Source organism: Pseudomonas sp. Root71 (assembly GCF_001429045.1).
Taxonomy (GTDB): domain Bacteria; phylum Pseudomonadota; class Gammaproteobacteria; order Pseudomonadales; family Pseudomonadaceae; genus Aquipseudomonas; species Aquipseudomonas monachiensis.
This window is the reverse complement of the sequence record NZ_LMHY01000022.1, coordinates 341704-399374: the sequence shown is the minus strand read 5'-3', so window position 1 is coordinate 399374 and position 57671 is coordinate 341704. Positions and strand designations below refer to the sequence as shown.

The 57671-nt window shown below is 58.0% G+C and carries 46 protein-coding genes, 1 tRNA gene and 3 pseudogenes (1 of these 50 running past the window's edge); 16 read left to right on the top strand and 34 right to left on the bottom strand.

Annotated features, from left to right (window positions below; translation table 11 throughout):
* Positions 1-464 precede the first annotated feature (464 nt).
* The 3 genes from ASD95_RS30110 to ASD95_RS15630 form a co-directional block, all read right to left on the bottom strand.
* A complete protein-coding gene (locus tag ASD95_RS30110) occupies positions 465-593 on the bottom strand; it encodes a hypothetical protein (RefSeq protein ID WP_263291639.1) in 129 nt (42 codons plus the stop codon).
* 333 nt (positions 594-926) lie between these two features.
* Positions 927-1853 (bottom strand): 2-hydroxyacid dehydrogenase, encoded by a 927-nt coding sequence (locus ASD95_RS15635; protein ID WP_056724862.1) that lies wholly within the window; start codon positions 1851-1853, stop codon positions 927-929.
* Positions 1854-1863: 10 nt separating this feature from the next.
* Positions 1864-2844, bottom strand: a complete 981-nt coding sequence (locus ASD95_RS15630; RefSeq protein WP_056724860.1) for an isopenicillin N synthase family dioxygenase — start codon at positions 2842-2844, stop codon at positions 1864-1866.
* A 192-nt stretch (positions 2845-3036) separates the two neighbouring features.
* Between ASD95_RS15630 and ASD95_RS15625 the strand changes: the two genes are divergently transcribed.
* Positions 3037-5073, top strand: coding sequence for an NADH:flavin oxidoreductase (locus ASD95_RS15625; protein ID WP_056724858.1), 2037 nt, complete (start codon positions 3037-3039; stop codon positions 5071-5073).
* A gap of 102 nt (positions 5074-5175) precedes the next feature.
* Here ASD95_RS15625 and ASD95_RS15620 read toward each other — a convergent pair whose 3' ends face one another.
* Both ASD95_RS15620 and ASD95_RS15615 read right to left on the bottom strand, forming a co-directional pair.
* Positions 5176-5952, bottom strand: a complete 777-nt coding sequence (locus ASD95_RS15620; RefSeq protein ID WP_056724857.1) for a pyrroline-5-carboxylate reductase family protein — start codon at positions 5950-5952, stop codon at positions 5176-5178.
* Positions 5942-6649, bottom strand: coding sequence for a TetR/AcrR family transcriptional regulator (locus ASD95_RS15615; protein ID WP_056724856.1), 708 nt, complete (start codon positions 6647-6649; stop codon positions 5942-5944). The genes ASD95_RS15620 and ASD95_RS15615 overlap by 11 nt, the downstream gene beginning before the upstream one ends.
* A gap of 321 nt (positions 6650-6970) precedes the next feature.
* On the opposite strand from ASD95_RS15615, the gene ASD95_RS15610 reads away from it, so the two are divergent.
* Together ASD95_RS15610 and ASD95_RS15605 are read left to right on the top strand one after the other, a co-directional pair.
* Entirely contained in the window at positions 6971-7738 is a 768-nt protein-coding gene (locus ASD95_RS15610; protein ID WP_056724853.1) for an SDR family NAD(P)-dependent oxidoreductase, read from the top strand.
* 12 nt (positions 7739-7750) lie between these two features.
* A complete protein-coding gene (locus ASD95_RS15605; protein ID WP_056724851.1) occupies positions 7751-8506 on the top strand; it encodes an SDR family NAD(P)-dependent oxidoreductase in 756 nt (251 codons plus the stop codon).
* A gap of 91 nt (positions 8507-8597) precedes the next feature.
* Here ASD95_RS15605 and ASD95_RS29885 read toward each other — a convergent pair.
* The 11 genes and pseudogenes from ASD95_RS29885 to ASD95_RS30150 all read right to left on the bottom strand — a co-directional run.
* Positions 8598-8774 (bottom strand): annotated as a pseudogene (locus tag ASD95_RS29885) (SDR family oxidoreductase); the annotation flags it as partial.
* On the bottom strand, positions 8768-9685 hold the full coding sequence (locus ASD95_RS15600) for a DMT family transporter (RefSeq protein WP_082562963.1): 918 nt from the start codon (positions 9683-9685) through the stop codon (positions 8768-8770). The pseudogene ASD95_RS29885 and the gene ASD95_RS15600, both read right to left, overlap by 7 nt.
* Before the next feature lie 36 nt (positions 9686-9721).
* Positions 9722-10735 carry a GlxA family transcriptional regulator gene (locus ASD95_RS15595; RefSeq protein WP_177336472.1) on the bottom strand — a complete coding sequence of 338 codons (1014 nt, stop codon included), beginning with the start codon at positions 10733-10735 and terminating at the stop codon, positions 9722-9724.
* 54 nt (positions 10736-10789) lie between these two features.
* Positions 10790-11638: an ABC transporter permease gene (locus ASD95_RS15590; RefSeq protein WP_056724848.1), complete on the bottom strand. Its 849-nt coding sequence runs from the start codon at positions 11636-11638 to the stop codon at positions 10790-10792.
* Positions 11635-12483 (bottom strand): ABC transporter permease, encoded by an 849-nt coding sequence (locus tag ASD95_RS15585; RefSeq protein WP_056724846.1) that lies wholly within the window; start codon positions 12481-12483, stop codon positions 11635-11637. Before ASD95_RS15585 ends, ASD95_RS15590 begins: the two co-directional genes overlap by 4 nt.
* Positions 12480-13598 carry a quaternary amine ABC transporter ATP-binding protein gene (locus ASD95_RS15580; protein ID WP_056724843.1) on the bottom strand — a complete coding sequence of 373 codons (1119 nt, stop codon included), beginning with the start codon at positions 13596-13598 and terminating at the stop codon, positions 12480-12482. The genes ASD95_RS15585 and ASD95_RS15580 overlap by 4 nt, the downstream gene beginning before the upstream one ends.
* 75 nt (positions 13599-13673) lie before the next feature.
* The gene (locus ASD95_RS15575; RefSeq protein ID WP_056724841.1) at positions 13674-14525 is read right to left on the bottom strand and encodes a glycine betaine ABC transporter substrate-binding protein; all 852 of its coding nucleotides are present in this window, start codon (positions 14523-14525) and stop codon (positions 13674-13676) included.
* A 68-nt stretch (positions 14526-14593) separates the two neighbouring features.
* Positions 14594-15940 carry an NAD(P)/FAD-dependent oxidoreductase gene (locus ASD95_RS15570; RefSeq protein WP_056724839.1) on the bottom strand — a complete coding sequence of 449 codons (1347 nt, stop codon included), beginning with the start codon at positions 15938-15940 and terminating at the stop codon, positions 14594-14596.
* Positions 15937-17454 carry an aldehyde dehydrogenase gene (locus ASD95_RS15565; RefSeq protein ID WP_056724837.1) on the bottom strand — a complete coding sequence of 506 codons (1518 nt, stop codon included), beginning with the start codon at positions 17452-17454 and terminating at the stop codon, positions 15937-15939. The genes ASD95_RS15570 and ASD95_RS15565 overlap by 4 nt, the downstream gene beginning before the upstream one ends.
* The gene (locus tag ASD95_RS15560; protein WP_056724835.1) at positions 17447-18358 is read right to left on the bottom strand and encodes a dihydrodipicolinate synthase family protein; all 912 of its coding nucleotides are present in this window, start codon (positions 18356-18358) and stop codon (positions 17447-17449) included. Before ASD95_RS15560 ends, ASD95_RS15565 begins: the two co-directional genes overlap by 8 nt.
* A pseudogene (locus ASD95_RS30150) lies at positions 18355-18480 on the bottom strand (GntR family transcriptional regulator); the annotation flags it as partial. The gene ASD95_RS15560 and the pseudogene ASD95_RS30150, both read right to left, overlap by 4 nt.
* A 362-nt stretch (positions 18481-18842) precedes the next feature.
* On the opposite strand from ASD95_RS30150, the gene ASD95_RS15555 reads away from it, so the two are divergent.
* Positions 18843-20078, top strand: coding sequence for an aromatic ring-hydroxylating oxygenase subunit alpha (locus tag ASD95_RS15555; RefSeq protein WP_056724833.1), 1236 nt, complete (start codon positions 18843-18845; stop codon positions 20076-20078).
* Positions 20079-20192: 114 nt separating this feature from the next.
* On the opposite strand, the gene ASD95_RS15550 is transcribed toward ASD95_RS15555, so the two are convergent.
* On the bottom strand, positions 20193-21146 hold the full coding sequence (locus ASD95_RS15550) for a LysR family transcriptional regulator (RefSeq protein WP_056724831.1): 954 nt from the start codon (positions 21144-21146) through the stop codon (positions 20193-20195).
* 448 nt (positions 21147-21594) lie between these two features.
* On the opposite strand from ASD95_RS15550, the gene ASD95_RS15545 reads away from it, so the two are divergent.
* From ASD95_RS15545 to ASD95_RS15505, 9 genes are all read left to right on the top strand, one after another.
* Complete coding sequence (locus ASD95_RS15545) at positions 21595-22632, top strand: quaternary amine ABC transporter ATP-binding protein (protein ID WP_056724830.1); 1038 nt, start codon at positions 21595-21597, stop codon at positions 22630-22632.
* 48 nt (positions 22633-22680) lie between these two features.
* Positions 22681-23646: a glycine betaine/L-proline ABC transporter permease ProW gene (gene proW / locus ASD95_RS15540; RefSeq protein WP_056724828.1), complete on the top strand. Its 966-nt coding sequence runs from the start codon at positions 22681-22683 to the stop codon at positions 23644-23646.
* Between the two features lie 67 nt (positions 23647-23713).
* Positions 23714-24757, top strand: coding sequence for a glycine betaine/L-proline ABC transporter substrate-binding protein ProX (proX, locus tag ASD95_RS15535; RefSeq protein WP_082562962.1), 1044 nt, complete (start codon positions 23714-23716; stop codon positions 24755-24757).
* A gap of 87 nt (positions 24758-24844) precedes the next feature.
* Positions 24845-26194 (top strand): MmgE/PrpD family protein, encoded by a 1350-nt coding sequence (locus ASD95_RS15530; RefSeq protein WP_056724824.1) that lies wholly within the window; start codon positions 24845-24847, stop codon positions 26192-26194.
* 48 nt (positions 26195-26242) lie between these two features.
* The gene (locus ASD95_RS15525; protein ID WP_056724822.1) at positions 26243-27277 is read left to right on the top strand and encodes a GlxA family transcriptional regulator; all 1035 of its coding nucleotides are present in this window, start codon (positions 26243-26245) and stop codon (positions 27275-27277) included.
* A 96-nt stretch (positions 27278-27373) separates the two neighbouring features.
* Positions 27374-28525, top strand: coding sequence for an MFS transporter (locus ASD95_RS15520; protein WP_056724820.1), 1152 nt, complete (start codon positions 27374-27376; stop codon positions 28523-28525).
* Between the two features lie 138 nt (positions 28526-28663).
* The gene (locus tag ASD95_RS15515; protein WP_056724818.1) at positions 28664-29305 is read left to right on the top strand and encodes a dimethylsulfonioproprionate lyase family protein; all 642 of its coding nucleotides are present in this window, start codon (positions 28664-28666) and stop codon (positions 29303-29305) included.
* Positions 29306-29530: 225 nt separating this feature from the next.
* Positions 29531-30598 carry an alpha/beta fold hydrolase gene (locus ASD95_RS15510; protein ID WP_056724816.1) on the top strand — a complete coding sequence of 356 codons (1068 nt, stop codon included), beginning with the start codon at positions 29531-29533 and terminating at the stop codon, positions 30596-30598.
* A gap of 109 nt (positions 30599-30707) precedes the next feature.
* Positions 30708-32198, top strand: coding sequence for a DUF1254 domain-containing protein (locus tag ASD95_RS15505; protein ID WP_056724815.1), 1491 nt, complete (start codon positions 30708-30710; stop codon positions 32196-32198).
* Between the two features lie 269 nt (positions 32199-32467).
* On the opposite strand, the gene ASD95_RS15500 is transcribed toward ASD95_RS15505, so the two are convergent.
* From ASD95_RS15500 to tssB, 8 genes and pseudogenes are all read right to left on the bottom strand, one after another.
* Positions 32468-33628, bottom strand: a complete 1161-nt coding sequence (locus tag ASD95_RS15500) for an OmpA family protein (RefSeq protein ID WP_056724813.1) — start codon at positions 33626-33628, stop codon at positions 32468-32470.
* 29 nt (positions 33629-33657) lie between these two features.
* Positions 33658-34098: a type VI secretion system baseplate subunit TssE gene (gene tssE / locus ASD95_RS15495; RefSeq protein WP_056724811.1), complete on the bottom strand. Its 441-nt coding sequence runs from the start codon at positions 34096-34098 to the stop codon at positions 33658-33660.
* A gap of 3 nt (positions 34099-34101) precedes the next feature.
* A pseudogene (locus ASD95_RS15490) lies at positions 34102-34347 on the bottom strand (type VI secretion lipoprotein TssJ); the annotation flags it as partial.
* A 16-nt stretch (positions 34348-34363) separates the two neighbouring features.
* Positions 34364-36067 carry an OmpA family protein gene (locus ASD95_RS15485; protein WP_056724809.1) on the bottom strand — a complete coding sequence of 568 codons (1704 nt, stop codon included), beginning with the start codon at positions 36065-36067 and terminating at the stop codon, positions 34364-34366.
* Between the two features lie 7 nt (positions 36068-36074).
* Positions 36075-36755 carry a type VI secretion system protein TssL, short form gene (gene tssL / locus ASD95_RS15480; RefSeq protein WP_056724808.1) on the bottom strand — a complete coding sequence of 227 codons (681 nt, stop codon included), beginning with the start codon at positions 36753-36755 and terminating at the stop codon, positions 36075-36077.
* Positions 36752-38107: a type VI secretion system baseplate subunit TssK gene (gene tssK, locus ASD95_RS15475; RefSeq protein WP_056724805.1), complete on the bottom strand. Its 1356-nt coding sequence runs from the start codon at positions 38105-38107 to the stop codon at positions 36752-36754. The genes tssL and tssK overlap by 4 nt, the downstream gene beginning before the upstream one ends.
* Positions 38108-38147: 40 nt before the next feature.
* Entirely contained in the window at positions 38148-39686 is a 1539-nt protein-coding gene (gene tssC / locus ASD95_RS15470; protein ID WP_056724803.1) for a type VI secretion system contractile sheath large subunit, read from the bottom strand.
* A 34-nt stretch (positions 39687-39720) separates the two neighbouring features.
* Positions 39721-40224: a type VI secretion system contractile sheath small subunit gene (tssB, locus tag ASD95_RS15465; protein ID WP_056724801.1), complete on the bottom strand. Its 504-nt coding sequence runs from the start codon at positions 40222-40224 to the stop codon at positions 39721-39723.
* Positions 40225-40737: 513 nt separating this feature from the next.
* On the opposite strand from tssB, the gene ASD95_RS15460 reads away from it, so the two are divergent.
* The gene (locus ASD95_RS15460; RefSeq protein WP_056724799.1) at positions 40738-42066 is read left to right on the top strand and encodes an OprD family porin; all 1329 of its coding nucleotides are present in this window, start codon (positions 40738-40740) and stop codon (positions 42064-42066) included.
* 8 nt (positions 42067-42074) lie between these two features.
* On the opposite strand, the gene ASD95_RS15455 is transcribed toward ASD95_RS15460, so the two are convergent.
* The 7 genes from ASD95_RS15455 to fdnG all read right to left on the bottom strand — a co-directional run bounded on the left by ASD95_RS15455 (position 42075) and on the right by fdnG (position 51169).
* Positions 42075-42170 (bottom strand) — tRNA-Sec (locus ASD95_RS15455).
* A gap of 19 nt (positions 42171-42189) precedes the next feature.
* Entirely contained in the window at positions 42190-44097 is a 1908-nt protein-coding gene (gene selB / locus ASD95_RS15450; RefSeq protein ID WP_056724797.1) for a selenocysteine-specific translation elongation factor, read from the bottom strand.
* Positions 44094-45524, bottom strand: a complete 1431-nt coding sequence (gene selA / locus ASD95_RS15445; protein WP_056724796.1) for an L-seryl-tRNA(Sec) selenium transferase — start codon at positions 45522-45524, stop codon at positions 44094-44096. The genes selB and selA overlap by 4 nt, the downstream gene beginning before the upstream one ends.
* Before the next feature lie 51 nt (positions 45525-45575).
* Complete coding sequence (gene fdhE / locus ASD95_RS15440) at positions 45576-46502, bottom strand: formate dehydrogenase accessory protein FdhE (RefSeq protein WP_056724795.1); 927 nt, start codon at positions 46500-46502, stop codon at positions 45576-45578.
* 3 nt (positions 46503-46505) lie between these two features.
* Positions 46506-47171 carry a formate dehydrogenase subunit gamma gene (locus ASD95_RS15435; RefSeq protein ID WP_056724793.1) on the bottom strand — a complete coding sequence of 222 codons (666 nt, stop codon included), beginning with the start codon at positions 47169-47171 and terminating at the stop codon, positions 46506-46508.
* Positions 47168-48103: a formate dehydrogenase subunit beta gene (gene fdxH, locus ASD95_RS15430; RefSeq protein ID WP_056724791.1), complete on the bottom strand. Its 936-nt coding sequence runs from the start codon at positions 48101-48103 to the stop codon at positions 47168-47170. The genes ASD95_RS15435 and fdxH overlap by 4 nt, the downstream gene beginning before the upstream one ends.
* Complete coding sequence (fdnG, locus tag ASD95_RS15425) at positions 48104-51169, bottom strand: formate dehydrogenase-N subunit alpha (RefSeq protein ID WP_156385769.1); 3066 nt, start codon at positions 51167-51169, stop codon at positions 48104-48106.
* 243 nt (positions 51170-51412) lie between these two features.
* Between fdnG and ASD95_RS15415 the strand changes: the two genes are divergently transcribed.
* Together ASD95_RS15415 and ASD95_RS15410 are read left to right on the top strand one after the other, a co-directional pair.
* Positions 51413-52567: a MalY/PatB family protein gene (locus tag ASD95_RS15415; protein ID WP_056724786.1), complete on the top strand. Its 1155-nt coding sequence runs from the start codon at positions 51413-51415 to the stop codon at positions 52565-52567.
* 114 nt (positions 52568-52681) lie between these two features.
* Positions 52682-54043 carry a cation:proton antiporter gene (locus ASD95_RS15410; protein ID WP_056724784.1) on the top strand — a complete coding sequence of 454 codons (1362 nt, stop codon included), beginning with the start codon at positions 52682-52684 and terminating at the stop codon, positions 54041-54043.
* On the opposite strand, the gene ASD95_RS15405 is transcribed toward ASD95_RS15410, so the two are convergent.
* Together ASD95_RS15405 and ASD95_RS15400 are read right to left on the bottom strand one after the other, a co-directional pair.
* Positions 54021-55940 carry a hybrid sensor histidine kinase/response regulator gene (locus tag ASD95_RS15405; RefSeq protein WP_056724782.1) on the bottom strand — a complete coding sequence of 640 codons (1920 nt, stop codon included), beginning with the start codon at positions 55938-55940 and terminating at the stop codon, positions 54021-54023. The two genes, ASD95_RS15410 and ASD95_RS15405, sit on opposite strands and share 23 nt — an antisense overlap.
* A 13-nt stretch (positions 55941-55953) precedes the next feature.
* A protein-coding gene (locus ASD95_RS15400; RefSeq protein ID WP_056724779.1) for an ATP-dependent DNA helicase crosses the window boundary here: on the bottom strand, positions 55954-57671 show its 3' portion. It continues 571 nt past the right edge of the window; 1718 of the gene's 2289 nt are visible here — the last part of the coding sequence; its start codon lies beyond the right edge, outside the window; its stop codon occupies positions 55954-55956.

Here is a 57671-nt window from a genome sequence, read left to right as displayed (position 1 = left end):
GTTTCAGGAAACACCAAAAGCCAATTCGCCGTCAAGCCCCGGATGGTTGATTGTCGAACAATGAGCGACAAATGATATTGCATTTAACATAATATACATTATGCGCAACATCATACGCGGAGCTGGGAGCGCATGGTGGTCAGATTTGAAGCCAGGCTCAGGCCTCGATCACTCTGCTGCAGTTCGTGCCTGCACCTCAATCAGGTAATCCAGGACCGAACGGATCGTGAGAACCTTGCACCTTGAATCGCCAACCATATTGGCCAGAGTCCACCGCAGCTCCTCATCAGTACCGGATCGGAAAATTTCCAGCTGCTCGACTCATACGGATACCGGCTGTTGGTGAACACGTCGCGGTATCTCTCGAAGGAATCTTCCTGGCTGTCCAGGGCCAAGCCGCTACGAATCGGTTCGGGCATCGCATGGAACAACGTCAATAGATCGTGCTTATGCCGCGGCCAACGCTAGACGTCGAGTTTGTAGATCTCGCCGGATGTGCCTTGATGCTGGTCAGGCACGGAAATAAAGCTCTTGAGCAGGGTTTCCATGTCAATCGCCGCATCGACCTGGGCAACGTGCGGTAGGTTCTGCACATCCAGAATCTCAGCGGCTTTCAGGTAATTGTGAGCGCATTAAAGCATCCAGCTTGGAAAATGAGCCATTGCATACTCCTTTGAGTGGCCACCGCAGATGGCTGTAGCCCTTTATTTACGGGGCTTGTTACCGAATACACGTATGTTTGAAAGATACAGCACATATTTGGAAGATAGCGAATAAGGGTGAGCTGCCTCTGGATCATCTGGTCAACTCCCCTCCTTCATTAATAACCAGAAATTATAACTAAACTAAATGGTTGTTTAGTTTAGCTAAGTTATAGGTCAGTATCGATGGTATTCGACTGGAGCTTCCACTCTTCCCCTCCCTCACTAATAGCCTTTAGACCGATCAACCACATTCAACAGAGGCATTCCCTCACGCTCTCTTCGGAGATTCTCAACTATCACTGCCACACCCCCCTCAATCTGCACATCGCTTGCAACATGAGGGGTCAGGAGCACTCGAGGGTGTTTCCAAAGTGGGTTGTCTTGAGAAGGAGGTTCTTGTACCAGGACATCCAGTATGGCTCCTCCCATACGGCCTTCATCCAACGCTGAAAGCAAAGCCGTTTCTATAACGTGGGCGCCACGCCCCACGTTAATCAGTCCAGCTCCATGAGGCAGGCAATCGAGCCTCGCAGCATTGAGTATCCCGTCTGTTTCGGGAGTCAGTGGCAACATGTTCACAAGGATGTCGCACTGCCCTAAAAACGCCTCCAGTTCGTCCGGGCCGACGTAACAGTGACCACCTGGCACCTCCTTCAAAGAACGATTCCAGCCACTGAGCTGAAATCCCAATGGCTGAAGGCGATCAAGCGCGGCACGTCCGAGATTGCCAACCCCCATGACACCAACACGCCGCTGTGAAGCATGCACGATTGGTCGAGGTTGCCAGCGACCACTTCGCTGGTCCTCTTGGTAAGCGAGGATTTCTCGATGCAAGGCAAGAACACCAAACAGAACATATTCGGCCATGATGTCAGCCATCGAGCTATCTACCAGCCGTATCAGCGACACGTTAGCAGGCAAACGAGCCAGATCGAACTGATCAACTCCAGCCCCTGCAGCGTAGAGAAGCCGAAGATTACCAAACTGTTCCACCAGGTTGGTTAGAGGCTCCCAAGCCAGGATGTAGTGCACCCCTGCCGGGCTACCGATATCAGGCCATTGGCGGAACTCTAGTTGTGGGGCGAGCGTTGCCAGGCAATCTCGCCATTTCTGCGCATCGGCGGGGTCGGCCATATACAGGATGCACATAGAAAACTCCCTATTCGACTTTCAGGTGCGCATAGCTATCAACGAAACGCTTAAATTTGTGTTTACCACAAGTGTACGCTTCATACTTCGCGGGTAGCGCTTCACTCACACAGGTTGGCACAGGCTCAACAATTGCATCAAAATCCAAATCAATAAAGAAAGGAATTGAATAGCGCTCTAGACCGCTAGTATTTATGACGCGATGCATTGTCGAGGTGTAGCGATCGTTGGTGAGGGTTTGAACCAGATCACCAATGTTGACGATAAAAGTGCCTTCAACGGGTGGGGCAGTAACCCACTCCCCTGCACGGTTCTTGACTTGTAAACCGCCAACTGTGTCTTGAGACAGGACTGTCAGGAAGCCGTAATCCGTGTGAGCACCAATACCGATCTCTTCCAGGGAGACCTTTCCTATCTGAGGCGGATAACGCAAAACGCGCTGAATAGTGATGGGCTTGCGTTGGCGTTGTTCAAAATAATTTTGCGGCAAATCCAGACTCAGCGCGATGCCGCCGATGAGCGTTCTCGCAAGCGCCAATACAGCTGAATGATAAGCCTCGGCAACCGTGTCGAATTGCGGCAGCCCGGCCGGCATTTGATTAGGGCCAAAAAACGGAGAAACTTCATCGTAATGGGCGCCGTAATCAAAGCACTCTTTGAAATCGCGCGTATTGGCTGGATCTACGTTTTCCGCATACATCGGGATGTAACCACGTAGCGTAAGCCCAGAGTTCACGATATTAAGTGAGTTCTTCTCGTCGGCTGGAAGCTTGAAAAAAAGTTTGGTGAGCCTGTACATCTCGTCTATCAGTTGCTGCGAAACACCATGGTTTTTTATATAAAAAAACCCCACCTTTTCGCACGCTTCACCTATCTGGCTTGCCACCCGCAGCGGATTTTCGCCGTTTATGAGTGGCGAAATATCAATGACCGGGATTTCAGTGAAGGCAGTTTGTTTGCTGGCCAAACGAATATCAAATAACTCAGTCACGCTTCTCTCCTTTCTAAATGGATGACAGACGCGGACGAGCGACATTCGTCCTTGTTTGGGCGGATGTTAATCCTGGTTTTTTTGGCACGCAAGCAAAATGTACACCTGTGTCACCAATCGTTGACACAGGTGTACATTTATCCTAATTTTAAGTCGTCGAGCCTGATGAGGCCCACTTTGGAGCGCACCACGATGTCCAGCGATCCCTTGCTGCAACCCTATAAAATCAAAAACCTGACCCTCAGAAACCGGATCATGACCACCTCCCATGAACCGGCCTACCCTGTGGACGGTATGCCCAAGGATCTCTATCGCGCCTACCACGTGGAGCGCGCCAAAGCCGGTGTCGCCCTGACCATGACCGCCGGTTCCGCTGCCGTATCCCGAGACAGCCCGCCGGTGTTCAACAATGTGCTTGCCTACAAGGACGAAGTAGTCGGATGGTTGAAGGACCTGACCGATGAATGCCACGAACATGGCGCGGCAGTGATGATCCAGTTGACTCACCTGGGCCGTCGCACCCGCTGGGACAAGGCCGATTGGTTGCCGGTGGTGTCGCCGTCACACCGCCGCGAGGCGTCGCATCGCTCCTTCCCGAAGAAAATGGAGGAGTGGGACATCGAGCGGATCATCAAGGACTATGTAGACGCCGCGGAGCGCATGAAGGCGGCAGGTCTCGATGGCCTGGAGCTTCAGGCTTACGGGCATTTGATGGATCAGTTCTGGTCGCCGTTGACCAATGACCTCGACGGCCCTTACGGCGGGTCGCTGGAAAACCGCATGCGCTTTACCTTCGACATCCTGCGTGGCATCCGCCAGCGGGTAGGCGAAGATTTTCTGCTGGGAGTTCGCTACACCGGTGATGAAGAACTGCCCGGCGGCTTCACTGCCAGCGAGGGCATGCAGGTTTCTCACATGCTCAAGGACAGCGGACTGGTCGACTTCCTGAACGTCGTACGCGGTCACATCGATACGGATGCAGGGCTGACCGATGTCATCCCGATTCAGGGTATGCGCAACTCGCCCCATCTCGACTTCGCTGGCGAGATCCGCTCGTCTACGGGCTTTCCGACCTTCCACGCGGCGAAGATTCCCGACGTGGCCACCGCGCGCTACGCGATCGCCTCGGGCAAAGTGGACATGGTGGGCATGACCCGCGCGCATATGACCGATCCGCACATCGTGCGCAAAATCATCGAGAAGCGCGAAGAAGACATTCGCCCTTGCGTGGGCGCCAACTATTGCCTGGATCGCATCTATCAGGGCGGCGCGGCCTACTGCATCCACAACGCCGCGACGGGGCGGGAAACCACCATGCCTCATGACATTCCCAAAGCCGCGGTCAAGCGCAAGGTGTTGGTGGTCGGAACCGGCCCTGCCGGGCTGGAAGCGGCGCGGGTCGCCGGTGAGCGCGGCCATGACGTGACGGTGCTTGAAGCGGCTGATCAACCTGGTGGGCAAATTCGTTTGACTGCGCTGAGCGAGCGTCGTCGCGAGATGATCAGCATCATTGATTGGCGGATGGCACAATGCGAACGGCTGGGGGTGAAGTTTCACTTCAATACCTGGGCCGAAGCCGACACTGTGCAAGCCTTCGAGCCAGACGTGGTTATCGTCGCGACCGGCGGCCTGCCGGATACCGAGGTGCTCAGCAAAGGCAACGAACTCGTGGTTTCAACCTGGGACATCATTTCTGGCGACATCAAGCCCGGTCGCAACGTACTGATCTTCGACGATGCGGGGGATCATGCTGCCCTGCAGGCTGCCGAGGTCATCGCGCAAAGCGGTGCGAGAGTCGAAATCGTCACCCCTGACCGCTCGTTTGCACCTGAAGTCATGGCCATGAACCTGGTGCCCTACATGCGCAGCCTGCAGGATCTGGACGTCACCTTCACCGTGACCTACCGGGTCGATACAGTGGAAAAACGTGATGGCGGGCTCGTTGCAACCTTTGGCAGCGATTACGGACAGGTTCACAAGCAGCGCGTGGTCGATCAGGTGGTCGTCAACCACGGCACCCTTCCGCTGGATGACTTGTACTTCGAGCTGCGTCCTCTCTCCACCAATGGCGGCGCGGTAGAGCAGCATGACCTGATCGCTGGCACGGCACAGAACATCGTCACCCATCCCGAAGGACGCTTCCAACTGTTCCGGATCGGCGACGCCGTGTCTGCTCGCAACACTCACGCGGCCATCTACGACGCTTTGCGCCTGGTGAAAGAAATCTGAACCCCTGGCACGTCTGGTGCGGTCAAGGGACGCACGGAGCTTCCCATGACGCCTTCGGCAGTGAAGGCCCTTCACGGCCCTTCACTGTTATCCCCTGCCCTGCTACATTCCCCGCCGCGCAACCTCAGCGCCTGCATTGACTGCCCGCCCCACAATGCAGTCGATGCCCTGATCGGCCATCGACTGCAGCGCTGCTGCCGTCACGCCACGGTAAGCCATCAACGACTCAATCATTTGCCGCGGATCGCGGCTGGCAAGCATCTGGCCGCCCCCCACCACCACGCCTTGTGCAGCGCGCTGTGCGATGGCAAGGGGAATTCCCGCTGCCACCGCCTGATTAGTCAGTGCCATTTGCAACATTGCCGGAAAGGCCGGCCCAGTCCCGGACAAGGCGCTGAGGTAATCAATACAGTCCTCATCAGGCACTTCGTCCGCTGAACCTACGCACTCGAACAGTCGTTGCACCCACTGGCGGTCGCATTCAACAAGGTTTCCGGCACAGTACCAGGGCGTAAACGACTGCCTGATTTCCACGGCCGCATTCGGCATGGCCCGCACCACTGCATCCGCACCGGTGGCCGCGCTGATGGATGCCGCCGGAACTCCGGCCATCAGGGAAATCACCCGCTTGCCGCGGGCGTTGATCTGCAGTTCACGAAACTGCTCCGGTCGGATGGACAGCACGACAATATCGCTGAGGTCCACCAACTGCTGGTTGTCAGCCAGCAGTCTCACGCCTGGCTCGAAGGGACTGACGCCGGAGCGGTTCGAGATCAATAAGCGGTCAGGCCCGATGACCCCGCTATCGAGCAGCGCCTGGGCGATTGCGCGCCCGAGCCAGCCGGTACCTCCGATGATGCCCAGAGTTCTATTCTCCATCGGCAGTCGACTCCTCGAATGTATCGACCAAGGGAACGAAAACGCCGGGCTCTTTTTCCGCGTAGCCGAACTTTCCATAAAAGCGGTCCAGCTCTCGCCGCTTAGGTACTTTGCCGGTGAACACACTCACGTACTGAGGAATCCGTCGAAATCTAACGACGATATCTTCACTGGTTTTCATGGAGATGTAGCCAATCTGCGTGAGGTAGATCGTCCTGGCCCGAACGTCGGCACCCTCGCCGTCGTAGCCAAACCGTCGGAACATCGCGGCCAGGGCATTCATCCGAGCCTCATCGGCCAAAGCGATTTCAGCAGTGACCTCGTCCGATTGCAGCGCCCAACTGCGCACGGCAAATTCGAACTGCGAGTCGAACAGTTCAGGGTTCACCCAGCATTCGAAGACGTTGAGAATCGCTTCGGAAATACTTTCTGCGTAACTCTCGCATTGGCTGACCATACCGCCGGTGTTCTTGTCCCGCCATCGAGCCAGGAGTGCCGCGAGCAGCTGTTCGCGATCTTCATAGAACCAGTAAAAGCTGGTACGGGACAAATTCAAGCGTTTGGCCAGCGGCATCACCCGCACAGCATCAACACCCGACTCCTTCAGGGCATCATAGGCGGCGTCCAGCCAACCATCGACGGAGCCTCGCCAGCCGGCGTCCTGCGCTTTGGTTTTCGCCCTTCCTGTCTGTGACATTCGGGTGCACCTTTATTTGAAAATTCTTCGACACTGTACACCCCAGGATCTTTGGCGTACACGGCATGTACAGGGGCGTACATTTTCGAGACGATCAATCGCCAAATCAATAGAGCACGCCATCAATGACCCGAATCAATTAATTTTTTGAAAAAGTGCGGACACTTTTATCAAGACTTCGCCGACACCAGAAAAACTATCGAGTCAGAAATTTCAGGATAACGCCACGTTATCTTTGGCCCTGTAAAAAAGTTGCTGGACGCTGCGATCCATTGAAATTAAATAATGACTCCGCCAAAAACTTACCAGGTAGGTTGTCCTATGAAATTCAATAATAAAGTGGTGGTCATTACGGGCGCTGCCGGAGGTGTCGGACAGGCGTTAGCATTATTGTTCGCCCGAGAAGGCGCAAAGCTTGTTTTATCTGATCTTGACGAAGCCGGTTGCAAATCAATCTTAGCCAAAGTTCGTGACCTGGGCGCGGAAGTACTCTATGTGGCAGGCGATTTACGCCGAAAAGAATATTGCGAAGCGATTGTCCAAACGGCCGTCGATGTTTTTTCGGGGATCGATATCGTATTGAACAATGCGGGCATCATTCCCCGTGGCACGATAGAGGAAACCACTGACGACATGTGGTTCGACGCCATGGGCGTAAACCTGAATGCGGTGTTCTTCATCTGCCGTGCCGCGATACCGCACATGAAAAATCGCCCGGGCGCCGCAATCGTCAACACATCATCTGTCTGGGGAATTTATCCAGGCCCCGCCCACGTGGCGTATTGCACAAGCAAAGGGGCCGTTGCGGCTTTAACCAAAAATCTGGGCCGCGATTGCGCCCCTTTGGGCATCCGTGTCAACGCCGTGTGCCCGCACGAAATCAATACCCCGATGATACGCAGCGGCTTTGAACGTCGCGGCCTGGATCCGGACAAAGCCGTGCAAGAGCTAAACAAGAGCGTCCCACTAGGCCGTATCGCCGAGCCCGAAGACATTGCGGATGTCATCGCATTTCTGGCGTCCGACGAGGCCAGGTACATCGCCGGTGAAACGGTAGAAGTCACAGGCGCCAAGCCGGTGTCCGGCTAAGGAGAGGTAGCGATGCTCAACGGTAAAAATGTAGTGGTGACCGGGGGCGGCAGAGGGATTGGCCGAGGCATCACCGAACAATTGCTTGAGGCGGGAGCTACTGTGTTGATCGCTCAGCGTCAGGCACTGGACGTCGACTTGCAAAGTCACCCTCAGGTCTATTTCGTCGAGGCAGATCTCGCTTCGGTGGAGTCTCCAGGTTTGATCGCGCAAATAGCCCGGGAGCAGCTCGGCGGAGTCGATGTCCTGGTGAATAATGCGGGGTTCATGTTCGAGAAATCGATTGATGAGATGACCGAGCAGGACTGGGATCGCATGATGGCTGTCAATCTGCGGGCACCAGCGTTCTTGTGCAAGGCGTTGGTGCCTCAGATGCGTCAGCGAGGCGGTGGCAGCATCATCAACATCGGGTCGATCGAAGGGATAGGCGCCAACCCTGAACATGCCGCGTACTGTGCCTCCAAGGCTGGCATCCATGGGCTGACCCGAGCCTTGGCAGTCGATCTCGGACGGGACGGCATTCGCTGCAATGCCATTGCTCCAGGGTGGATAAACTCCGAGTTGAGTGATGCATATCTCGCCGCTCAAGCTGATCCGCATGCGGCGCGCCAGGCACTCCAGCGTCTTCACCCGGTCGGACGTACCGGATTGCCGGCGGATGTTGGCGGGACAGTCGTTTTCCTCGCTTCGCAGTCATCGGCCTTCATTACCGGACAGGTGCTCGTGGTGGATGGGGGGCGCACAGCGAAACTGCCACTGCCGTTTTGATCGAATCAGCCTGACAACCTGACTTGCAACGGAGGGAGTCACTTACTCTCCTCCGCTGCAAAATTTCGTGACGGGCACGTATTGATTGCTTGGGCGCTTTGTTCTCTATCAGGCAATTGCCACCATCGACCACCAGCAATTCACCGGTAATGTAACCGGACTCCGGTGACGCCAGGAGCGTAACGGCAGCAGCCAGTTCCCCTGGGCGACCTGCCCTGCCAACCGGGACATACTTCGCTGCATTCTCTTCCTCTGGAGTGTTCACGCCTTGGCTTTAATCGCATACAGCCCACCGATAATAACCAACGCTGCTCCGACAACTACCCATGTGTCGGGGTGCTCGGCAAAGACGATCACACCAATCAAAGTGGCGAACACCAGAAGCGCATAGTTGAAAGGTTGCAGGGTAGAAGCGGTTGCGTATTTCAGTGCTTGAATGAACAGAATCTGAGCGACTACGCCCGTCAATGACAGGATCCCCATCAAGAGGCCCTGGACCGGAGTCGGAGAAACCCATGCGGGTAGCCCCGCAAATGTGACTGTCAGGGCACCCACACTTGCCATAAAGAGCATGTTCGTAGCAAAGGCGTCGTGCTGGCTAATCCGGCGCGTCAGTACGTTGAACACCGCGAATGCTAAAGCAGCCAGCAGGGGAATCAGCGCCGCGAGTTCAAAAACGCCCGCGCCTGGTCGAAGGATGATCAGTGTCCCGGTGAACCCTATGGCGGCGGCAATCCAGCGCCGCAGACCTATGAACTCCCCAAGCATGGCCCCCGCCAATGCCAGTGCCATCAGCGGAAATACGGCATAGAGCGCATGCATTTCGGCCAGGCCCAAATATCGTAGCCCCACTGCAAACAGTATGGTTTCACCCACGGCTAACAGCGCTCGAATGATTTGGAGCCAAGGGTGCTTACTGCGAAAAGACTCTTTGCCCCTACCTTGGCAGGCGGCATATCCGAGGGCAAAAACGACAAACACCCAATAGCGCACCATGACCAGTTGGGCAACCGGGAAGTCTTTGACAAGCACCTTGGTTAGTCCGTCCTGGCTCGCAAAGATAAGCATTGAAAGCAGGCATAAAAAAATCCCGAGTTGAGGCCTTGCGACGCCAGCACCAGCGGTAACGGTGGGCGCAGCATTTTTTGTTTGGTCGCACTTCAATCGCAACTCGGTCATGCCCTCCTCCCTTAACTTTTTGCGACAGCCCGGTTTTTACTTCACCAACCGCGTTTCTCTCGAAGGCCGGTAACCGAAGTACGAGCTGTAGCATTTACTGAAATGGCTCGGTGAAACAAAGCCGCACGCGACCAGCACGTCAACCTGAGACAGCTCTGTGTGCTGAAGTAATCGCCGTGCTTCGGTAATGCGCAATTCCAGGTAATACCGTTGCGGCGTGGTACCCAGTTGCTCTTTGAACAAGCGCTCTATTTGTCGACGGGAACGACCGGCATAGACCGCAAGTTGGTCCATTTGCAACGGTTCTTCCAGGTTGGCATCCATCAGTTTGACCACCTCTTTGAGGGGGGCACTCAACGAGATGTTCTGTGTCGGTTTGATACGCCGATACCGCGACTCTTCGAAAGACAGAATGTCTTCGATGCCCTCGACAAGTGCCTTGCCGTGCAGCCCTTTGATCCACTCGAGAGCCATATGATAGGCACCCGCCGGACTCGAAGCCGTGAGCCGGTCTCGATCCATGACAAATGCTTCACTGGTGACATGCGTGACTTTTGAAATTTCTGCGAGCGCGGGTCGGTGTTCGGGATGAATCGCACAACGATATCCCTCAAGCAAACCTGACACGCCCAAAAACCACGCCCCATTCCACAGCCCGGCCAGGGTGATACCCAGTTCCGATGCCGTTTTAAGGATGCTGATCAGCTCGTGATTGACTTTGAGTTCGGTGCGATAGCCGCCGCATATGACCAGCAAATCAAGGTCTTTGAGTGCTGCCACGTCCAAACGCGCATCCGGTCGAATGACCAGGCCAAGGTCGCTGGTAACCTCTCCATCCTGCACCCCGAAGGTTCGTGAAGAGAACAACGCCGGACGCAAAAGGTTGGCAGTGACAATCGTATCGAGCGCTTGCGTAAATGCAGGCAACGAGAAGTGCTCGAGCAGTAAAAATCCTGCCCGGGCATGGGCCGTCGACTCACTCCGGGTCTCTTCCACATAGCGCAGGTTTTTACCTTTCATACACCCGCTGAAGTCTCGTCGTTCGATCACTTTAAGCCTCGCTTGTTTACACTGACGAACGTCGCCGACGTTCAGCCGCCCCCTTCAAAGGAGTTTACTGGGCGAGTGACGCTGCAACGCGCCCCGTGACAGTCGATCCAACAGCAGCGCAATAGCGACAATGGCCAGGCCTGCTCGAAGGCCCAATCCCATCTCCATCCTCGAGAGGCCACGAGTCACTTCAGCCCCCAGACCGCCCGCCCCCACCAAACCTGCCAGCACCACCATCGCCAACGACATGAGGATACATTGGTTCAGGCCTACCAACAGCGTGGGAGCGGCAGTCGGCAGTTCAATTTTGAACAGAATGTCTTTAGGTGAAGCACCGGACGCCTGGCCCAACTCAAGGAGATCCTTGGGCAGCTGCTTGAAGGCCAGGGTCGTCAATCTGAGCATCGGCGGGATGCCGTAAACAATCGTTGCGATGATCGCGGGCACCCGTCCCAAGCTGAACAGCATCACGGCGGGGATCAGGTATACCCAGGGCGGCACCGTTTGCATGATGTTCAGAATCGGCAGCAACGCTTCATCTACACGCTTCACCCGGGCGGCCAGAACCCCCAGCGGGAAAGCGATGGCGACAGAGATCAGGACCGACACGCTGACCAGCGCAATCGTCTGGATGGACGCGACCCAAAGGCCCGCGAACAAACAGAAAGCCAACATCAGCACAGCGAAAACAGCAACTCGTTTATTGGCAAAAAAGAACGCCGCAACGACGACAATACCGATGAAGAAGTACGGATGGGGAGCAAGCAGCGCCCCCTCCACTGCGCCGAGTACCGCCTCAATGACCTGACTGATCCCTTTGAACAATCCATGTAAATTAGTGTTCAGCCAGTCAACGGCGGGAGCCAGGTAATCGCCTGGAGAAAATTGAATGTGCGTTGTCATTGGGAAGCCCTCACCCGCGCCTGTGCAGCACTCTGCGCCAGACGATCCAGGATCATGGTCAGGATAACGATAGCGATGGCCGCGTTGATCGACTTGGCGATATCCAACGTACGGATGGAACCGTAAATCGCCTCGCCCAAACCGCCCGAACCCACAATACCGGCGATGACGACCATACCGAACGCCATCATCAAGCTTTGGTTGACACCGGCCATGATGCTGGGCAAGGCGAACGGTAAGCGGATCTTGAAAAACATCTGGATTCCAGTCACACCGCTGGCCTCTCCCAACTCGATGAACTCCTTGGGTGTCATGCGAATACCCAGGGAGGTCAGTCGTAGCGCAGGGGGAAGCGCGACGATAAAAGTCGCCAACAGCGCCGTGGCAGGGCCGTAGCCGAGCAGTGCAATGGCCGGTAGCAGGTAGATGTAGGGCGGCATCGTCTGGATCAAATCCAGACAAGGATCAACCACGCGATCAAAGGCCGGCGCCAGACCGGCAATGACCCCCAGCGGAATGGCGACAACCAGTGCCAGGACAGTTGCTGTGAGCACCAGGGCAAGCGTGCTGACTGTCTCTGGCCACAAGCCGATGACGTCGCAAAACAACAGGGCCAAACCTGCAAGAATTGCAAAGCGAACGCCAGCCAGACGCCAGCCAATCAACGCCATGACAATCGCTACAACGTAGTGCGGTGGATAGGCGACACACCACAGCACACCTTCGTAAATGCCCTTCAGCACCGCATTGACGGCATCGAACACGAACTCGCCATTATCTGAAAGCCATTCCAGTCCTGTATCAATGGATGCATCGAACTGACTGGAAAAATCCGGCATGCTCATGCGGACGCCTCCATCGCGTTGGCCGTAGCTACGGGCGCCAACTCGTTGGGAATACCTTGAACGCCACGCAGCAGATCACGAGGCGTGATGATCCCGACCACTGTTCCGTTATCGACCACGGCAAGCCCGTCCCGCCTGGACTTCATCGTCAAGCTGATAAGCTCATCGATATCGGCGTCAAGCGAGGTTTGGATGAGCCGAGAAATATCGCAAGTCGGCTGTGCAGCCTTGTAGGCCTGGACAGACGTCATGACCGAGTGAGCCTTGACCAGATGCAATCGGGAAATGCCGGCGACGAATTCCGCCACGTAGTCGTCAGCCGGGTTGAGCACGATTTCCTCGGCGGTGCCAACCTGAATGATGGCGCCATCCTTCATGATTGCAATGCGGTCACCGATGCGGATGGCCTCGTCCAGGTCGTGTGTAATAAACACCGCGGACTTGCCCAGCTCCTTGGTCAGCAGGCGGAACTCATCCTGCAACTGTCGGCGAATCAGCGGATCAAGCGCGCTGAACGGCTCATCCATCAAAATTATTTCTGGGTCAGCTGTGAGTGCACGCGCCAGTCCGACCCGTTGTTGCATGCCGCCTGACAGTTCGCTTGGATAGCGTGAAGTCCACTCGCTCAATCCAACCTTTGCCAGCGCCTGCTCGGCCACTTTGTAACGTTCAGCCTTGCCCACACCCTGCACTTCCAGGCCAAACGCGGTGTTCTCAAGAACCGTACGGTTAGGCAGCAAGGCAACGCTTTGAAAGACCATACCGATGTGACGCGCCCTCACCTCTCGCAGTTGTGCCGGCGACAAGGATGAAACGTCCTTGCCTTTGACCAGCACCTTCCCCGAGCTCGGGGTGATCAGCTTGTTCAGCAACCTTATAAGGGTGGATTTGCCACTGCCGGACAAACCCATGATGCAAAATATTTCCCCCCGGCGAACCTGGAGACTGACATCGGAAACCCCGACCACGCAGCCATGGTTTTGCAGGATCTGGGTCTTTGAAAGACCCTGCTGGACAACCGCGTCCATGGCTGCCGGTGCATTTTTACCGAAGATTTTCCAAACCGACTGGCAATCTACCAGCACTTCGTCAGTATTAATTGTGGCCATTGTCATTTCGCAATCCATCGAACCAGTTGTTTGCTGGTTTCTTTAATTAATCAAAGGGCGGCAGTGGCAAACAAACAAAACTTAATAGTTCTTGATATTTCCCCAACGATTTACAAGATCTGTATGACTATCAATCCAACCCTTGATAGCCTCGTCCATGGTCTTGCCATCCTTGACTTCAGCATTCATCGCGGTGATGTCCGTGATAGGCACATAAACACTGGCCATCAGTTCACGCGCACGCGGATTGGCTTCAGCGAAGCCTTTGTGTCCAATCCAGTAATAACCCTGCAACGGCGGGAAGACCCCTTTTGGATCTTTCAAGAATTTGAGATCAAATTTCCTGGTCATCCAGGAAGGATCCCAGACGGTTACCGCCACCCATTCTTTTCGGTCGACTGCCGACTTTAAAGCCGCGGTCATGGCCGAAGTACTGCCCTCGACCAGCTTGAGCTTGATGTCGTACGCTTTGACCACGTTGTTCGCGTCACTCATCAAACCCGAACCTGGTTCGATGCCAATGATTCTGTTCCCCAGTTTGTCCGCGTTTGCATTCAGCTGTTCGATGGAGTCGATGTCTACGTAACTGGGTACTGCCATGCCCTGATAAAGACCAAAGGAGACCGGTGACAGCTTCTCGATTTTGTTCTTGTTCTTTTTCCAATAATCGGCGGCGGCGTAATCAATCTGGGAGGCCAATACCTGAATATCCCCTTTGCTGAGTGCAGCGTAAGCGATACCCCACTCGGAAAACTCCACGACTTTTACGGTATACCCAGCGTTCTCAAGTACCTTCTTGGTAATGCCGGTAATGGGCACCAAATCCTCCCAAGACATGGTCCCCATTACTATGTTTTTTTCTTCAGCGTGTGCCTGCAAACTCATCATGCCCACAAACGCGAGCGCGCAGAATGCCTTCCAAATATTCTTCATGGATTGTTCCGTTCTTATTAGTGACTTATTAAACGGCCTTTATAGGAAAAGCCGACAACTTAAACGTGCTAACCTTCTCGCCCGGCCCAAAACTCATGCCAACGAATGACCGAACTGACGCCCAGCTTCGTTATTATTTGGGGGGGGAGCCTGCTGGGTCCTGGCGCGTGACTGAAACTATCCAGAAAATCAGAACGTATACCCGAAGCCAATTCCGCTGCCATTACACCTGCCAGCGTGCTCTTGACCGTTCCCAACCCATTTTCGCAGCAAGCCGAATACAGGTTTTCTTCGATCTCGCCAAATGCAGCGGCGCTGTTACGACTCAAACACAGACGGCCGGCCCAACTGAACTCCAACGCAGTGGATTTCAATTCGGGAAAGCGTGCATCCAGAGACTGTCGCTGTTCTTTGGCAACCGCAGCCACACGCTCTGGGGTGACCTGGATACTCGGGTCATAGGTGAATTTTGTCCGGATGACGATACGCGAGAGACCGTCCGTAGAGATTTTACGAACAGTCGCTCCCATTGGATCAGCTGGCAACAATGCCCACTTGGCTCTACCCGGCACGTCTTTCTTGAATGCATCATCACTGTACGCAGCCGTCATGGAGGCGTAAGTGAAGACGTGCAACAGGCGTCCTTGATAATGTCCAAAGTCCTCAATGTGCCCGTTAACCCCCAGGATGACCTTGGGTGCGTGCACCGTCCCGTTATGAGATCGAGCGCTCCAACCGCTTCCCTGCTTGGTCAATTCAATAATCGGAGAGCGTTCGAACAGCGTGATTTTCCCTTCGAGCCCTGCTGCCAGGTCCCTAATGTATTGAGCGGGTTGAATCAACACTGCGCCGGGTGTGTAGATCCCACCGTGGTAATAGGTGGACCCGGTGATTTCGCGCATTTGCGCGGCATCAAACATCTCGAACTTTTCGCCGATGCGCTCAAGGGACTGTGCGTAATTGACGTTCAGCTTCAATCCCCGCTCAGTGGCGGCCGCGTTGATCTTCCCTGATGGGTCAAAGGTGTTTGTGGACATGCCGTACTCGCGTGCGGCTTGCGCGGCAAAATCAATCGCAAAACGATTTTGCGTGATTTCCAGCGCCGTTGCAGACTCACTCGCCACGGAGTATTCCCCGGACGACAGACTGTGCGGCACATCGATCATGAAGCCAGAGTTCCTGCCTGCCGGCCCCTTGGCGACTTCATGAGCATCGACCACAACAATGCTGTCACCGGGGTGTAACTGTGAAAGTCTGCGAGCGGCGGACAAGCCGGCAAAACCGGCACCGATAATCAGCCAGTCCGCCGTCACGTTTCCATCAAGCATGCGGACAGGCGCAGTGCGTGCGGAAATCGCCTCCCAACCCGAAACCCCAGTATCTACCGGCAGGCGCTTGATGGTATGGGTGCTCATTTTTCGGTCTCTTCATCCGACCGATCAGACACATCGATCCAGATTGTTTTGATTTCGGTGTACTGGTCATGGGCAAAAATGGATTTGTCCCGACCACCGAAGCCCGACTCCTTGTAGCCGCCGAATGGCGTCGAAGCATCGCCCTCACCAAAGCAGTTCACGGTGACGATGCCGGCGCGAATCTCACGCGACAACTTGATCGCCCGGCGCAGACTGGCGGTGTATACCGAGGCGGCCAGGCCGTAGACCGTGTCATTGGCCAGGGCAATGGCTTCGGAAATCGAATGAAAGGTGGTGACCGAAAGAATCGGGCCGAAGATCTCTTCCTGGAACAGCCGACTGTCTCGATCGACACCGTCAATCACTGTCGGCTCTACGAAGGCACCGTCTTTCGTCGCGCCGCCGTACACAACTTCAAGCTTTGCGGCGGTGGCGTGCTCAAGGTACGACTTCACTTTGGCGAAATGCTCTGGGCTGACCAGCGACCCTACGCGGTTTTCCGGATCGAGTGGGTCACCCATTTTCCATTCGCGGATGTAGGCGCCCATGCGCTCCAGCAGTTCGTCCTTAACAGACGCATGGACGATCAGACGTGAGGTCGCGGAGCAATTTTCACCCATGTTCCAGAACGCGCCATTGACGACATGCTGAGCAACGAGATCCAGGTCTTGCGCATCGTCCATCACCACGGCCGGGTTTTTCCCGCCGCACTCAAGGACGATGCGCTTGAGGTTCGAATCGGCGGCGTAATGCAGGAAGCGGCGGCCGGTCGCAGTGGAGCCGGTGAAGCTCACCATGTCGACATCGTGATGCAAACCGATCGGCTCACCGACGTCTTTGCCCGTGCCGGTCACAATGTTGAGGACACCAGCGGGTATACCGGCTTCAAACGCCAGCTGAGCGACACGCAACGTGGTCAGCGAGGTTTGTTCAGCAGGTTTGACGATGACCGAACAGCCCGCAGCGAGCGCCGGCCCGATTTTCCAGGCCAGCATCAGCAGCGGGAAGTTCCAGGGCAATACGCAGCCCACCACGCCGATCGGCTCCCGGACCACCATGGTCAGCGCGTCGCTGCCCACCGGGGCGGTGTTGTCATAAATCTTGTCGATCAGTTCTGCGTGCCAGCGGATCGTGTGGATGGTGTCCGGGATGTCGACCAACTGACATTCACTGACAGGTTTGCCGCTATCGAGACTTTCGAGGACGGCCAGTTCGTGTTGATGGTTTTCAAGCAGGTTTGCAAACTTCAACAGAACCGCTTTGCGCTCCCGAGGAGAAACAGATCTCCAGCGTCCATCCTCAAAGGCCTCTTTGGCATTGCTCACCGCAAAGTCGACATCCTCGGACGAACAGGCGGCGACGTCAGTCAAAAACTCACCTGTCGCCGGATTGTTCGTGGCGAAGGTTTTGCCAGAGATCGCGGGCTTGAACGCGCCATTGATGAACGCCTTGGATGGCAGCGAAATGTCTTTGGCCAGAGCGGCATATTCGGCCTTGCTCAGAAGATCACCCATGGCTGGCTCCCGAAGAAATGTTGGCTACGTTACGTTTGAGTTCAGTAATGAGCGACGCGAAACTCTGCTTTTCGTCCGCTTCAAGTGGCTGCAATGGCAGGCGCACGTTACCGACTTTCAATCCGGCAACTTCACAGCCGTACTTGATCGACTGCACGAACTTGCCACCGTCCAGGGCATTCATCAGCGGCATCATTGCCGACATGATTTGACGGCCTTTGTCGAAGTTCTTTTCGATCACGCAGGCTTCATAAAGCGCGACGTGTTCCTTGGGCAGGAAGTTGGAACCTGCGCACACCCAACTGCGGGCGCCCCAGGCAAAAAACTCGAGGGCCTGGTCGTCCCATCCGCAGGACAAGGCGATGTTGGGGAACTGCCGGGCCAGCATATGCACCTGGCCCATGTCGCCGGAGCTTTCCTTGATGGCGACGACGTTTTTCGATTGGCTGACACGCGTGAAATACTCTTCATCCATCGAAACGCACATGCGCCCCGGATAGTTGTAAAGCATGATCGGCAAGTCCGCTGCGCGATCGATAGTGAGCGCGTGAATCGCGTTTTCCTGTGAGGTTGGCAGCGCGTAAGGCGGGGACGTGACGAGAATGGCGTCCGCTTTGATCGATTTGGCATCCTTGGCGTACTGAACCGCATCTTCGGTACGAATCGCCCCGGTACTGACGATCAGTTGCACCCGAGTGCCGATCACATCTTTGGCGTAGGCCGCCAACTCGGTGCGTTCTTCCGACGTCTGCGCATAATACTCGCCGGTCGACCCGCCGATAATAATGCCGTGCACCTTCGCCTCAATCAGCGACTCCAAAACTTGGGAGTACACATCCCAGTCAATCTCCCCATCAGAGTTATAAGGAGTTACTGCTGGCGTATAAATACCTTCAAATTTCAAGATGAATGCTCCGAATGCGAGTTAGGTGGAAGGTCAATGAACGCGTCAGCTTTGATACCTTGAGGCGCGATAAAAACCTCCATGTTTTCACGGGACAGTTCCCAAGACTCAAACACGAGATCGCCAGAGGTTGTTTTACTGACTAAGTACCGTTAGCTGTTGAATCCAGACTGGCATGGGGCAATAGAGTGGTCAATAGCGTGTCTTCCTCGCGCAGACATCTTTAAAGCGATATAGCGCACAGCGTCGAAAATTATTTATTCATTAAATTCAATAGGTTACGAATATCATCTTAAAGCTACGCTATCGATCGATAACATTTGTTTATGCATTGATAAGCGTAAAAGTTTCTTGTTGGGGTGTGATTGCAGACGTAGTCTTTACAACAGCGATATTTTACCGGCGAAATGGCGTTACCCAATATCTAGATTGATGCAAACAATGGTCTTTCGTCGTCCCTTTGGTATTTTGGAGTGTGTTGACCGTGAGCACTAAATCGGCAGTTTCAAATCTTGTTGCGCAGCGCAAGCCTGACCATGCGCTGCCAGGTGCCCTTTATAGCGATCCAGACGTTTACAGGCAGGATCTGGAACAGATCTGGCACAAAAGCTGGATCTTCGCCGGGCACACATTTGAGCTGGAGAAGTCGGGTCAGTACCTGTCGCTGCAAATCGGCGATTATCCTGTCGCTATCGTGCGCGGCGCAGACAAACAGATTCGGGCCTTCCACAACGCCTGCCGTCATCGCGGTTCAAAGGTGTGCCCGCAAGCCAGCGGCAAGGTAGCCAAGCTGGTGTGCCCTTACCACAAATGGACCTTCGAGCTGGACGGCAGACTGCTGTTCGCCGGGAATATGGGGGAGGATTTCGACAAGTCTCAACATGGGTTGAAGTCCGTGCATTGTGAGGTCGTCGAAACGTACATTTATGTGTGCGTCGCTGATGTGGCACCTGACTTTTCGTCATTCAGAAAGTCTCTGACGCCATTCGTTGCGCCTCATAACCTGGACGACTGTAAAGTCGCGTTTGAGTCGAACATCATCGAGAAAGGCAACTGGAAACTGGTTTTCGAGAACAACCGCGAGTGTTACCACTGCGATTTTACTCACCCGGAATTGATGCACTCATTCGTTGACAACCCATCAGTGGGTGGCGCCGGCGGCGATGAGGATCTTGAACTCAAAGAGCATTGGGATCGTTGCGAAGCGGCAGGCCTGCCCAGCCGATTGGTCATGGACGAAGACGGTCGCTTCCGCATGACGCGCATCCCCCTTTTTTCCGGTGCCGTCAGCTACACAATGGATGGCAAGCCCGCGGTTGCCGGTCGTTTGGACACAACCGGTGAAGCCAACATCGGTGCGCTGCTGTATTTCAACTACCCATCGACCTGGAACCACTTTCTGGGCGATCACGCACTGAGCTTCCGCGTTCTGCCCATCGGTCCGGGCGAGACGATGGTCACTACAAAATGGATCGTCAAGAAAGACGCCCAGGAAGGTGTCGACTACGACATCGATCGCCTGACCAAGGTTTGGCTTGCAACCAATGACCAGGATCGCACCCTGGTTGAAGGCGCACAGGTCGGCGTCAGCTCTCCTGCTTACGAGCCGGGTCCGTTGTCGGTGGCCAGCGAAATTGGTGTGTGTCAGTTTGATGATTGGTACTGCAAAACGATGCTTGAGCAACTCAATGACACGATCCCGTTAAGATCTGTCGGCTAAGAGTAAAACTGCCGGTGGCGAGAACCACGAATGATCACCACCGGCATACCCAAACTTCTCCCCTCCCCGCATCCCGAGTCACGGCTCAATCAGTACTCCTGCCTTCCTGACAGCTCAGGAAAACTGGGCGAGAATCCAGTCTCGTAGCCGACAACACGCGTCGTCATTGATCCGGTCTTCACGAAATGTCAGATAGTGCTGACTTTCATGGAGAACCACTTCCTCTTCGATCGGCCGAATCAGCGTGCCGTTTTCGATCAGGTTTGCAACCAGGTGATTCCATCCGAGGGCTACACCCTGATGGGTCAACACCATGCTGATGACCAGGTTGTAGTCGTTCGCGTTGAAAACGTGAGGGCTGTCGTGGGGGCGTTTCTCGATATCAACATCGTGATAAGCCAGCCAAACACCCCAGTCAACGTGCTCCGCTACCTGGGATCTGCCATAGGGGCTGAGGTTGAGCAAAACCCCGTCGCGCAGTGCTTCCAGGCTGGACAGCTCAGGGTGCTCCTCTTTGTAACGAGGAGTGCACACCGGGTAGATGACGTCATGAAACAACGGATAACTGCGGTAGCCATCCTGAATCCTGGCCATTTTGGTGATGAAGATGTCCGGAGTTACACCCGGCTCCATCGACAAAAAGTTTTGAGTGGTGACCAGATTGAGGTCGATATCTGCGTTTTTGGTAAAAAAACCCGGCAGCTTCGCTGCGAGCCAGAGGGCTGAAAACGCGGGAGAACAGCAAAGCGTCAACGTGCGCTTGCCTGCATTGTTGGTGCGAATGCGCTCCGCCGCCTGGGAAATGTTGACGAAAGATATCTGTGCCGCATCAAAAAAGATGGTTCCGGCTTCCGTCAACTCGACTGCTCGCCCCACTCTCTTGAAGAGATCCACCCCTAGGTACGCCTCAAGTTCCCGAATCTGACGGCTGATTGCCGCTTGAGTTACGCACAGTGCTTCTGCCGCACGCGTAAAGCTCTGATATTTTGCGGCGGCTACGAATGACTTCACTGCTTTCAGAGACGGCATTTTCAGCAGCGTCATGTCTGGATCGATGTGCTTAACCATAACCTAGAGTATTGAATATCCGGTTCGGGGCCCTTTGGAGGCCGTTAGGGACGAGATCGGCGAGAGGGTTCCACCTAGAGCCTAGGCTGGAGCGTAGCTCAAACACAGAGCCTAAGACAGGGCCAGCCGCACTCGTCTGCGCAACTGGCACTGCCGCAGTCGCAAATTGACATAATTAAATGATTGATAACATGACGTTATTGATTGGCTGGAAGAAATGTTGTTAGACGCTGACTCTATTAGGTAATAACTTGGTTCTCAACGGTACTGCTTAATTCAGCGCTGATAAAACAAGAATAATAAACATCAAATAATAAAGAGGATGGTCACAATGACTATTTCCCAACCTTTCTCCCAGCTTGACTGCCCCCACAAGCACCGTCTGAACTGATCAAGACACGTACACCTGAATTCTTGGTCTTACATCGTAATTGCAGCAGGAGGGGTTATGAGTCTTGGTGACGAGATACTCTCGGTAAAAAACATTTACAAAGTCTTTGGTGCTCAGCCAAAACTCGCGATGGAGATGCTGGCTCGCGGTGCTGATAAAAGTGAAATTTTCAGCAAAACCGGTCAAGTCGTTGGCGTTTTTGATGCCAGTTTCTCCGTAAAACGTGGAGAGATTTTCGTCATCATGGGGCTTTCCGGTTCCGGGAAGTCGACGATGGTCCGCTTGTTCAATCGACTGATCGAGCCAACCTCCGGAACAATCCATCTCAACGGCCAGGAAATCACCGGTCTGTCGGATGCTGATCTCCTCAGCGTTCGTCGCAAAGACATGAGCATGGTGTTTCAGTCGTTTGCCCTGATGCCTCACATGAGTGTGATCGACAACGTAGCTTTCGGCCTGGAAATCTCGGGTGTCGAGGAAAGCGAACGGCATAAACGTGCACTCGAGGCACTTAAACAGGTGGGGCTCGATGGCCACGCCTACAGTTACCCGCACCAACTGTCCGGCGGTATGCAACAGCGGGTAGGTCTGGCCCGAGCGCTGGCTAACGACCCAGCCATCCTGCTGATGGACGAAGCCTTCTCGGCACTCGACCCGTTGATTCGCCACGAAATGCAGGGCGAACTGATCCGCCTGCAGGCAGAACAGCATCGCACCATCATCTTCATCTCCCATGACATTGACGAGGCGATTCGCATCGGCCATCGCATTGCGATCATGGAGGGTGGTCGGGTAGTACAGATCGGTACCCCGCAAGAACTGCTTTGCAACCCGGTGAACGATTACGTCAGGGCTTTCTTCAAAGGTTTCGATGCCTCGAAGATCCTCAAGGCTGGCGATGTTGCCAGGATTTGTGCAGAGCATCCGTACGCCGCGGATCAATCCACGCCTACGCTGCGCGACGATGTACTCCTGCAGGACGTCTTTCACATCGTTGCCGATGCAGTTAATCCAGTTGCCGTCCTGGATCGCCAGGGTGTGTTCAAAGGCACGATCTCCAAGAGCCTACTGCTTCAGACAATGAGCCGACACTAATAGTCTCTATTAGCTGGCTTGCCAGGCTCGGACATTCAGGTGATTAGCATGAACGAATTCAGTTTTCTAGACCCGTTTCAATCCATCAACGTCCCTTTGGGCCAATGGGTAGAAGTTGCCCTGAATTATATGGTCCATAATTTCCGCGAGATATTTCGCTCGATAAGATGGCCTATCGACCAGGTACTTAATGGTATTCAGTACGGACTACTGGCCATTCCTCCGTCAATATTCATTATTATCGCCACACTCTTTGGCTGGCAGGTAGGCGGAAAAAAAATAGGTATTCTTTGCTTTGTTACTCTTACGCTATTAGGCGTGATCGGCGTATGGAATGACGCCATGATTACCCTCGCTCTGGTGCTCACTTCACTGTTTTTCTGTGCAGTAATTGGCATACCGCTGGGTGTCCTGTGTGCCCGGAGTGACCGGCTGGAGATGCTTCTGCGGCCAGTGCTCGATGCAATGCAAACACTGCCTGCTTTTGTTTATCTGGTACCCGTGGTGATGCTGTTTGGTATCGGCAACGTACCGGGGGTACTGGTCACGATCATCTTTTCGGTAGCACCACTGGTCAGGCTCACCAATCTGGGAATTCGCCAGGTACCGGAAGACAAGGTTGAGGCCGCCCGGGCTTTCGGATGTACCCCACGCCAGATGCTGAGGCGGGTTCAACTTCCTTTAGCTGCACCAACGATCATGGCGGGTTTGAATCAGGCATTGATGTTGTCACTGTCGATGGTGGTGATCGCATCAATGATTTCGGTTGGTGGGTTGGGGATGATGGTGCTTCGCGGGATTGGCCGCCTTGATATGGGCTTGGCAACCGTCGGTGGCTTGGGCCTGGTATTGCTGGCGATTTTCCTTGACCGCCTGACCCAGGCGATGGGCGAGCGCAGTAACAGAGCAACCAAAGGTGAGCACTGGTACCAGACCGGCCCGGCGGGTGTCATTTATCGCCTGAAAAGAAAAAACGCGATTACAACAATAGAAGTCAGTCCCAAAGAAAGTTAACCCGCTCAGTGGCGCGTCGTGAACCAAAAGAAATGCCAACTTAGTAATCCAGCCAAGGTAAACAATAATGAACTTCACAACAGTCGGAATAAAACAGAAATTCATTCATTCTGTGGCGCTTTTAGTACTAGCGGTTTCACCTGTTTTCGCATCGGCCGCCACGGCGCAGTTGCCCGGAAAAGGGGTATCGATCACTCCCATTTTCCCGTCAATCGCCGAAGAGCGATTCCGTGGAGAGATTGCAATGGCGGGTCTCAAGGAATTGGGCTACGACGTTGAGACACCCAAGGAAACCGAGTACTCCACCATGATGGTAGCGATTTCCAATGGTGACGCTGATTTCTCGGTACATCTGTGGGAGGAGCTGCACAAATCTTTCTACCAGAAGGCCGGTGGCGATGAGACGATGGTGAAAACCGGCGACATTATGCCGGGCGTGTTGCAGGGCTACATGATTGACAAGAAAACGGCTGATGAACACCACATCACCTCTATCGAAGATTTACAGAAACCGGAAATTGCCAAACTGTTCGATGCTAATGGTGACGGTAAAGCTGACCTCACTGGTTGCAACCCTGGTTGGGGATGTGAGCTCATCATTGCCCACCACATGAAAGCCTATGGCCTGGAAAAAACCGTCACAAATAACCAGGGCTCCTATTTTGCCCTGATGGCCGACACCATTGCTCGTTACAAACAAGGCAAGCCAGTTCTCTATTACACCTGGGTACCTCAGTGGATCTCCGGTGTTCTGGTCGAAGGTAAAGATGTTGTCTGGCTGACCGTGCCGCGTACGGATCTTCCAGGTGGCAAAAACGATGTCAACACTACCTTCAATGGTAAAAACCTTGGTTTCGCGGTAGACAGTGTCAAAGCGGTAATCAACAAAGAGTTCGCCGAGAAAAATCCGGCGGCCGTGAAGTTCCTGTCTGAAATGCAGATCACTACCGACGATGAAAGCGCGCAAAATCTCAAAATGCACGATGGCGAAAAAAGTGCGGCTGACATTACCCGGCACGCCAAAGAATGGATCGCGGCTCATCGCGCGAAATACGACAGCTGGCTGGCAGACGCTCGCGCCGCGGCAAATACCGCCACCGCAAAGAACTAGTCCCTTCTTATAAAGCTGCATAAAAGGTTGCCCTTCACCGGGCAACTTTTTTATCCGTTTCGGCGTTCATCACTCGGGAATATTGAAATGCAGTTGTATTCATTCGTCCAGAATTTCAGTTACAAGGACGCGCCCCTACATACACGCGAGTTGCTCAAAACTTGCCTGCTCGACATCATTGGCGTGGCCGCCGGAGCTCGCAATAATCAAACCAGCGTGATGCTCAAAACCTACGCTGACACCCACTACACTGCCAACAAGCTGTCCAGTCGCCTTTGGTTCGACGGCAGAGCCGTACACCCATTGGGCGCCGCGTATGCCGGCGGTTTCTGCGTTGATAGCCTGGATGCACATGAAGGTCACTTCACCTCCAAGGGACATGCGGGTGCGACCGTAGTCCCGGCCGTTGTTGCATTGGTAGACGCGTATCGTCGTCAGGGCAAAGACATCAGCGGCGAAGAGTTCCTCAGCGCACTGTGCATCGGTTACGAGACTGCCTTGCGGGCGGGCCAGGCATTGATGGCCACTGCCCCGGAATATCATGCTTCAGGTGCCTTTTCCGGGATCGGGGTCGTTTGCGCCGGAGCCCGCTTGCTGAAGCTTGATGAAACGACATTCCGTCATGCGCTGGGTATCGCGGAATACTTCGGCCCGAGGTGCCCGATGATGCGCCTGGTGAGCTTTCCGACGATGTTGCGCGATGCCCACGGCGCCGGGGCGTATGCCGGACTGAACGCATTACTGATGGCACAGCTCGGTGTCACTGGCGCTCCAGCCGCCACTGTTGAACCTTTGGAGATTTCCACTTTCTGGCAGGACATCGGAACCCGTTGGGAGATCGACGAGCAATATTTCAAACCATGGCCGGTATGTCGCTGGGCGCAACCGGCACTCACGGCCATGACCGATTTGATGCGAGCACATCCAGTCATCACTGCAGAGTTGATCGAGACCATCGATGTCGAGACATTCCACGAGTCTGTGTGCCTGCAGGGGCATTTTCCGAAGAGTGCGGACGAGGCCCAGTACGCGCTCGCATTTCCGCTGGCCGCCTTGATCGTTCGTGGAAAGCTGGGCCCTGACGAAGTCACCGGGGACTCCATTCATGCGCCAGACATCCTGAACATCAGCGGGAAGATAACCCTTCACGAGGCGCCCGACCTGTCCGCCAGGTTCCCTGAGGAAATCCTCTCCCGCGTCACGGTTACCCTGAAAGACGGCACGCGTCTTACGAGCCCAACCGCGACGGCCAAGGGCGACCCCGGCAACCCTATGTCGAGTGCCGAACTCACGGCTAAATATCATTTGCTGGCTGATGACAGCTTGGGATCCACGCTCAGCAATGCGATCAAGAACAGTGTTGATGCACTGCCTGAGAGCGATGACTGCCAGTCATTCTTGGATTTGTTGCTGTCTGCGCCAAAAACCGCTGTCTAGATTGCGAAACGGTTTCGTAGCTATTGGTAAAGGTGTCAAAGAGGACTTATGCCATTCGTATTCGAGAGCGTGCTTAAAGACAAGAACATGGGGTACTCCTATACGGCGCAGAAACCAATAAAGCCGCAGGCGGTGACTCGTGTAGCTTTCGTGCTTTTGAACAATTTCTCGATGATGTCGTTCACCGGCGCTATCGATGCGCTGGTGACCGCCAACCTGATTAGCGAGACGCCGGCGTTTGAGGTGTTGACGGTCGGCATCAAGAACCGTCTTGTGATGAGCGATCTGGGAATCGCCATTTCAGCGGACCTGGAGTTATCCCAACTACCGGATCGTATCGACGTTCTCATTGTCGCTGGTGGTTTGCGAGTGAAGCTGATCAGCGACCCACTGTTACGGCGCAAGCTACGTAACCTCGCATCTCTTGGCGCGACCATGGGCGGTTTGTGGAATGGTGCGTTTTTTCTGGCGGAAGCCCAGTTAATGGACGGTGTCGAGTGTGCCTTCCATCCAGATGGGCGAGCGATGATGGAGGATGTTTTCCCCAAAGTCCTGGTCACTTGTCGAACGCACGTAATCGATCGAAACCGTATCACGTGCGCCGGCGCCAGCAGCTCGTTACGCATGATGCTGGAGCTCATCACCGCTAAACAAGGCGTTTCGCTGACCCATGCTGTCGAGGAAATACTCAGTTGCGATCAAACCTCTGAAGTGTCAGGGATATCGACCGTCATAGTTGACTCTGACCCCACCTTGCCACAAACCCTGAAGCTCGCTTTAGAACTGATGCAAAAGAATATCGAAGAGCCGCTATCGATCGACGAGCTGGCTGAATGTGTGAACATTTCCCGACGACAATTGGAGCGGCGCTTCTGCCGTTTCGTGGGCGCCACGCCCACACGCTACTACCTTGAGCTGCGCTTGACTCGAGCGCGACAGCTTATTCTGCAGAGCAATCGGCCGATCACCGATATCGCGATTGCGACCGGCTTCTGTAGTTTCGCCAACTTCCATATGCGCTTTCGTGACTTCTTTGGCGTAGCGCCAAGCAGTTATAGAGCAACGTATGAGCGCAGGCGCTAAGTTTTGAAACCCGTGCACGCGAAAAACATACGAAACCCGCACTGTCCAAGCCGAGTAAACGATGGCTGACATCATCGATAAGGATTACCGAGAATTATGAATGCTCCATCGCCGGTGTTGATAACCACGGCTAACCACAGCGAGCGGATGTCTACACGCATTGCCTTCCTCATCGCAGGCTTACTCATGTCCGCTTGGGCGCCTCTGGTTCCATTGGTTAAAGCACGCGCCGGCCTGGACGATGGTGGCCTGGGTTTGCTGCTGCTTGGCCTTGGCGGAGGATCTATTGTGGCCATGCCCTTCGCTGGCTATCTCACTGCACACTATGGATGCCGACCGGTCGTAATCTGGGCGACGATTGTCTTGTGTGCTGTTCTTCCACTGTTGAGCACCGTGGCCTGGCTGCCTGGCTTGGTCATCGCTGTCACTCTCTTCGGTGCCAGTATGGGCATGCTTGATTGCGCCATGAACATACAGTCCGTCATCGTCGAGAAAAACAGCGGGCAGGCACTTCAGTCCGGCTTCCATGGCCTTTACAGCGTCGGAGGCATAGTGGGCGCCGGGGCCATGACCGCTTTATTGACCTTAGGGCTCGATCCACTGATTGCGGCGCTCTGTATCGTTGCCACCGTTTTGGGATCGCTTTACAAGGCTGCGCCTGCTTTGCTGACTTATGGCACCGAACGGGGTGGGCCATTGTTCGCGGTGCCCAGAGGTATCGTGCTGCTTTTAGGGACGCTCTGTTTCATCGTCTTCCTCACTGAAGGTGCAATGCTTGACTGGAGCGCAGTCTTCCTTGTCTCAAACCGAGGGTTAGAGCCGAGCATCTCCGGTTTGGGCTACGCATCCTTCGCCGCTGCGATGACTGTGGGCCGCCTGACGGGGGACGCCATCGTCAGCAAACTGGGCGGCGTGCGCGTCGTTGCGCTTGGCGGGCTTTGCGCAGCCGCGGGCATGATTGTGTCCCTTGGAATCGATGGCTGGCCCGCGTCCTTGATCGGCTATGCCTTGGTCGGGGCTGGCTGCTCGAACATTGTCCCTGTGCTCTTTACCTCCGTGGGCCGCCAGCAACGTATGCCACAGGCAGTAGCGATCCCCGCTGTCATCTCGATGGGTTACGCGGGCATTCTGATCGGTCCCGTGTTTATTGGGGCGGTCGCCCATCTAAGCACCTTGTCGTTCGCTCTGGGCGGTCTGATTGTCCTCCTCGTTTTTGTCAGTGCAACAGCACGATTTCTTCGCAATTAACCCAATCGTTTCCGGCGCGATTTCAGCATTGGCCATTGCGAATCGAACTCTTCGCCCAGAAAACCAGGAGGCATCTCGACGGATGGATCACTGAGTTTTCAAAGTCACCTGCCAGTTACGTTCAAGAGGTAAACGGTCATGCAGTCGTATTTACAGATGTCGGAACAAGAACTCCTGATACAGGGAGTGGTGATGCGCGAGGCACTCCTGCGAATCCTGGCCCGTCATTCTCAAGGGAGTAGTGATGATGGCGTGGATACAGAAATCTGTGTTTGTGCCTTGAGCAATGCGCGCCTGGACATCGGCTTGCCTCCGTTCTCGGGCACTTCCCTGCCCGCTTGCCTGGAGCCCACGGTAGCACGGGCATTGGCGGATGCTCCCCGAACGGATCGGGACTTCAAGATTCTGCTATCGGCTCTTGAGACCCTGCTGTCCAGTAGTCGCTGGATAAAACGATCGGCTTCAGAAGGGGACGATGATGCGTTTGAAGAAAGGCACCGACATGCGCTGATTCTCGGCAAGGGCGCACTGCTTGAATGTTCAACTTTGACAGTGGGGTTGGCGGTAATGGAGCCCAAACTTTGCTATCCGTACCACAAGCATCCTCCGGCAGAGTTTTATGTCGTTCTATCGGAAGGTTACTGGTATCGGGAAGATGTTGGCTGGTGGAATCCCGGGCCGGGCGGCGTAGTGTTCAACCCACCATCGGCTGTCCATTCCATGAGGTCAACCGACAAGCCGTTGCTGGCACTCTGGGGACTTTCCCATGCAGTGGATTGATGCGCCGACAATCAGCAGACTGCTCGACTATCCAAGCTTATGACGGCTGCCGACTCGGCCCTGGGACTTGGTATCACAGTGTATCGGCGCGACACCTCGATACACAGACTTTCATCCGGCCGACGATTGGACACAGGCCAGATACGTTGCCGCGCTCCAATGCTCGCAAGGTTTGAAGGGGCTCGGACGGATCCCCTGACCCATGGCTGGTAAAGGAGAGATCCCATGAAGATGGCACTGCGCAACAGCAACCCCGGCAAGACTCGTCGCCACCTGGTCGGCCCTTCGATCCTCGCGCTGACACTGTTCGGCGTACTTGGCGCGGCCCACGCACAAACGGCCGCCACCGCGCAGCCGGCGTTGGCCCCTGCCGGCACCACCCAGGCAGCGCCCTCGCCGTTCGGCCCGCTCAAGCATGTCAACGCCGGACTGCTGGATGTGGCGTACGCTGAAACCGGTCCGGCCAACGGGCCGGTGGTGATCCTGCTGCACGGCTGGCCGTATGACATCCACAGCTATGACGAAGTCGCGCCGTTGCTGGCCGCCAAGGGTTATCGGGTGCTGATGCCCTATGCCCGCGGTTATGGCGATACGCATTTTCTCTCCGACAAAACCCTGCGCAATGGCCAACCGGCTGCACTGGCCAGTGATGTCATCGACTTCATGGATGCCCTGAAGATCAAGCAAGCGGTGCTCGGTGGCTATGACTGGGGTGCGCGTTCGGCCGACATTGTCTCGGCGCTGTGGCCGGAGCGGGTCAAGGCGCTGGTCTCGGTCAGCGGTTATCTGATCGGCAACCAGGCCGCCGGCAAGAACCCGTTGCCACCCAAGGCGGAATTGCAGTGGTGGTATCAGTTCTACTTCGCCACTGACCGTGGTCGCGCCGGTTACGAGAAGAACACTCACGACTTCGCCAAATTGATCTGGCAACTGGCTTCGCCGAAATGGGCGTTCGATGACGCCACCTTCGACCGCAGTGCCAAGGCGCTGGACAACCCCGATCATGTCGATATCACCGTGTTCAACTACCGCTGGCGCCTGGGCCTGGTCCAAGGTGAGAGCCGATACGAAGCGCTGGAGCAGAAACTGGCCACGGCACCGTCCATCAGCGTACCGACCATTACCCTTGAAGGCGATGCCAACGGCGCACCGCACCCGGCACCTGAAGACTATGCCAAGCGCTTCACCGGCAAATATCAGTTCCGCCTGATCAACGGCGGCATCGGCCACAACTTGCCGCAGGAAGATCCCCAGGCGTTCGCCAAGGCAGTGATTGATGCCGATCATCTTTGAGGTCGATCTGACGTTCTCGCGCCTGCGTTGAACAGCACCGGGGTAAAGATGAGCTATCTTGAGAGCGAATCACCTGCATCCATTGACTGCCAGCCAGTAAGGACGCTTCATGAATCGTTTGCCCCGGCGCCATGCCCTCTTCGCCTTGTCTCTGGCCAGTACGCTCACAGCCACAGCGCTATTGAGTACGCAGGGTTACGCAGCGCAAGCCACAGTCGCCGCTCCGGCCGCCAGCCCTGTCTCAGGCCCTGTTGCCGGTACCAAAGTAACTGAACCGTACGTACGCATGATGGCGCGCGAGGCGTATTTCTGGGCCTGGCCGATGGCCAACATCTTCAATCGTCGCCAGGCCTTCAAGGACTTGCCCGAGCCCGGCTTGATGGGCGGCATCGTACCGGTGGCCCCGATCAATCGGTTGTCGATGCTCAGCGACTACATCGACCCGGCCGAGCGGCTGGTGGCCTGCCCGAACCAGGACGTGGTGTACGGCGCCGGCAGCATCGCCCTGGACCTTGAGCCGGTGGTGCTGCAAGTGCCGGACTTCGACGGCCGCTTCTGGGTATATCAGGTGGTCGACCTGCGCTCCGACAGCTTCGCCGAGATGGGTAAAATGTATAACACCCAACCGGGTTTCTACCTGCTGGTCGGGCCGGACTGGAACGGCAAGGTGCCGCCGGGCATCAAGCGGGTGTACCGGGCGCGTACAAACACCGGGTTCGTGATTCCTCGGGTATTTCAGGACGACACCGCCGCTGACCGCCTGGCCGTGCAGCCGGCATTGTCGGGCATCGACATGTACCCGCTGTCGCAGTACGACGGCAAGATGAAGAAGCGCAACTGGGCCCGGTTGCCGAAATTCCCGGCCCAGGCTTCTGAAGGCAGCGCCGAAACCAAATGGGTTGTGCCGGAAAAGTTCTTCGACGAACTGCCGGCCTTGCTCAAGGACGCCAAGCCATTACCGGGCGAAGACGCCCGCTACGCACAAATGACCGCCCTCGCGGCCATCGCCAAGGCCGACCCGCAACTGCGCGCCGCGATGATCGACGAGGCGAAAAAGGCCGACAAAGAAGTGATCGACCCGCTGTTGCAGTTCCGCAACTACGGCCTGCAATTGCCCAATCACTGGAGCACGGTAAGCAACGGCGCAGCGTTCGGCACCGATTATTTCACCCGTACCGCCGTCGCGCGCTCGAACATTTTCGTGAACCAGCAGAAAGAGACCAAATACTTCTACCAGGACCTGGATGAGAACGGCCTGCGTCTCAACGGCCAGTACGGCTACAGCGTCACGTTCGCCAAGGGCAAGCTGCCGCCGGTCAAGGGGTTCTGGTCGCTGACGCTGTACAACGAACAGCACTTCTTCTCGCCGAACGAGCTCAAGCGCTACTCCATCGGCACCAAGAACAAGTCCCTGCAAACCAACCCAGACGGCTCGCTGACTCTCTACGTGCAAAGCGAATCACCGGGCCAGGACAAGGAAAGCAACTGGCTGCCCTCGCCCAACGGCGCCGGGTTCTCGCTGTACATCCGCGCCTACTGGCCGCAAGCCGATGCCCTCGATGGCGACTGGACCCCGCCGGCGGTGGTGAAAACCAAGTGAAAAGGACTTCGACGATGAACGCAGCCAGCAAAACGCTGACCGCACTGGCGTTGGCCGCTTCGTAATCCGTGATGCCGTGAACAAATGAGCGCCCAAGTGGCGCTCATTTCGTTTGGGTCACACAAAACCCTCTGTAGGATCGAGCTTGCTCGCGATGGCGGAGTGTCAGCCTCTATCAGTGCTGGCTGTGTCGGCCTCATCGCGAGCAAGCTCGCTCCCACAGGGAATATCGGCTCCCCCCTCCCCGGCATCCGCTCCCGAAGCAAACCTCAGGTCGACGACTGACAGGCGCCCTTTTCCGGTACCAGACGAATATCGACACGACGGTTGGCTTCCCGCCCCGCCTCGGTGTCATTGCTGGCAATCGGTTGACTGGCGGCAGCCCCCCGCACGGCAAAGCAACTGGCCGGGATATCACCCATGCGTTGCATCCAGTCGTGCACGCTGGCGGCGCGGGCCTGGGACAGTCTGATGTTCTCTTCAGGATTGCCCGTGGCATCACTGTGCCCGGTAATGACAATCAACAGGTCTGGCTGAGCCTTGATGTCGACCAAGGCATTGATCAGTACTTTGGTCGAGCCGGGCTTGAGCGTGGCACTGCCTGCCTCGAACAGTGACAGGCTGCGCAGATGCACGGGTTCGCCGATGTCCTGCTTGTGCTGGATAAAGGCCAGATGGCGGGCCCTGCCCTCAGTAGACGAAATGGTCACCCAGCCCTGCCACCACAATCCACCAACCAGAATCAAGGTGGTGGCCACAGCAGACACCCACAGACTGATTCTCCGTATTTTTTTTCGCTGTTTTGAACCCGATAAATCGGGCAGCGGTGGACTGGGAATGATCATCACCGGCATGACATATTCCGGCACGTAGCCCCCGATCGAAGGCAGCCCCGGTGCGCTCGACAAGCGCCTTGCCTGCGTCCGCTGCAGCAGACTGCCGACTTGTTGACCCATCGCCAGCAGCGTTTGCGGAGCAATCAGCCCCGTGCATTCCAGGCGCGCGCGCAATCGGTCAAGCTCGGTGCCCAACTGGACAAGCGCCGGCAAGTTCCGCGAACTGATGTCCACACTCCGCATCAAGGCCTGCAGTTGACCGCATAGCCAGGCCAGAATGTCCAGGCGCGCAGACTCCAGGGGGGGCCACACACCCTCCCGATCGCCGAGTAATGCCTCGATCAGTGACACCCCTTGCACGATGCCATCCAGGCCGTAGCGTTGTCCGTTCGCCAGTGCAAAAGCCGCAGCGCTTTGCAGATCCGCGCCATTTTTCTGGAACAACGCCAGGCACAACTGCTGTATACGGCCCCAATCCACGTCCGGACACGCCGGATGGCTCAGATGGGCCAGTTCATCGCGAAGTGCGACAAACTCGTCAAAGTCCCGTGGATCACCACCTGCCCGCACATGAAGCCCAAACAACCCGGTCATTTCCTTTCCTTCCTTTTGCCTGTCCGATATCACGGCGTCGACAGGTAGCGCTGCCGTTTGAGGTGACGCATGAGTACCTTGCCTTCAGGCGCCAGAGTGGTGCCGAAAGTCACCCGTTTGCCGCCCTTGAGTTGCATGTCGAGGGCATACTCCAGATGGCCCGGCAGCACCTGTGCCAACAACTCGATGCTGACCGCGGCCAAACGCGGTTCGTACTTGAGCAGAGTCCTCCTCATCGTTTTCATCAGGTCATGGGCCGTGGCGGGCAATCCCTGCAGGATCACGCCCATGTCCGGCAAGCCGTAGTCCGGCAGGTGGCTGAGCGTGCCGGCGCGGCTATTGAGGATGCGTTGCAGATTGTCCAGCACCGACAGGATTTGCTGGTTCTCTTCGCCGACTCGATACAGCTCCAGTTCGCCATCGAAGTTCTGCAAGAGCATTTCGTACAGCGAGGGGTTGAGATCGCCCACTACCTACTCCTTCGCCAATGGCCGTAATGTCAATCGGTTGTCCGCCAGCTCGATCACCCGAGGCTGGTCCGGTTCAAGGTCATTGCGGGCCAGGGTCAGGCGCCAGGTGTTCATTCGGGTGTCCGGTTGACGGAACAGACCGACCACCGTGACGAATTTTGCGTCCCTGTTCAGGGGCACGTTCAGTAACGCACCCTCGCCGGGCTTGATCACCACGGCATGCGCGTCCAGTAGATCGGCACTGAGTTTGCTGTCGCCATGGCTGTCAGCCCGGTATCGTTGGGGAATGCGAGCAAGCCCCCGTTTCCGGTATCAGGCGAATTTCGACTCGACGGTTGGCAGTGCGCCCCGCCTCGGTGTCATTGCTGGCGATCGGCTGCCTGGCGCCGAAGCCCTGGACAGCAAAACAACTGTCGGGCAGATCGCCCATGCGTTGCATCCAGTCCCGCACCGACGCCGCGCGGGCCCGGGACAGCAGAAGGTTTTGCGCGTCATTGCCCGACGCATCGGTATGCCCGGCGATGACGATCAGCCATCCCGGCTGGGCCTTGATGTCCGCCAGGGCATTGATCAGCACTTTGGTCGAATCAGGCTTGAGCACGGCGCTGCCGCTTTTGAACAGCGACAGGTTGTCCAGGCGTACCGCTTTGGCGACTTTTACCGCGAGTGGCGCTGACGGCAGAGTGCGGTGACTGGCAATCGCCGCCAGCACCGGCGCACGCAGTCGGTCGCCGCGATACAGGCCCAAACCCAACTTCAGCGGAGCACCATGACGGTAATGGTTGTCCAGACGCTCGGCGTGCTGGCGAAGCGTCGTCAATGCCGCTTCGCGCTGGACAATCCCGGTCTGGTCGAAAGGGGCCGGTGGCGCCATGGAGGTGTAGCGACGCAGGTCATCGGTGACCTGACGCGCCAGCAACATGTTCTGCCAGGCCGAACTGGCCAAGGCCACCGCAGTCGCGACCACAAACAGCCACAGCGCAATCACCCCCGCCCGGCGTATCGGCGTTCGCTGGATACGGATGGGCAGCAACTGCAGCAACGGGTCAGGGAATGGCAGTGGCGCCGCGCCTGCGGTCTGTGCCTGCCAGTCGACTGACAGCGACAGCTTGTCGCTCAGCCATTGTTGCCAGAGGTTCCCCGACACGGTCCGGGGCAACACCGGCACCAGCGTGATGGCGATGGCCACTGCGGGACCTATCGAATGGCGGCGGTCACGCGCGGCCAGGTCCGGCAGTACCGCCTCCTCCAGCCAGGCCGCAACGCTGCTCACTTGAACGCCGGTATGCATGCGCGCCATACGCGTGACATCGTCCACTGCCAACTGCTGCCAATCGACCAGGCCGGCATGCATCCCGGCCTCACGGACCTCGGGGCTGGTCTGACCCGCCTCCCAACTGAACCAGGCCCCCTCGCCCTGAGAAGCTTGCAGGTAACTGACCAGCAACATCGGCAATGCAATCCCGCGTTTGCGAACCAGGGCAACCTGATGACAAAAAGCCCGCACCTGCCCCGCCAGTACGGCGCGGTCGTCATGCTCGCCCGGGTTGGAAACGAACATGACAGCAAGCTGCCCGCCCCATGCCGGCCGACGGGCCAATACGCTGGCTATCAGCTCCGGCAGTTGCATCAGGTCTGGCACCCGCAAGTAGCAACCTTGCCCGGTCTTGCGCAACGCTGGCGAATCACCGGCAACCGCGCCGAACAGACCGTCCAGGCCATCACCACAGACCAATACCACCGGCTGACAATAATCCGCCGGTGGCAGCGTCAGGTTAGCGGCCAGCACCCGTGACCCGGCTTGACGCTTCGCCCGTCGCCCGATCCTGATCCAGACCGCTATGGCAACGCACGCCACGAACAAAACCGCCGTTGCACGTGTCCAGGCCGCCAGCGGGATGATCGCCAGCAATGCCAGGACAAGCGCGCCGGCCCAAAGCCAGAGGAGTCGATTGAGTTTGTACGTCATCGGTGGCTCACGCCTGGCCAGGCTGGAGGTTGGCGATGACACCGCCCAACAGGTGATCGAGCCCCAGCCAGATCCCCGTGAGCAACAACCCTGCCAGCACAACCTGGGCCAGCGGGGAACGCTGCCAACGCCAGCTGCCGGATCGGTAGCCGATGCCCGCTTGTGTCGCTAACCCATGGTTGAGTTGCAGTGGCGGAACCTGCGCATTCAAGGCTGCCAGCAGTTGCAGGCGATCAGGGTCATTCAGCTCGCGATAGCGGCCGCGAAAGCCCAGCATCAATACCCGCTGGAATGCTGTCAGCACCTGCCGGTCCGGTGCGGGCTCGCGCAACACTTCGCGCATGTCTTCATACAGAAACTCACCGGCCTGGTGGCGGCTGAAGAACTTCGCCTGCAAGGGTTCGCTGGCCCAGGAAGCATGATCTTTGCCCTCGGCATAGCCGAGCACGGTTTCATCGAGCAACGCGCATTGGGCGTAGCTGATGTAGTCGATGCTGCGCCGACTCAAACCGGCCTGTTCAAGCGACTGGCGAACGTATTCGATCTGGTCGGCACAACGTGACCACAGCCCCTGGCTGTTTTTTGCTGATCCAGCCTGGCGCAGTTCAACCACCAGCAGGTAGCTGTCCTGCAACAGGACGTCGATGTTCACGGGCGAGCGGGTTTGCTTTTCGGTTTTTCCGTTCATGTGCGCAACACCGCAAACAGTTCAAGCCTGACCTCGACCAATGTGCTCGGCACATACAATGCGCAGACCCCCGCGGCCAGCATCGCCAGCCCCTTGGCATGATTGAGATCAAGGGCGAAGTATTGATTTTCCAGGCGCAACGGAATCGCGGCCGGCACATGGCTGAGCGCCTGCATGGGCACGCCGTCCAGTGCAGCATTGATCAATTGATCCACCTCATCCGGCGTACCGATCTTGCACAGTCGAGGAAACTGGCTCTGCAACTGCGCGGCCGGCAGGCGACAACGCACGGACAGATAGAAGTCCGCGCCGCCAGGCTCACACAAACGAGCGTCGTTGAGACTGACTTGCCAGCGGTTGGCGCCCGTTTCCTGCAACTCCAGGGCGATGACCCGGGACGGAAGGCTGGCTTCCAGCAAGGTGGAAATCATGCTCATCAACGGCGGGAAGACGGTTTCCAGGTGTTCGTGCCGATAGGCAGGAATCAGCTCGATGTCATGTTCCAGCGAAAAGGTCAGCAGGCTTCCAGCCAGCCTGGCCAGTTCCAGATAGACCTGTTCGGGATGGCGCCCCGGATGCGCCTTGAGGTCAGCCAACACGGGTTGATAGCTGTTCAAGGCATTTAGCAGCCAGAACAACGACACATCGGCCACCGCAAAGTCCGCCATGCGCTGATTACTCTCGCGCCGCATGCCCATGAGCCGTTGACGCTTGGCGGCCAACTGGGTCAACAGATTGTCCAGTTGGGTAAGCAAACCCGGGTGAGCAGCAAAGCTGAGAAGCGGCGGTACGTAGCCCGGGTCGAGCATCCAGGCCCCCTGCCCGTCGCGAATCAGACGGGCAATCGGGCAAGTCAGGTAATCGGCGTTGTCATCGTTGACCAGGCGCAAGCTCAAGGCATGCTCCAGCACCCCGATCGATTGCACCTCATCGCCAAACACGTCTTGAACCTTGCGCCAAGCCTGACGATAGCGCATTGGTCGATCGGCCCTGCCCCCGTCGAACAGACAGTTGTTGCCATTGCCCTGTTCCAGCGGCAAGGCCAGCAACAGCGTGACGCTCTGACTGTCATCAGGCAGCTGCCGAGCCAACTCCAGTGCAGGAGGCAGGCGATCGACATGATCGGTATCGACCAGGGTACCGTCGGCCATGCGCAAGTGCAGCCGGGTCAGTTTTAACTTGCCCAGGCGCAGTGCCTGCAGATCAACGTCCATTGCTTGTACACCCCAGGGATGTACCAACGACAGGTGCGCAAGGCACTCATTGGTCCAGGCTTCCCAGCGCGCCTGCTGCTGGAATTGCTGCGGAGACAGCAACGCCCCCGCGGCCCACAGGGGGCGGTCGATCTTCATGACAGTCGTTTCCTACGAAATGGCCCGGGTTTGAACAGGCTCAGTTTTTGGCCTTGGGCATCTGCGAAACCAGTGACAGGTTGACGTCCATGCCTTCCACCTGAAAGTGCGGCACGGCGTACAACTTGACGCGGAAGAAGCCGGGGTTGTCCTCGATGTCTTCCACCGTCACCTTCGCCTCACGCAGCGGGTGCGAAGCCTGCAAATCGTCGCCGGGGTCGGTCATTTCGGTGACCAGCCCACCGATCCACTTGTTGAGCTCAAGCTCCAGCAAGCGACGATCCTTGGTGGTTCCGATGTTCTCGCGCTGGATCATTTTCAAGTAGTGAGCGATGCGCGACAGGAGGAAAATGTACGGCAAGCGCGAGTTGATACGGCTGTTGGCAGTCGCGTCGGCGGTGTCGTACAGGGCGGGTTTCTGGCTGGAGTTGGCTGAGAAGAAACACGCGTAGTCGCGATTCTTGTAGTACGACAAAGGAATGAAACCGAGGTTGGCGAATTCAAATTCACGCGTCTCGGGAATCATCACCTCCGAGGGGATTTTCACCTGATTGCCGGTGCCCAGGTCGTACAGATGAATCGGCAGGCCGGTGACCGCGCCACCCGACTGTGGGCCGCGGATCTGCACACACCAGCCGTTGCTGATGAAGCTCTTGACCATGTTCGCGGCAAACGCGAACGAGGCATTGGTCCACAGGTACTTGTCGTGGTCCGGCCCCTTGACGCTTTCGATGTAGTTGAAGCTGCGCACCGCAATGGTGTCAGGACCGTAGGGCAAGCGACCGAGCACCCGCGGCATGGTCAGGCCGATGTAGCGGGCATCGTCACTGTCGCGAAAGGCTTTCCACTTGATGTATTCGGCGCGGTCAAAGTAGTTGCCGATGTCCTTGATCGCAGCGACTTCTTCCATCGATTCCTTGCCGAAAAAAGCAGGTCCCACAGAACCTATGAACGGCATGTGTGCTGCGGCCGCCACCTTGGAAACATTGCGCAACAAGGCAACATCCTGAGGGCTGCGGTCGAATTCGTAATTGGAAATGGCTGCAGCGATAGGTTCGCCACCCGGCGTGTCGTATTCCTGGATGTAGCTATGGAAATACAACCCGCTCTGGGCGATTTCCGGTGCGTCTTCGAAGTCCTGGACCAAATGGTCCTTGCTGATATCCAGCAACTCGATGCGAACGTTGCGGCGGAAATCGGTTTGGTCGATCAGCGATTTCACGCCGCGCCAGGTCGACTCGACGCGCTGGAAGTCGGGATGGTGCATGACGGCATCGAGCTGGCGACTGATCTGCTCGTCCAACGATGCAATGTGCTCATCGAGCAGCGCCTTGTCCAGACGCTCGACTTTATGTGAAGACTGCTTGAGCAAGTTCAGGAAAACGCTGACGGCAGCGGTCACGCGCTCATCGGCAGAGGCCTCGGACAATGCTTCATTGTCCTGAAAGGAGTCGAAACCGGCCAACTCCTCTACTGGATTCAGATTGATCTTACTGAACAAAGCGCTATATATACCCTGGCTTTCTTCAGACAACACTGTATCGCCACGCGATTGCGCGGAAGAATGTTCAACGGACATTTAGAGTTTTCCTGTGAAGCGAACCGAAGGGAAATTAACGAACTTCTTTTGGAGCCAGGGCAGCCAGTTCGGCACGCAGTTCGTCACTCAGCGCATCATCCTTGAGGATGCGCTCCAGTTCGTGCCGAAAGGTCGCGTTGTCCAGCAGGTTCGACTTGAGATCGCGCAGCAGGTTGCGCATGGCCAACAGTGCGCGCAACTGCGGAATCTGCCGCGCCACCTGTTCCGGTTCAAAGTCTTTCATGGCCCGGAAACTCAATTCCACAGAGGTGTCGCAGTGGTCATTGACCAGTGTGTTTTCCACCGCCAGCTTCAGGCTTGGTGAATACTCGGACAAAACACTGTCGAAATTATTCTTGTCAATGTTCATTTTGTTTCTTGCGGACAGCGGGCGCTGTTCCTTACCGTTGCTGTAGTCGCCCATCACCATCAACTTAAGCGGCAATTCGACTTTTTTCTGTGCGCCACCCGTGTGCAAATCGAGCTTGATATTAACTCGAGCCTTGGGCACTTCGTTTTGAAAACTACTTGCAGTCATCATTCCTCCTGACACCCGCGCAACTGTAACAACCATCACGAAGATAAATAAGACTGGAATCCAGAACGGCGATCAACTCTATACGCAGAGTTGCCATCCACAGCCCTTAAATTCCTTTCAATGCATAGAAGCCGCAACTCCAAGCGACAACTTTTGTCTCTCTGTCTATAAACGATGAAGCATCTGAAGTTAATTCTCCATCCCCCTCTAGCACTTTCGGAAGTTTCCTACATGACCAATCAGCAAAAGAGAAGTTAATTTGTAGGACTAGAGCGGGATAATCAAATCTGGTTACGCCAACACACAATTTTTGCTAGGAGTAATGGATCTCACTCAGGTCGATCGACACCAGCAACGACCGGCGGGACAAAAGGCATCAAAAGACAGCACACCGACTCAATATTCCCGACCCGATCTACGTAACCATCACGTCCTCACTCCCCCCTAAGGACAGTGTCATGGTCATTGCAAAGGCAGTACCCGGCAAAACCCTGCCCCTGTGGTGACCCATTGATGATCTTTTCCCCGCAAGAATCCAGGGCGGCCATTGCCCTGTGCTGCTGCCTGCTGGCAACCCACGCACTGGCCGAGGAATCGGCGAAAGACAGCGTAGGATTTTTCGAGGGCGCGACCCTTGGCGTGCTCAGCCGAAACTTCTATCTGAACAGCGACTATCGATCGCCCTCGCCATCCGGCAAGAGCTACAAGGCTGAATGGGCTCAAGGTTTTATCAGCGCTTTTGAATCCGGTTTCACGCCGGGTACCGTCGGCTTCGGCCTCGATGCCCATGCCTTTCTGGGGTTGAAACTCGATAGCGGCAAAGGCCATTCCGGGACCGGATTACTGCCCGTGGGCAGTGACGGTCGTAGCGAAAGTAACTACTCCGGCGGTGGCGGCGCGATCAAGCTCAAGGCCTCGAACACCACCCTGGCGTTTGGTGAAATGGAGGTCGAAAGCCCGGTGTTCGACACCGCGGACAAACGCCTGCAACCGGAGTACGCCACCGGTTTTCTGTTCGACAGCCGCGAAATCGACGGAATGAACCTGCAGGCCGGCCACTTCACGGCGTTCAAGAATCAGGACAGTGCGTCAGGCAAGGGCAACTTTTTCGGTTATGGCGCCAACACCGAGGCCGGCGGCATTTCGTTTGTCGGCGCCGACCTGTTTACCCAAAGCCCGGTTGGCGGCGCCCTGTATGCCTCGGATCTGACCGACACCTGGCATCAGTACTACGGCAATCTGCACTTCAAGCAGTCCGAGGTGTTCCTCGACGCCAACCTCTATCACACCCGGGACACCGGTCAGGCGCTGGCCGGTGCCATCGACAATACTGCGTACAGCCTGTCCGGCCGATACACGCTGGGCGCCCATGGTTTCACCCTGGCCTATCAGAAGATCAACGGTGATACGCCGTTCGATTTTGTCGGTGGCGACTCCATCTACCTGGCCAACTCGATCAAATACGCCGACTTCAACGGCGCCCGCGAACGCTCCTGGCAGGCGCGTTACGACCTGGACCTGGCCACCTTCGGGATACCCGGCCTGAAGTTCATGACCCGTTACGTCACCGGCGACCAGATCGACGGCACCCATGCGCCGCAAGGCGGGGCCTACAACCCGTTCGACCCGGCGACCGGCACCTTCGTGCCGCAACAGGGTGATGGGGGCAAACACTGGGAGCGCGACATCGACCTGCACTACGTCGTGCAGTCCGGGGCGGCGAAGGGCTTGTCGTTGCAATTGTCCCATGTGTCGCACCGGGCGAACGCGGCCCAGGCAGGCGACGACATCGACCGGGTGTACGTGGTCATCCAGTACCCGTTGGACTTCGGGCCGTTCTGACCGGGAAGTGGCGGAAGGCAGCCGGAGTCGAACCTGCCCGGGAACGGATGCCGTCCCCAACCGGGTTTGAAGCCCGGCCGCGCCACCGGGCGCGATTGCCTTCCTTGAAATCATGTCTTTGAATCAGTGCTCTATGTGCTGGGCCAACGCACTGTCCAGGCGAATCTGCCGGCGATCACCCAAGCGTCGTGTCAGACCGATACGGTCAAAGTACTCCAGTATCTGAATGCTGCGCTTGCGCCCCAGACCCACCGCATCCCGAAATGCCGCCACCTGGATCACCGGGTTGGCGTCCGCCAGCTGCAACAGCATAGCCGTCAATCGGCGAATCATGTTGTCGGGGTAAAACAGATCGCGCACCACCTGGTGCATCAAGCCCAGACGCGCCATCTTGCGTAGCAATGCGCGGACGGTCGCTTCGTCATGCCCCAGGTTACGCACCCAGGGCGGGTCGAATCCGGCCTGTTCGAAAAGCGGCTGCAATTCTAGCCACAGGGCTTCGTCCTCTTCGCTCAAGCGCACCTGATGCCCGGGCAGGTGCAACCACGGTCCGCTGCTGGCGATGTCGCCGCTGGCCAACAACTCGTCGAGCAGGCTGATAAACGTTGGGCGTTCCAAAGTACTGCCGGTGAATCGGCGCAGGCGGTCCCGATCCGGGCCCATCTGGTCCGGTTCGAGTTCATGGAAACGCGCGAGTTGCTCCACTAAAGGCGATTTCAAGGCTTCCCAACGGCTGGCACTGAACAGCAATGGGCCTTGGCGGGTATCGATCAGGCGCACGTCAGCGGGCAACACCCAACTGCTGCGCGGTCGGTTGAACTGTCGCGCCAGGCGCTGTGGATCGAGCCCTGTGTCGCTATTGGCCAGCAATGCCGGCAAAACATCCTCCAGCGTTGCGCTGTTCACCAATGCATGCAGCTGCGCCAATCGTTCGGGGCTGCGGCGTTGCCGAGTGGGAGCAAACGGGTCGAGCACCCGGCCGCCGCCAAGGGTGCGTTGGGCACTCTGGTCGCGCAGGATCAGCGGATCGCCTTTCACCGCATGCACCGGTGTATTGAGCAGCAGTTGCGCCAGCATCCGCTCACCCGGTGCCAGGCTGGCGCCTTCGAGCAAGGCGACTCGACCGGTGACGTCCAGGGTGCCGAAGTGTACGTGCACCGGTTGAAAGTGCTCGAAGGCGCGGGGTTCGGTGGCTAGCAACTGCATGTCGATGTCCAGGCGCTGGGTGGGCGCATACAGGGCTTCGGCGAGTAACCAATGGCCGCGATGGATATGCTCCAGGGCCAGCCGTTCGGCACTCAGGTTCAACGCCACGCGCTGGCCGGCCAAGGCGTGGCCGGCGGCCTGGTTTTGCGCGTGCAGGCCGCGAACGCGCACCGGTTTGCCTTGTGGCCCCAACAGCAGGGTATCGCCCACCGCGACCTGACCGGACAGCGCCGTGCCGGTGACCACGATACCGGCCCCGGCCACGCTGAAGGCCCGGTCGATCGCCAGGCGAAAACCACCTTCGGTGCTGCGCTGCTGCACTCCGCGCTGGGCTTGCAGCAATTGTTGGCGCAGGGTTTCGATGCCCTCGCCCGTCAGGCTCGACAGCGCAATCAGCGGTGCATCGGCATACGGCCCGGGCGCCAACAAGGTGCGGACCTGATCGCGCACCTCCTGTACCCGGGCGCTGTCGACCCGGTCGCACTTGCTGATCGCCACCAGTGCCCGAGGGATACCCAATAGCTGGACAATCGCCAGGTGCTCGCGGGTCTGCGGCATCACCCCGTCATCGGCGGCCACCACCAGCAACACCAGATCGATGCCCTGCGCCCCGGCCAGCATGTTGTGGGTGAAGCGCTCATGGCCCGGAACGTCGATGAAACCGGTCAGCGGCGCATCCGTCTCCAGCGCGGCATACAGGTAGCCGAGGTCGATGGTCATGCCGCGCTCGCGCTCTTCGCGGCGACGGTCACCCGCCTGACCGGTCAACGCCTGGAGCAGCGCCGTCTTGCCATGGTCGATGTGCCCTGCGGTGCCGACAATCACCCTGCCCGGCCCTCCACCTGTAATTGATCGAGCTGCGCCAGCCATGCCGGTTCGTCGTCCAGTTGCCGCAGGTCCAGCCACAGGGCGTCATCGTCGATGCGCCCCAGGACCGCAATCGGCAAGGCGCGAAAGGCCTCTTCCAGCGTCAACAGCGAACGCCCGCGCAAGCGCTTGGAGGTCAGCGGGCGCAGACACAGCGCGGCGCTGGCCAGCCGCGCCACCGGTTGGCTGCCGCTGCCGATCATACCCAGCGCCGGCATGGCACTGACGCTCCAGCCGTCACCCAGCACCTGGGCCAGCCACGGTCGCAAACGCTCGGCCTGGGCGAGGATATCGGCCTGTGGCCGAGTCAGCAGGCGCAGGCTCGGCAAACGCTCGGCCAACCGGTCCGGATTGCGGTACAAACCCAGCACCGCTTCCAGGGCGGCCAGGGTCATCTTGTCGACGCGCAGCGCCCGCTTGAGGGGATTTTTCTTGATCCTGGCGATCAGTTCCTTGCGGCCGACAATCACCCCGGCCTGTGGCCCGCCGAGCAGTTTGTCGCCACTGAAGGTGACGATGTCCGCGCCATCGAGCAGGGCCTGGCGCACTGTCGGCTCCGGCGGCAAGCCCCAGCGGGACAAGTCCAGCAGACTGCCGCTGCCGAGGTCTTCAAGCAGAGGCAAACCGTGCAGATGGGCCAGTTGCGCCAGTTCGGCAGTCGGCACGCTGGTGGTGAACCCTTGAATGCTGTAGTTGCTCGCATGCACGCGCATGATCAAGCCGCTGCGCGGGCCGATGGCAGCCTCGTAGTCGCGGGCATGGGTGCGATTGGTGGTGCCGACCTCAATCAGCTTCACTCCGGCGCGGGCCATGATATCGGGGATGCGGAAGGCGCCGCCGATTTCAATCAGTTCGCCCCGGGAGATAATCCCTTCCTTGCGCGCGCCCAGGCTGTTGAGGGTCAGGAGCACCGCCGCGGCATTGTTGTTGACCACGGTCACTGCTTCGGCGCCGGTCAGCTCGCGAATCAAATTTTCGATCAGGTCGTCGCGGTCTCCGCGCTTGCCGCTATGCAGGTCGAACTCGAGGTTGAGCGGATAGCGCGCGGCCATTTGCACCGCTTCAATCGCCTCCTCTGGCAACAGCGCCCGGCCGAGGTTGGTGTGCAAGACCGTACCGGTGAGGTTGAACACCCGGCGCACATGGCTGCGATGCTGGGTTGCCAGTCGCTCGCCGACCCTGCCCGCCAGTACATCAGGGCTGACTTCAACAGCTTCGAGCAAACCCTGTCGTACCCCTTCGCGCAATTCATCCAGCAATAACCGCAAGGTGGTCAGCAAGGCCTCGCGCCCATAGCGCTCGGCCAACGGCTGGCACGCCGGGTGGCGCAACAGACTGTCGATGGAAGGTAGACGCAGGGGTTGGCTGGCACTGCGTGCAGACATCTGGCGCTCCTGATAACGAATGACCCTCGCGCCAGAGTGTAGACGCTGCGGTTACTCGTCTCCCGGCGCCAGCAACAGATTGGGTGCCAGACGCTGATAACCGTCCTGGGCCAGGCGCATGTCGAGCATCAGGCTGGACAGGTCGGCCGACAACGCTTCGGCGTGCGCATCGTTCTCCAGATAAAGCAACTTCAGATAGCTGTTGCAACCAGGGCAGACTTCGGCGCGCAACGGCGCCTGGTTGGCGGCATGGCGATCATCTTCAAGGCTGAGGTATTCCAGGCCCTTGCTCTGCTCGCAATACACGCACTTGACCCGCACCACATGCCACTCGCAGGCGCACAGCGAACAGACCAGGTAACGCAAACCGTTGTGCTTGCCGCGATGGCGGATGACCCCGGCCATGGCCGGCGAGCCACAGGCCGGGCACTGGCTGAGGCTGTCGCCGGCGGTCAGCGAGAGGTTTGGCGTACTCAACAGCCAGTGGCTCCAGGCCGTTTGCAGCGCCGCACCGAGAAACGGCACCAGCGCGGCCGGCACCAGCGAATACTGGCCGCTGACCAGTGCCACCGCCCAGGCACGACGCTGCCCGGCACCGGCCAGGCGCAAGCTGTCCACGGCATCGGCCACCGCGGATTGTGGCGGTGCGTTATAGCGCTGCAACAAGGCATCGAGGTAAAGCTGCCAATCGTCTTCGCGCGCCAGGCTATCGGCCGCGAACGGCGGCAAGCCATGTTGCTGGCACAACTCGATGCGTTGTCGGTCGAGGGGTTCGCTTGAGGGCGGGTCGTCCAGTACCTGTTGCTGCACCCGGCACAACCCGGCGATCAGGCGCAGGTAGTCGGCCAGCGGGTGCCCTTTGGCCAGCATTTCCAGGCGCTGGGCACGCAGGTTGAACAGGTTGGGCGGTGGCATGTACAGAAACGGCGGCGAACTGGCCGCCGCTTCGATTTCTCCAGGTTCCAGGATGGTTGGCAAAGGTCAGCCCTTTTTAGTGATCGGTCGCTCGGGCGCTTCGTCGCGGGTCTCATCTTGAGTCACTTGGCGATACCAGAGTTCGTGGTGTTTCCTGGCCCAGTCGCGGCTGACCCTGCCGTGCAACATGGCGCTGACCGAGCCCTTGATCCAGATGCCAGCATAGATGTGCACGATGATGCTCAGGATCAGCACAAAACCGGCCAGCGCATGCAGCAACATCGCCCAGCGTATCGCGGTGATGCCGAAATACTCGCTGAAGTACGCACGCCAGATCACCAGCCCGCTGAACAACAGCACCAGCATGCACAGCAGTAAAGTCCAGAACAGCAGCTTCTGCCCGGGGTTGTATTTGCCGATGGGCGGGACGCCCTCCTCCTCATTTTTCATCACCCGGTCGATGCGCCTTAGCCATAGGCGATCATTGGCGATGAAGTAGTTGGCGCGCCAGAAGCGCAACACCAGTGCGAGGAACAGCACGAACATCAGTATGCCCATGAACGGGTGCAGGATACGTGTCCATGGCCCGCCGCCGAACAGGTTGCTCAGCCAGAACAGCGCCGGGTGGAACAGCGCCAGCCCGGACAGCCCGGCCATGAGGAACAGAATCGCCACCAGCCAGTGATTGGTGCGCTGGTTGCTGGTGTAGCGCAGGATCGTCTTGTTGCTCATGGCCTGCCCTCCCCACGGGGATCGAAGGTGTGCACCGACGGGTCGACTTCATGCACGGCGGTGTCCGGCGGCTGCGGATGTTCATCCTCTTCGACGATCTGCGGGCCGACACGCACGTAGTGGAAGAACCCGGCCACCACCGCTGCGCCCATGGCCAGCAGCGCCAGGGGTTTGCTGATGCCTTTCCACAGCCCCACCAACGGACTGATCGCCGGGTGATCGGGCAAGCCGGCGTACAGCCTTGGCGTATCGGCGTGGTGCAACACGTACATCACGTGGGTACCGCCGACGCCTTCGGGGTCGTACAGGCCGGCGTTTTCAAAGCCCCGGCTCTTGAGGTCGACGATACGCTCGGCCGCATGTTCCTTCATGTCGTCCTTGGTACCGAACACGATGGCGCCGGTCGGGCAGGTTTTCACGCAGGCCGGTTCCAGCCCTACCGCGACCCGGTCCGAGCACAAGGTGCATTTGTAGGCCTTGTGATCCTTTTGCGAGATCCGTGGAATGTTGAACGGACACCCGGTGATGCAATAGCCGCAACCGATGCAATGATCCTGATCGAAATCGACGATGCCATTGGCGTGCTTGATGATCGCCCCCGGGCTGGGGCATGCCGCCAGGCAACCGGGTTCGGCGCAGTGCATGCAGCCATCCTTGCGGATCAACCATTCCAGGTTACCGGCGTCGGTCTCGTGCTCGGTGAAGCGCATCAACGTCCAGGTTTCGGCGGTGAGGTCCTGCGGGTTGTCGTAGGTGCCATGGTTGTGACCGACTTCGTCACGCAGTTCGTTCCATTCCGAACAGGCGACCTGGCAGGCCTTGCAGCCGATGCATTTGGTGGTGTCGATCAGCTTGGCGACTTCCTCCTGGTTGCGCACCGAAGGCGGGACTGTGGTGGTGGCCGAACGGGCGATGATGTCTTGGCTGGCCATTTAGACTTTCTCCACGTTGACCAGGAATGACTTGGATTCCGGGGTCTGGGTGTTGCCATCGCCGAGGAACGGCACCAGGGTGTTGGTCAGGTAGCCGTGGCGCGTGAGGCCGGTGAAGCCCCAGTGCAACGGAATGCCGATCTGGTGCACCACCTGGTTGTTGACCTGCAGCGGACGAATCCGCTTGGTCACCACCGCCACCGCTTCGATGAAACCGCGCTTGCTGCTGACCCGCACCCGGTCGCCGGCGACGATGCCTTTTTCCTTGGCCAGCACTTCACCGATCTCGACGAATTGCTCCGGTTGGGTAATCGCGTTGAGCTTGCAATGCTTGCTCCAGAAGTGGAAATGCTCGGTCAGCCGGTAACTGGTGGCGGCGTACGGGTAATCCTTGGCCACGCCGAGGGAATCCCACACCGAATCGAAGATCCGTGCCGCCGGGTTGCTGGTGGCTTTCTTGTTTTGCGGGTGCAGCGGGTTGATGCCGATCGGCGTCTCGAATGGCTCGTAGTGTTCGGGGAACGGGCCTTCGTTCATCTTGTCGACGGCGAAGAATCGCGCCACGCCCTCGGGGTTCATGATGAACGGATTCATCCCCGCTTCCGGCGGCACGTCGGCCTTGTAGTCCGGCACATCGGTGCCGCCCCAGGTTTTGCCGTTCCACCACACCAGGCGTTTTTTCGGATCCCACGGTTTGCCTTGCAGGTCCGCCGAGGCGCGGTTGTAGAGAATCCGCCGGTTGGCCGGCCAGGCCCAGGCCCAACCTTGATGCTGGTGCATGCCGTATGGGTCGTTGTTGTCGCGGCGGGCCATCTGGTTGCCCAGTTCGGTCCAGCTGCCACAGAAAATCCAGCAGCCGGACGCCGTGCTGCCGTCATCCTTGAGCTGGCCAAACCCGGCCAGTTGCGCATTGGCCTTGATCGCCGCGCCCGTGGCGTCGGTGAAGTCAGCAGTGGCGGAGCCGTTGATTTCCTTGGCCAGCTCTTCCGGCGAAGGTTCCTCGGGGATCTTGTACGGCCACGACAACTTGAGCATCGGATCGGGGTATTTGCCGCCATTGGCCTGGTAGCGCTGGCGCAGGCGCAGGAACAGCTCGCTCATGATGCGGATGTCGGTGCGCGCTTCGCCGGGGCCATCCGCGCCCTTCCAGTGCCATTGCAACCAGCGGCTGCTGTTGACCAGCGAACCGTCCTCTTCGGCAAAACAGGTGGTGGGCAGGCGAATGACTTCGGTCTGGATGTCGGCGCTGTTCACGTCATTGTACGGCCCGACCTTATGCCAGAACTCCGAGGTCTCGGTGGCCAGCGGATCCATCACCACCAGCCACTTCAACTTCGCCAATGCCACCATCACCCGGTTCTTGTCGGGTAATGCGGCAATGGGATTGAAGCCCTGGCACATGTAGCCGTTGACCTTGCCCTGGCCCATCAGGTCGAACACCTTGAGGATGTCGTACTGGGGAATATCCAGTTTCGGCAGGTAGTCGTAGGCCCAGTTGTTCTCGGCCGTGGCGTTGGCGCCGTACCAGGCTTTCATCAGGCTGACGTGGAATTTGCCGTAGTTCTGCCAGTAGGACAGTTGCACCGGGCGCAACGGTTTTTGCGTGCGTTTGACGATGTAGGCGTTGTAATCCTGATCGGCATCGCCGGGCAGCGTGAGGTAGCCCGGCAATGAGTTGGACAACAAGCCCAAGTCCGTCAGCCCCTGGATGTTGGAATGCCCGCGCAAGGCATTCACGCCGCCGCCCGGCATACCGACGTTGCCCAGCAGCAGTTGCACCATCGCCGCGCTGCGAATCATCTGCGCGCCAGTCGAGTGCTGGGTCCAGCCCAGGGCATAGAGGATGGTCATGGTCTTGCCCGGCGTCGAGCAGGTGGCGATCTCCTCCCAGATTTTCTGCATGGCGTCGACCGGCATGCCGCAGATCTGGCTCGCCAGCTCCCTGGTGTAGCGGCTGTAATGCTGCTTCATCAATTGATAGACGCAACGTGGGTCCTGCAGGGTCGGGTCGACCTTGGCAAAACCGTCTTCACCAAGTTCATAGCCCCAGCCGGACTTGTCGGTGTAGAGACGCTTGGCCGCGTCGTAGCCGCTGAAAATCCCGTCCTCGAAGCCATAGCCGGCTTTGACGATGAACGACACGTCGGTGTAGTTGCGCACGTACTCGTGCTGGATCTTGTCCTCGGTCAGCAGGTAATTGATCAGCCCGCCCATGAAGGCAATGTCGGTGCCGGTGCGGATCGGCGCGTAATAGTCGGCCACCGAGGCGGTCCGGGTAAAACGCGGGTCGACCACGATCAGCCGCGCCTTGTTGTGCGCCTTGGCTTCGGTCACCCATTTGAAGCCGCACGGATGCGCTTCTGCTGCGTTGCCGCCCATCACCAGGACCAGGTTCGCATTGGCGATATCGGTCCAGGTATTGGTCATGGCACCACGGCCGTACGTCGGGGCAAGACTTGCCACCGTCGGGCCGTGTCAGACACGCGCCTGGTTATCGAACCCCAGCATGCCGAGACTGCGCACCACTTTGTGGGTGATGTAGCCGGCTTCGTTGGACGCCGCCGATGCCGCGAGGAAACCGGTGGTCAGCCAGCGGTTCACCGTTTGGCCCTGGGCGTTCTTCTCGATGAAGTTGGCGTCGCGGTCGGCCTTCATCAGGTCGGCGATGCGATCGAGGGCTTCATCCCAGGAGATGCGGGTCCATTCGGTGCTGCCGGGTTTGCGCACCTGCGGGTATTGCAGGCGACCGGGGCTGTGAATGAAGTCCAGCAGGCCCGCGCCTTTGGGGCACAGGGTGCCGCGGTTGACCGGGTGGTCGGCGTCACCTTCGATGTGGATGATGTTTTGCGCGACATTCTTCGCCGCATCGCCCTGGCTGTACATGATCAAGCCGCAACCGACCGAGCAATACGGACAGGTGTTGCGGGTTTCATGGGTGTGGGCGAGCTTGAAGTGACGCACCTGTTCGGCAAAGGCAACCGTCGGGGCCATGCCCAACGCGCCCAGGCTAGAGCCTGCAAGGCCGATACCGGCGACCTTGAAGAACTGACGACGGCTGAGATCCATCGTGCACTCCTGATCAGGTGGAACCCGGTACATGGCCGGGCCTTTTTGAACAACCACGGTCGCGGCAGCCTGGCTGCCGACACTTGAACTTTAGTCAATGCTGTCGAAATCACCATGACAGCCGACCGTCGGGCGATTCCCCGATGCGAGCTAAGGCACACAACCTGTGGGAGCAAGCTCGCTCCCACAGGGCTTGGCGTTTATCATGGTCAGCATTCCAACCCAGCTTTCATGAGACTACGCATGACTTTCGATTTTGATCAGGTGTTCGACCGCCACCACACCGGCAGTACCAAGTGGAGCCGCTACCCGGCCGACGTGTTGCCGATGTGGGTCGCCGACATGGACTTCGCCGCACCGCCGGTGATCATCCAGGCCCTGCAAAAACGACTGGAACACCCGATGGTCGGCTACAGCGTGGCCCAGGATGACCTGCGCGAGGCGATCGTCGCCGACCTCTGGAACAAATACGCCTGGCGCGTAGAACCCCAGGAGCTGATTTTCCTGCCGGGCGTCGAGTCCGGTTTCAACATGGCGCTCAAGGCACTGGTGCAGGCGCCACAGAATGTCGTGGTGCAGGTGCCGAACTACCCTCCGCTGCGCCATGCGCCCGGGCATTGGGGCCTGAACAAGGTCGAACTGAATTTCGATGCGCAAGCCGACGGCACCTATACCACGCCGCTGGACACCCTGAGCCAGTCGCTGCAAGGCGGTGGCGCGCTGCTGCTGAGCAACCCGCATAACCCGCTGGGCAAGGCCTTCCCCCGCGCAGAACTGCAAGCCATTGCCGACATTTGCCTTGAGCACGGTGCCTGGATCATTTCCGATGAGATCCACGCCGAGTTGTGCTTCGACGGCCGCCAGCACATTCCGATGGCGACCCTGAGCCCGCAAGTCGCCCAGCGCACCATCACGCTGATGTCGGCGAGCAAGGCCTACAACATCGCCGGCCTGAAGACCTCGTTCATGATCATCCAGGACCGCCACCTGCGTGAGAAGGTCAACCACGCCCGTTGCGGCATGGTCGACAGCGTCAACCCGCTGGGCATGGAAGCCACCCGCGTCGCCTACAGCGAAGCCGCGCCATGGCTGGCCGAGCTGAAGGTCTACCTGCAAGGCAACCGCGATTTCCTCGCCGAGGCCGTGCGCACCCGCCTGCCGGGCATCACCATGAACCTGCCGCAAAGCACCTACCTGGCATGGCTCGACTGCACGGCACTGGGGCTGGACAACCCGCAACAGTTCTTCCTCGAACAGGCCAAGGTCGGTTTGAGCGCGGGCCTGGACTTTGGCGATGACTGCAAGCAATTCGTGCGCCTGAACTTCGGCTGCCCACGGTCGTTGCTGGAAGAAGGCATATCGCGGATGGAGCGCAGCTTGCGCCATCTCAAGGGCTGATAACGTCCCCTGTGGGAGCAGGCTCGCTCCTACAGGTAATAATTGAACCGACGTAGCCCTCCAATGCTCAACAGCCTATAGCCCTGCACTGGCGGTTGTTTCGAGATCTGAGCCATGAGTTTCGTTGCCTGGGTGGCGGTGTTGGGCGCGGTGTTACTGACCCTGGCACTGACCTCGTCGTACCTGCGCTGGATGCCGGTCACCACTTCAGCGGTGTGCCTGGTCCTGGGCATCGCCATCGGGCCGGCGGGCCTGGGTTTGCTCAGGCTGGATATCGACGAGGCGGCCTTCTGGATCGAGCACCTGACGGAAGTCGCGGTGCTGTTTTCATTGTTTGTCTGCGGGCTCAAGCTGCGACCACCGCTTCGTGATCGCCAATGGCGAGTGGCATTCACCCTGGCGGGACCGGTGATGGTGCTGAGCATTGTCGGTGTCTGCCTGCTGCTGCATTTCGCTTTCGGACTGGGGTGGGGGCCGTCGCTGCTGATCGGGGCGATACTGGCGCCGACCGATCCGGTCCTGGCCTCTCTGGTTCAGGTCAATGACGCCAAGGATGATGACCCGGTGCGGTTCGGGCTCTCGGGCGAGGCAGGACTGAACGACGGCATCGCTTTCCCGTTCGTGATTTTGGGACTGTTGTTTTTGCAGCAAAACGGCAGCTTCGGCAGCGGCCTGGATGACTGGTTCTTCAAGCGTCTGTTGTGGGCCGTGCCCGCCGGACTGCTGACCGGCTTCTGGATGGGACGCGGCATTGGTCACCTGACATTGGTCATGCGCATCAAGAATGACGACAGTACGTTCTCCCCCAATGACTACCTGGCCCTGGCCTTGATCGCACTGGCGTATGTCGCAGCCGAAACCATCGACGGCTACGGGTTTCTCTCGGTGTTTGCCGCCGGCCTGGGCTTGCGTCAGGCCGAGGTCAAGACCAGCGGCGGTGCCCATACACCGGCCGAACATCTGGTTCAAGCGGTGGTCGGTCATCAACATGTCGAACCCGAGGCGGCCGTGCTCGGCAATGTGGAGCACCTGCAAGACACGCAAGTCGCCGCCGGGATCATGATGGGCGACATGCTGTCGTTCGGCAGCCTGGTGGAACGGGCCATGGAAGTGTTTCTGGTGACCTTGCTCGGTATTGTGCTGATCGCGCACTGGGACTGGCGGGCGCTGCTGGTCGCGTTGGTGCTGTTCGCCGTGATTCGCCCGTTGAGTGTCTGGCTGATGCCTTGGGGTTCGTTGCTCAATGGCCCCCAGCGCTGGTTGATCGGCTGGTTCGGGATTCGCGGCATCGGGAGTTTCTACTACCTTTTCTACGCCTTGAACCACGATCTGTTGCCTTCGGTGGCAACCTTGTGTGCCGACCTGACGCTGTCGGTGGTGGCACTGAGCATACTGGTCCACGGCATCAGCACCCAGCCGATGCTGGCCCGCTATGAGCGGCACAACCGCCGTGTCACTTCATCGCCAGGGCAATGATTTCCACCAGGTGGAGTTGGGTATAGGGTTTCGACAAACGTGGCAGGCGCGCGGCAAAGCCTTCCAGCCGATCGGCATAACCGGTGGCGAGGATGATCGGCACGCTCGGTCGCAAGATACTGATGGCCTTGGCCAGTTGAGCACCACTCATCTGTGGCATGGCCATGTCGGTTATGACCAGGTCAATCTCCGGTTCACTGCTGAACAGTTCCAGCGCCCTGGCACCGCAAGCCGCACTGATGACCCGGTGCCCAAGGTCCTCTAGCAGCAGGCTGGTGCTGGTCAACACCAGGCTGTCATCGTCCACGACCAGTACACACAGGCCAGGCACCGACACGGCCACCGCTTCGGCGACCGGTTGCACCGCCGCACCACGGGTGGCGACCGGCAACCAGAGTTCGGCGGTCGTACCATGGTCTTTGCGGCTCTTGAGGATGAACCGTCCGCCCAGTTGTTCAATGAAACCGTGAACCATCGACAACCCCAGGCCCGTGCCTTTGCCGACGCCCTTGGTGGTAAAGAACGGGTCCATAGCCGAGGCCAGCGTGGCTTCATCCATGCCCTCGCCGGTATCGGTAATGTTCAGGCAGACATAGCGCCCCGCGGCCAGGAATGAGGTGCCGTTGTCGAGTACTTCCTCGGTCCTGGCACTGAAGGTAATGGTCCCGCCGTGGGGCATGGCGTCACGGGCATTGGTCGCCAGGTTCAGCACGGCCAGTTCCAGTTGATTGACGTCCGCCATCACCGGTTCAAGATCCTCGGGAAAACATGTTTCGATGTTCACCGAAGGCCCCAGGGAGCTACGCAAGAGCCCGGAAATGCCGTCCACCAAGGCTGGTATCCGCACCGGTTCCGACTTGAGCTCCTGACGTCGGGCAAACGCCAGCATGCGCTGGGTCAGGGAAACCCCGCGCAAGGCGCCTTGGGTGGCGTTGTCGATCAGGCGGGTTATTTTGGGATCGTCCGTCCCCCGTTTGCGCACGATTTCCAGATTGCCGAGGATCACCGTCAGCAGGTTGTTGAAGTCGTGGGCGATCCCGCCGCTGAGCTGACCGATGGCCTGCATTTTCTGCGCCTGGAACAGGGCCTCCCGGGTTTGCTCGAGCGCCTGCTGCGCCTGGGTGACTTCAGTGATGTCCCGGGTGATCTTGGCAAAACCGAGCAAGGTACCGGTGTCACCCCGGATCGGTTCGACAATCACATGGGCGAGGAACCGCGTACCGTCCTTGCGCACCCTCCAGCCCTTGTTTTCAAAGCGTCCTTCACGAACGGCGATGTCCAGTGTCCGTTGTGGCTCGCAGGCATCGCGATCCTCCGGGGTGTAGAACATCGAAAAATGCTGGCCAATGACCTCTTCCGGCAAATAGCCCTTGATGCGCTGGGCGCCCGGGTTCCAGTTGCTCACCCGTCCGTCCGGGGAAAGCATGTAGATCGCGTAGTCGGTAACGCTCTGCACCAGCAGGCGGAACTGCTGCTCGCTTTGCTTGAGGACTTCCTCGGCCATTTTGCGATCGGTCAGGTCCCGGGTGATCTTGGCGAAACCCAGCAATGTGCCCGACGGGTCGAGGATCGGATCGATGACCACATGGGACCAGAAGTGCGTGCCGTCCTTGCGCACCCGCCAGCCTTCCCCCTCGAAACGCCCTTCACGAATCGCCGTGTCCAGTGCCCGCTGGGGCAAGCCCGCACGGCGATCGTCATCGGTGTAGAAACGCGAGAAATGCTGGCCGAGGATTTCCGCCTCCTCATAGCCCTTGAAACGCCTGGCGCCGGCGTTCCAGCTGGTAACGATGCCGTCCGGATCAAGCATGTAGATCGCATAGTCGATCACCGCATCGATCAATAGCCGAAAACGACCGTCTTCGATGGCACTGACCCTGGTCCGATCTTCGCTCATTGATCCCTCCGCCTCATGGTTTCACTGGAGTATGGGTCATACCGGGATTTTGGAAAGCCCACCAACGCGGCAGCAACTGCCTGACCTTGCTCTCGCCAAAACGGTCGTCGATCAACATCACCACCCCTTGATCCTGTTGCGTACGGATCACCCGCCCAGCAGCCTGCACCACCTTCTGCACACCAGGATAAAGATAGGTGTAGTCATGACCGGCACCGAAAATCGCGGCCATGCGTCGTTTCAGTTGCTCGTTCACCGGATTGAGCTGCGCCAGCCCCAGCGTGGCGATAAACGCGCCGATCAACCGGCCGCCGGGCAAATCGATGCCTTCACCGAAGGCCCCACCCAGTACCGCAAAGCCGACGCCCTGGCCGTCGGCGTGGAACTGCTCGAGAAACTGCTGGCGCTGCGCTTCGCCCATGCCTCGGGACTGCGACCACAGACTGATGTGCGGATGTTTCTCGGCCAGCAACTGCGCCACCTGCTGCAAATAATCGAAACTGCTGAAAAACGCCAGGTAGTTGCCGGGGCGCTCGCAGAACTGCCTGGCGATCAAGTCCACGATTGGTTCCAGAGACGCCTGGCGATGTACGAACCGCGTGGAGATCTGGTCGACGATGTGCACCTGCAGTTGATCGGCGTGAAACGGCGACTCGACATCGATGCACACGGTGTCCGCCGGTGTTCCCAGCAGATCGGCGTAATAGTGCCGGGGGCTGAGGGTCGCGGAAAACAGCACCGTGCTGCGCGCGGCGGTCAGGCGCGGGCGGATGAACCCGGCGGGGACCACATTGCGCAGGCACAGTTGCGAGAGGCTGCGCTGGCGCTCGAGGTCGCGCTTGCTGATGTCGAACAGGAACTGCTCATCGAACAGTTCGCCGACCCGGCAAAAATGCAGCATGTCGAAGTAAAACCCCTGCAGTGCGCTGTCCAGGCCCTGAGGGTGATCGTTGAGGTAGTCACCGATGCTGGCGCTGCACGATGACAGTGCCTGAAGGAGCTTTTCCGGCCCCTTGTCATAGGCCTGATAGGCGCCGGTTTGTGCGTTATGCAGGGCATTCCACTCGCGGTTGACCCGCTGCAGCGGTTTTTTCAGCACGTCGGGCGCGGTTTTGCGCACGCCGTTGAAGGTCGCCTGATCGAGGCTGGCGCTGTACATCTGCCGGCCCCGCTCCACCAGGTTATGGGCTTCGTCGACCAGCACAGCGACCTTCCAGTTGTTGGCCTGGGCCAGGCCGAACAGCAACGCGCTGAAATCGAAGTAATAGTTGTAGTCGGCAACCACCACGTCGGCCCAACGCGCCATTTCCTGGCTCAGGTAATACGGGCAGACATCGTGCGCCAGGGCAACCTCGCGCAAGGCGCTCTGGTTCAACAGGCTCAGTTGACTGGCCACCTGCCGTGCGGCGGGCAGGCGATCGTAGAAACCCCGGGCCAGTGGGCAGGACTCGCCGTGGCAGGCTTTGTCCGGGTGCTCGCAAGCCTTGTCCCGGGCGATGATCTCCAGCACCCGCAATGGGGGCGCATTGGCGCTGGAAAGAATCACTTGCGCGGCGTCCAGGGCCAGTTTCCGTCCCGGGGTTTTCGCCGTGAGGAAGAACACCTTGTCCAGTTGCTGCGGCGCCAGGGCCTTGAGCATGGGGAACAAGGTGCCCAGGGTCTTGCCGATGCCCGTAGGCGCCTGGGCCATCAGGCAGCGCCCGGTGCTGACGGCCTTGAACACCGATTCGG

What these genes read in the sequence shown, in the direction of transcription:
- ASD95_RS15635 (WP_056724862.1), bottom strand. Translation starts at nt 1,853, where the DNA reads ATGTGCATCCTGTATATGGCCGACCCCGCCGATGCGCAGAAATGGCGA.
- ASD95_RS15625 (WP_056724858.1), top strand. Translation starts at nt 3,037, where the DNA reads ATGTCCAGCGATCCCTTGCTGCAACCCTATAAAATCAAAAACCTGACC.
- ASD95_RS15620 (WP_056724857.1), bottom strand. Translation starts at nt 5,952, where the DNA reads ATGGAGAATAGAACTCTGGGCATCATCGGAGGTACCGGCTGGCTCGGG.
- ASD95_RS15615 (WP_056724856.1), bottom strand. Translation starts at nt 6,649, where the DNA reads ATGTCACAGACAGGAAGGGCGAAAACCAAAGCGCAGGACGCCGGCTGG.
- ASD95_RS15610 (WP_056724853.1), top strand. Translation starts at nt 6,971, where the DNA reads ATGAAATTCAATAATAAAGTGGTGGTCATTACGGGCGCTGCCGGAGGT.
- ASD95_RS15605 (WP_056724851.1), top strand. Translation starts at nt 7,751, where the DNA reads ATGCTCAACGGTAAAAATGTAGTGGTGACCGGGGGCGGCAGAGGGATT.
- ASD95_RS15600 (WP_082562963.1), bottom strand. Translation starts at nt 9,685, where the DNA reads ATGACCGAGTTGCGATTGAAGTGCGACCAAACAAAAAATGCTGCGCCC.
- ASD95_RS15590 (WP_056724848.1), bottom strand. Translation starts at nt 11,638, where the DNA reads ATGACAACGCACATTCAATTTTCTCCAGGCGATTACCTGGCTCCCGCC.
- ASD95_RS15585 (WP_056724846.1), bottom strand. Translation starts at nt 12,483, where the DNA reads ATGAGCATGCCGGATTTTTCCAGTCAGTTCGATGCATCCATTGATACA.
- ASD95_RS15580 (WP_056724843.1), bottom strand. Translation starts at nt 13,598, where the DNA reads ATGACAATGGCCACAATTAATACTGACGAAGTGCTGGTAGATTGCCAG.
- ASD95_RS15575 (WP_056724841.1), bottom strand. Translation starts at nt 14,525, where the DNA reads ATGAAGAATATTTGGAAGGCATTCTGCGCGCTCGCGTTTGTGGGCATG.
- ASD95_RS15570 (WP_056724839.1), bottom strand. Translation starts at nt 15,940, where the DNA reads ATGAGCACCCATACCATCAAGCGCCTGCCGGTAGATACTGGGGTTTCG.
- ASD95_RS15565 (WP_056724837.1), bottom strand. Translation starts at nt 17,454, where the DNA reads ATGGGTGATCTTCTGAGCAAGGCCGAATATGCCGCTCTGGCCAAAGAC.
- ASD95_RS15550 (WP_056724831.1), bottom strand. Translation starts at nt 21,146, where the DNA reads ATGGTTAAGCACATCGATCCAGACATGACGCTGCTGAAAATGCCGTCT.
- ASD95_RS15545 (WP_056724830.1), top strand. Translation starts at nt 21,595, where the DNA reads ATGAGTCTTGGTGACGAGATACTCTCGGTAAAAAACATTTACAAAGTC.
- proW (WP_056724828.1), top strand. Translation starts at nt 22,681, where the DNA reads ATGAACGAATTCAGTTTTCTAGACCCGTTTCAATCCATCAACGTCCCT.
- proX (WP_082562962.1), top strand. Translation starts at nt 23,714, where the DNA reads ATGAACTTCACAACAGTCGGAATAAAACAGAAATTCATTCATTCTGTG.
- ASD95_RS15530 (WP_056724824.1), top strand. Translation starts at nt 24,845, where the DNA reads ATGCAGTTGTATTCATTCGTCCAGAATTTCAGTTACAAGGACGCGCCC.
- ASD95_RS15525 (WP_056724822.1), top strand. Translation starts at nt 26,243, where the DNA reads ATGCCATTCGTATTCGAGAGCGTGCTTAAAGACAAGAACATGGGGTAC.
- ASD95_RS15520 (WP_056724820.1), top strand. Translation starts at nt 27,374, where the DNA reads ATGAATGCTCCATCGCCGGTGTTGATAACCACGGCTAACCACAGCGAG.
- ASD95_RS15515 (WP_056724818.1), top strand. Translation starts at nt 28,664, where the DNA reads ATGCAGTCGTATTTACAGATGTCGGAACAAGAACTCCTGATACAGGGA.
- ASD95_RS15510 (WP_056724816.1), top strand. Translation starts at nt 29,531, where the DNA reads ATGAAGATGGCACTGCGCAACAGCAACCCCGGCAAGACTCGTCGCCAC.
- ASD95_RS15505 (WP_056724815.1), top strand. Translation starts at nt 30,708, where the DNA reads ATGAATCGTTTGCCCCGGCGCCATGCCCTCTTCGCCTTGTCTCTGGCC.
- ASD95_RS15500 (WP_056724813.1), bottom strand. Translation starts at nt 33,628, where the DNA reads ATGACCGGGTTGTTTGGGCTTCATGTGCGGGCAGGTGGTGATCCACGG.
- ASD95_RS15485 (WP_056724809.1), bottom strand. Translation starts at nt 36,067, where the DNA reads ATGACGTACAAACTCAATCGACTCCTCTGGCTTTGGGCCGGCGCGCTT.
- tssL (WP_056724808.1), bottom strand. Translation starts at nt 36,755, where the DNA reads ATGAACGGAAAAACCGAAAAGCAAACCCGCTCGCCCGTGAACATCGAC.
- tssK (WP_056724805.1), bottom strand. Translation starts at nt 38,107, where the DNA reads ATGAAGATCGACCGCCCCCTGTGGGCCGCGGGGGCGTTGCTGTCTCCG.
- tssC (WP_056724803.1), bottom strand. Translation starts at nt 39,686, where the DNA reads ATGTCCGTTGAACATTCTTCCGCGCAATCGCGTGGCGATACAGTGTTG.
- tssB (WP_056724801.1), bottom strand. Translation starts at nt 40,224, where the DNA reads ATGACTGCAAGTAGTTTTCAAAACGAAGTGCCCAAGGCTCGAGTTAAT.
- ASD95_RS15460 (WP_056724799.1), top strand. Translation starts at nt 40,738, where the DNA reads ATGATCTTTTCCCCGCAAGAATCCAGGGCGGCCATTGCCCTGTGCTGC.
- selA (WP_056724796.1), bottom strand. Translation starts at nt 45,524, where the DNA reads ATGTCTGCACGCAGTGCCAGCCAACCCCTGCGTCTACCTTCCATCGAC.
- ASD95_RS15435 (WP_056724793.1), bottom strand. Translation starts at nt 47,171, where the DNA reads ATGAGCAACAAGACGATCCTGCGCTACACCAGCAACCAGCGCACCAAT.
- fdxH (WP_056724791.1), bottom strand. Translation starts at nt 48,103, where the DNA reads ATGGCCAGCCAAGACATCATCGCCCGTTCGGCCACCACCACAGTCCCG.
- ASD95_RS15415 (WP_056724786.1), top strand. Translation starts at nt 51,413, where the DNA reads ATGACTTTCGATTTTGATCAGGTGTTCGACCGCCACCACACCGGCAGT.
- ASD95_RS15410 (WP_056724784.1), top strand. Translation starts at nt 52,682, where the DNA reads ATGAGTTTCGTTGCCTGGGTGGCGGTGTTGGGCGCGGTGTTACTGACC.
- ASD95_RS15405 (WP_056724782.1), bottom strand. Translation starts at nt 55,940, where the DNA reads ATGAGCGAAGATCGGACCAGGGTCAGTGCCATCGAAGACGGTCGTTTT.